This window comes from Pseudoalteromonas sp. BSi20311, assembly GCF_000239875.1.
Taxonomy (GTDB): Bacteria; Pseudomonadota; Gammaproteobacteria; order Enterobacterales; family Alteromonadaceae; genus Pseudoalteromonas.
Genome location: NZ_BADU01000080.1, coordinates 1 through 57,671, shown reverse-complemented (window position 1 = coordinate 57,671; position 57,671 = coordinate 1). Strand labels below are relative to the sequence as shown.

47 protein-coding genes and 2 tRNA genes (1 of these 49 running past the window's edge) are annotated in these 57,671 nt (G+C 39.7%); 11 read left to right on the top strand and 38 right to left on the bottom strand.

From position 1 onward, the window contains the following. Positions 1-1,319, bottom strand: partial view of a glutamine--tRNA ligase gene (gene glnS, locus P20311_RS09385; protein WP_008112102.1) — the 5' portion only. 346 nt of this gene lie to the left of the window's left edge; the window shows 1,319 of its 1,665 coding nt (coding positions 1-1,319); its start codon is at positions 1,317-1,319; the stop codon falls past the left edge of the window. 216 nt (positions 1,320-1,535) lie between these two features. Between glnS and P20311_RS09380 the strand changes: the two genes are divergently transcribed. Then, positions 1,536-2,606, top strand: a complete 1,071-nt coding sequence (locus tag P20311_RS09380) for a DUF3083 family protein (protein WP_008112101.1) — start codon at positions 1,536-1,538, stop codon at positions 2,604-2,606. Between the two features lie 78 nt (positions 2,607-2,684). Here the strand turns inward: P20311_RS09380 and sucD are convergent, their stop codons facing one another. From sucD to sdhC, 8 genes are all read right to left on the bottom strand, one after another. After that, a complete protein-coding gene (gene sucD, locus P20311_RS09375) occupies positions 2,685-3,557 on the bottom strand; it encodes a succinate--CoA ligase subunit alpha (RefSeq protein ID WP_008112099.1) in 873 nt (290 codons plus the stop codon). Further along, a complete protein-coding gene (gene sucC, locus P20311_RS09370) occupies positions 3,557-4,723 on the bottom strand; it encodes an ADP-forming succinate--CoA ligase subunit beta (RefSeq protein WP_008112097.1) in 1,167 nt (388 codons plus the stop codon). Before sucC ends, sucD begins: the two co-directional genes overlap by 1 nt. Positions 4,724-4,899: 176 nt before the next feature. Beyond that, positions 4,900-6,417, bottom strand: coding sequence for a 2-oxoglutarate dehydrogenase complex dihydrolipoyllysine-residue succinyltransferase (gene odhB, locus P20311_RS09365; protein ID WP_008112094.1), 1,518 nt, complete (start codon positions 6,415-6,417; stop codon positions 4,900-4,902). Positions 6,418-6,420: 3 nt separating this feature from the next. Next, positions 6,421-9,240, bottom strand: coding sequence for a 2-oxoglutarate dehydrogenase E1 component (sucA, locus tag P20311_RS09360; protein ID WP_008112092.1), 2,820 nt, complete (start codon positions 9,238-9,240; stop codon positions 6,421-6,423). Positions 9,241-9,326: 86 nt separating this feature from the next. Beyond that, on the bottom strand, positions 9,327-10,043 hold the full coding sequence (locus P20311_RS09355; RefSeq protein ID WP_008112091.1) for a succinate dehydrogenase iron-sulfur subunit: 717 nt from the start codon (positions 10,041-10,043) through the stop codon (positions 9,327-9,329). 10 nt (positions 10,044-10,053) lie between these two features. Continuing rightward, a complete protein-coding gene (gene sdhA / locus P20311_RS09350; protein WP_008112088.1) occupies positions 10,054-11,826 on the bottom strand; it encodes a succinate dehydrogenase flavoprotein subunit in 1,773 nt (590 codons plus the stop codon). Beyond that, on the bottom strand, positions 11,827-12,174 hold the full coding sequence (gene sdhD, locus P20311_RS09345; protein ID WP_008112086.1) for a succinate dehydrogenase, hydrophobic membrane anchor protein: 348 nt from the start codon (positions 12,172-12,174) through the stop codon (positions 11,827-11,829). Continuing rightward, positions 12,165-12,542 (bottom strand): succinate dehydrogenase, cytochrome b556 subunit, encoded by a 378-nt coding sequence (gene sdhC / locus P20311_RS09340; protein ID WP_010390126.1) that lies wholly within the window; start codon positions 12,540-12,542, stop codon positions 12,165-12,167. Before sdhC ends, sdhD begins: the two co-directional genes overlap by 10 nt. Before the next feature lie 407 nt (positions 12,543-12,949). Here sdhC and P20311_RS09335 point away from each other — a divergent pair, with 407 nt between their 5' ends. The 3 genes from P20311_RS09335 (at position 12,950) to P20311_RS09325 (ending at position 16,005) form a co-directional block, all read left to right on the top strand. Continuing rightward, on the top strand, positions 12,950-14,236 hold the full coding sequence (locus P20311_RS09335; protein ID WP_008112082.1) for a citrate synthase: 1,287 nt from the start codon (positions 12,950-12,952) through the stop codon (positions 14,234-14,236). Between the two features lie 113 nt (positions 14,237-14,349). Further along, complete coding sequence (locus P20311_RS09330) at positions 14,350-15,576, top strand: aminotransferase class V-fold PLP-dependent enzyme (protein WP_008112081.1); 1,227 nt, start codon at positions 14,350-14,352, stop codon at positions 15,574-15,576. A 12-nt stretch (positions 15,577-15,588) separates the two neighbouring features. Then, entirely contained in the window at positions 15,589-16,005 is a 417-nt protein-coding gene (locus P20311_RS09325) for a SufE family protein (RefSeq protein ID WP_008112079.1), read from the top strand. Positions 16,006-16,040: 35 nt separating this feature from the next. Here P20311_RS09325 and tcdA read toward each other — a convergent pair whose 3' ends face one another. From tcdA to P20311_RS09290, 7 genes are read right to left on the bottom strand one after another with little or no spacing between them, the layout of a single operon-like run. Beyond that, entirely contained in the window at positions 16,041-16,838 is a 798-nt protein-coding gene (gene tcdA, locus P20311_RS09320) for a tRNA cyclic N6-threonylcarbamoyladenosine(37) synthase TcdA (RefSeq protein ID WP_008112077.1), read from the bottom strand. Then, the gene (locus tag P20311_RS09315) at positions 16,839-17,519 is read right to left on the bottom strand and encodes a TIGR01621 family pseudouridine synthase (RefSeq protein WP_008112076.1); all 681 of its coding nucleotides are present in this window, start codon (positions 17,517-17,519) and stop codon (positions 16,839-16,841) included. Next, positions 17,516-18,277: a 3-deoxy-manno-octulosonate cytidylyltransferase gene (gene kdsB, locus P20311_RS09310; protein WP_008112075.1), complete on the bottom strand. Its 762-nt coding sequence runs from the start codon at positions 18,275-18,277 to the stop codon at positions 17,516-17,518. Before kdsB ends, P20311_RS09315 begins: the two co-directional genes overlap by 4 nt. Then, on the bottom strand, positions 18,265-18,462 hold the full coding sequence (locus P20311_RS09305) for a Trm112 family protein (RefSeq protein WP_008112074.1): 198 nt from the start codon (positions 18,460-18,462) through the stop codon (positions 18,265-18,267). Before P20311_RS09305 ends, kdsB begins: the two co-directional genes overlap by 13 nt. Then, positions 18,452-19,432: a tetraacyldisaccharide 4'-kinase gene (lpxK, locus tag P20311_RS09300; RefSeq protein ID WP_008112073.1), complete on the bottom strand. Its 981-nt coding sequence runs from the start codon at positions 19,430-19,432 to the stop codon at positions 18,452-18,454. The genes P20311_RS09305 and lpxK overlap by 11 nt, the downstream gene beginning before the upstream one ends. Next, the gene (gene msbA, locus P20311_RS09295) at positions 19,429-21,174 is read right to left on the bottom strand and encodes a lipid A export permease/ATP-binding protein MsbA (protein WP_008112072.1); all 1,746 of its coding nucleotides are present in this window, start codon (positions 21,172-21,174) and stop codon (positions 19,429-19,431) included. The genes lpxK and msbA overlap by 4 nt, the downstream gene beginning before the upstream one ends. A gap of 60 nt (positions 21,175-21,234) precedes the next feature. After that, positions 21,235-23,502 (bottom strand): DNA internalization-related competence protein ComEC/Rec2, encoded by a 2,268-nt coding sequence (locus P20311_RS09290; RefSeq protein ID WP_008112071.1) that lies wholly within the window; start codon positions 23,500-23,502, stop codon positions 21,235-21,237. Here P20311_RS09290 and P20311_RS09285 point away from each other — a divergent pair. Further along, positions 23,482-23,988, top strand: coding sequence for a DUF2062 domain-containing protein (locus P20311_RS09285; RefSeq protein WP_008112070.1), 507 nt, complete (start codon positions 23,482-23,484; stop codon positions 23,986-23,988). The two genes, P20311_RS09290 and P20311_RS09285, sit on opposite strands and share 21 nt — an antisense overlap. Before the next feature lie 91 nt (positions 23,989-24,079). Here the strand turns inward: P20311_RS09285 and P20311_RS09280 are convergent, their stop codons facing one another. From P20311_RS09280 to P20311_RS09185, 21 genes are all read right to left on the bottom strand, one after another. Further along, positions 24,080-25,819, bottom strand: a complete 1,740-nt coding sequence (locus tag P20311_RS09280; protein ID WP_008112069.1) for a DUF3466 family protein — start codon at positions 25,817-25,819, stop codon at positions 24,080-24,082. 11 nt (positions 25,820-25,830) lie between these two features. After that, on the bottom strand, positions 25,831-27,744 hold the full coding sequence (locus tag P20311_RS09275; protein ID WP_008112067.1) for an ABC transporter ATP-binding protein: 1,914 nt from the start codon (positions 27,742-27,744) through the stop codon (positions 25,831-25,833). 15 nt (positions 27,745-27,759) lie between these two features. After that, positions 27,760-27,999 carry a glutaredoxin family protein gene (locus P20311_RS09270; RefSeq protein WP_008112065.1) on the bottom strand — a complete coding sequence of 80 codons (240 nt, stop codon included), beginning with the start codon at positions 27,997-27,999 and terminating at the stop codon, positions 27,760-27,762. Beyond that, the gene (gene rlmKL / locus P20311_RS09265; RefSeq protein WP_008112064.1) at positions 27,992-30,109 is read right to left on the bottom strand and encodes a bifunctional 23S rRNA (guanine(2069)-N(7))-methyltransferase RlmK/23S rRNA (guanine(2445)-N(2))-methyltransferase RlmL; all 2,118 of its coding nucleotides are present in this window, start codon (positions 30,107-30,109) and stop codon (positions 27,992-27,994) included. Before rlmKL ends, P20311_RS09270 begins: the two co-directional genes overlap by 8 nt. 90 nt (positions 30,110-30,199) lie before the next feature. After that, a complete protein-coding gene (locus P20311_RS09260) occupies positions 30,200-30,730 on the bottom strand; it encodes a cell division protein ZapC (protein ID WP_008112062.1) in 531 nt (176 codons plus the stop codon). Between the two features lie 131 nt (positions 30,731-30,861). Next, positions 30,862-31,872: a quinone-dependent dihydroorotate dehydrogenase gene (pyrD, locus tag P20311_RS09255; protein ID WP_008112059.1), complete on the bottom strand. Its 1,011-nt coding sequence runs from the start codon at positions 31,870-31,872 to the stop codon at positions 30,862-30,864. 105 nt (positions 31,873-31,977) lie between these two features. Then, positions 31,978-36,819, bottom strand: a complete 4,842-nt coding sequence (locus P20311_RS09250; RefSeq protein ID WP_008112058.1) for an NAD-glutamate dehydrogenase — start codon at positions 36,817-36,819, stop codon at positions 31,978-31,980. Between the two features lie 210 nt (positions 36,820-37,029). Continuing rightward, entirely contained in the window at positions 37,030-39,351 is a 2,322-nt protein-coding gene (locus P20311_RS09245) for an RND family transporter (RefSeq protein WP_008112056.1), read from the bottom strand. After that, positions 39,351-40,346 (bottom strand): YCF48-related protein, encoded by a 996-nt coding sequence (locus P20311_RS09240; protein ID WP_008112054.1) that lies wholly within the window; start codon positions 40,344-40,346, stop codon positions 39,351-39,353. Before P20311_RS09240 ends, P20311_RS09245 begins: the two co-directional genes overlap by 1 nt. Before the next feature lie 123 nt (positions 40,347-40,469). Continuing rightward, positions 40,470-41,834, bottom strand: a complete 1,365-nt coding sequence (locus P20311_RS09235) for a DUF1329 domain-containing protein (RefSeq protein WP_008112052.1) — start codon at positions 41,832-41,834, stop codon at positions 40,470-40,472. 13 nt (positions 41,835-41,847) lie between these two features. After that, on the bottom strand, positions 41,848-43,944 hold the full coding sequence (locus tag P20311_RS09230; RefSeq protein WP_008112050.1) for a DUF1302 domain-containing protein: 2,097 nt from the start codon (positions 43,942-43,944) through the stop codon (positions 41,848-41,850). Positions 43,945-44,197: 253 nt separating this feature from the next. Continuing rightward, entirely contained in the window at positions 44,198-44,419 is a 222-nt protein-coding gene (locus P20311_RS18685; protein WP_016900377.1) for a DUF2835 family protein, read from the bottom strand. Positions 44,420-44,422: 3 nt separating this feature from the next. After that, complete coding sequence (pepN, locus tag P20311_RS09225) at positions 44,423-47,017, bottom strand: aminopeptidase N (RefSeq protein WP_008112046.1); 2,595 nt, start codon at positions 47,015-47,017, stop codon at positions 44,423-44,425. A gap of 50 nt (positions 47,018-47,067) precedes the next feature. Further along, complete coding sequence (gene nhaC, locus P20311_RS09220) at positions 47,068-48,552, bottom strand: Na+/H+ antiporter NhaC (protein ID WP_036932638.1); 1,485 nt, start codon at positions 48,550-48,552, stop codon at positions 47,068-47,070. A 159-nt stretch (positions 48,553-48,711) separates the two neighbouring features. Further along, positions 48,712-50,736 (bottom strand): carboxy terminal-processing peptidase, encoded by a 2,025-nt coding sequence (prc, locus tag P20311_RS09215; protein ID WP_008112043.1) that lies wholly within the window; start codon positions 50,734-50,736, stop codon positions 48,712-48,714. Positions 50,737-50,763: 27 nt separating this feature from the next. Then, positions 50,764-51,402, bottom strand: coding sequence for an RNA chaperone ProQ (gene proQ, locus P20311_RS09210; protein WP_008112041.1), 639 nt, complete (start codon positions 51,400-51,402; stop codon positions 50,764-50,766). Between the two features lie 16 nt (positions 51,403-51,418). Then, positions 51,419-51,697, bottom strand: a complete 279-nt coding sequence (locus P20311_RS09205; protein ID WP_008112039.1) for a hypothetical protein — start codon at positions 51,695-51,697, stop codon at positions 51,419-51,421. Then, positions 51,697-52,155: a GAF domain-containing protein gene (locus P20311_RS09200; protein ID WP_008112037.1), complete on the bottom strand. Its 459-nt coding sequence runs from the start codon at positions 52,153-52,155 to the stop codon at positions 51,697-51,699. Before P20311_RS09200 ends, P20311_RS09205 begins: the two co-directional genes overlap by 1 nt. Before the next feature lie 128 nt (positions 52,156-52,283). Continuing rightward, positions 52,284-52,664 carry a hypothetical protein gene (locus P20311_RS09195; RefSeq protein WP_008112036.1) on the bottom strand — a complete coding sequence of 127 codons (381 nt, stop codon included), beginning with the start codon at positions 52,662-52,664 and terminating at the stop codon, positions 52,284-52,286. 174 nt (positions 52,665-52,838) lie between these two features. Continuing rightward, a tRNA-Ser gene (locus tag P20311_RS09190) sits at positions 52,839-52,929 on the bottom strand. Between the two features lie 51 nt (positions 52,930-52,980). Beyond that, positions 52,981-53,071: transfer RNA gene (locus P20311_RS09185), tRNA-Ser, on the bottom strand. 252 nt (positions 53,072-53,323) lie between these two features. Here P20311_RS09185 and P20311_RS09180 point away from each other — a divergent pair. From P20311_RS09180 to P20311_RS09155, 6 genes are read left to right on the top strand one after another with little or no spacing between them, the layout of a single operon-like run. Then, complete coding sequence (locus tag P20311_RS09180) at positions 53,324-53,989, top strand: Bax inhibitor-1/YccA family protein (RefSeq protein WP_008112034.1); 666 nt, start codon at positions 53,324-53,326, stop codon at positions 53,987-53,989. 55 nt (positions 53,990-54,044) lie between these two features. Continuing rightward, the gene (gene tusD / locus P20311_RS09175; protein ID WP_008112031.1) at positions 54,045-54,398 is read left to right on the top strand and encodes a sulfurtransferase complex subunit TusD; all 354 of its coding nucleotides are present in this window, start codon (positions 54,045-54,047) and stop codon (positions 54,396-54,398) included. Then, entirely contained in the window at positions 54,395-54,751 is a 357-nt protein-coding gene (gene tusC, locus P20311_RS09170; RefSeq protein ID WP_008112028.1) for a sulfurtransferase complex subunit TusC, read from the top strand. The genes tusD and tusC overlap by 4 nt, the downstream gene beginning before the upstream one ends. Continuing rightward, the gene (locus P20311_RS09165; RefSeq protein WP_028835169.1) at positions 54,748-55,014 is read left to right on the top strand and encodes a DsrH/TusB family sulfur metabolism protein; all 267 of its coding nucleotides are present in this window, start codon (positions 54,748-54,750) and stop codon (positions 55,012-55,014) included. Before tusC ends, P20311_RS09165 begins: the two co-directional genes overlap by 4 nt. Before the next feature lie 3 nt (positions 55,015-55,017). Then, positions 55,018-55,347: a TusE/DsrC/DsvC family sulfur relay protein gene (locus P20311_RS09160; protein ID WP_008112024.1), complete on the top strand. Its 330-nt coding sequence runs from the start codon at positions 55,018-55,020 to the stop codon at positions 55,345-55,347. Continuing rightward, on the top strand, positions 55,347-56,024 hold the full coding sequence (locus P20311_RS09155; RefSeq protein ID WP_008112023.1) for an rRNA large subunit pseudouridine synthase E: 678 nt from the start codon (positions 55,347-55,349) through the stop codon (positions 56,022-56,024). The genes P20311_RS09160 and P20311_RS09155 overlap by 1 nt, the downstream gene beginning before the upstream one ends. Positions 56,025-56,081: 57 nt before the next feature. On the opposite strand, the gene P20311_RS09150 is transcribed toward P20311_RS09155, so the two are convergent. Next, positions 56,082-57,356: a diguanylate cyclase gene (locus tag P20311_RS09150; protein ID WP_008112020.1), complete on the bottom strand. Its 1,275-nt coding sequence runs from the start codon at positions 57,354-57,356 to the stop codon at positions 56,082-56,084. Positions 57,357-57,671: the final 315 nt, after the last annotated feature.

Below are 57,671 nucleotides of genomic sequence, written 5' to 3'. Positions count from 1 at the left end.
TCGTAAGTACAGTAAATAGTGGTAATTTCACCGTTATCGTCTTTTTCAACACGCTCGGCTTTAATTACATAAGCGCCACGTAAGCGTACTTCTTTATCAAGTACTAAACGTTTAAATTTATTGTTTGCTTCTTCGCGGAAATCTTCACGTTCAATAAAAATTTCACGAGTAAAAGGCACGTCACGGCGACCCATTTCTTCTTTATTTGGGTGATTAGCAACAGACAATGTTTCAACGGTGTCGGCTTGATAATTCTCAATCACGATTTTAACCGGATCAAGTACAGCCATAGCACGCGGTGCATTTTCGTTTAAGTCATCACGGATACACGCTTCAAGCATACCCATTTCAACCATATTTTCTTGTTTAGTAATACCAATACGTAAACAAAACTCACGAATTGAAGCCGGTGTATAACCTCGACGACGAAGACCCGCAATCGTTGGCATACGCGGGTCATCCCACCCTTCTACCTTGTTATTTACCACTAAGTCATTAAGCTTACGCTTTGACATAATTGTGTATTCAAGGTTTAACCGTGAAAATTCAATTTGCTGTGGGTGGCACTCAAGGCTGATATTATCAAGAACCCAGTCGTAAAGACGACGGTTATCTTGGAATTCTAAGGTACATAATGAATGTGTTATACCTTCTAGCGCATCAGAAATACAATGCGTGAAGTCGTACATTGGGTAAATGCACCATTTATCAGCTGTTTGGTGATGATGTGCAAAACGAACGCGGTAAATAATTGGATCGCGCAGCACCATAAATGAGCTGGCCATATCAATTTTAGCACGTAGAACACATTCACCTTCTTTAAATTCACCATTGCGCATCTTTTCAAATAATGCGAGGTTTTCTTCAACCGAGGTATCGCGATAAGGGCTATTCTTACCTGGCTCTTTTAATGTGCCACGGTATTCACGCGCTTGATCGGCAGTTAAAAAACACACATACGCTAAACCTTTTTCAATTAACTCAACTGCATAGCCGTAAAGCACATCAAAATAGTTTGACGAATATTTAATCTCACCATCCCAATTAAACCCTAACCACTGTACGTCTTCTTTAATTGAATTAACATAGTTAATATCTTCTTTTTCTGGGTTTGTATCGTCAAAACGAAGGTTACATAAACCGTTATAGTCTTTGGCGATACCAAAATTTAGGCAAATTGATTTTGCATGGCCAATATGTAAAAAGCCATTTGGTTCTGGTGGAAAACGGGTATGCGTTGTGGCATGTTTTCCACTTGCTAAATCTTCATCAATTCGGGTTCTAATAAAGTTACTTGGGCGATTCTCGATTTCCGCCATAGGAGTATAAACCTCTGTATATTGCGTGATAACAAAACTAATGCATTATTACAAAAACCAAGCGTAACATACAGTAATAGATACGGGTTTATGCTGGTAATTAACAAAGTTTGTTTAATAAGGGATAGTTTATGAACAAAATTTGTTTTAGCGCAATATTTAAGTCATCAAAGCACTTTATAGTACAAAAATAAACCCAACTTACAGGAACGAAAGATGGCTTCATTAAATCAACACCGTGTTTATATACCAAGCAATGCTAGAGCAAACCATTATTTATTAGCTGAAATCACGCCAAACGATGAGTTTTATAAGAGCTTTAGTAATATTAATGCGTGTTATCAGCGTATTGCTCGCCAACTATTTGCCGCTTGTGATGAATATGAACTTCACAATGTGCATTTACTCGCCAATGATAAACTGCCGGTCGTGCGATTTCATGATGAGTCTTATCAACTTGAAACCGATAAGCAAATGTTGTTTTTCTATAATCCTCGTTACCATGAAGCACATAAACTTCATTACACCGAAGATCAGCAAAGCAAAAAGATTCGCTTACTGTTTTTAGCCACTGGGGATGATATTCGCGCTCACTCCGCCCAATTCCATAATAATGTACAAAAAGTTTTGGATCTTTTACAACAGCAATTATTTGTAGAGCAACCAAGCTTTAAATTACGTGATCATCAGCATTTGACCTATGATTTATTCGCTAAAGAAAAAGGCAATAAAGAAAGTTACGGTTATAAATTAAGAAGTTTATATCCTCGTTATCAATCAAGACAATGCGAGATACCAAGCACACACGCAGAAATGACCTATGTCACTTTTTCGATACCGATAACTCGTAATATTAAAACGCAGTTTCAAAGTGAGATTAACAGCCAAACTTATAAGCCGTTTTATAGCCACTTTTCACAGTTATTTAGTCAACTTTGTGAAGATAATAAACTCACCCATGCAGCGATGGTTGCCAATGGGGCAATGCCAATAATTCGTAATAGTGAAGTGGATAGAAATGAGGGAAATGGTGAGTTACAAAAAATTAGTTTTGATATAGAAGATTCAGCGCCACAAATAAAAGTATTTTTTGATGAAAATAAACTCGTAGAGACGCTACATTTTGTGATTGTTGCCGCCGCACATAACAAACATGAAATTGGCTATGGTCGCTTTATGAACCAAGTAGAGAAAACCGTTCATGCATTCTGTGATGAATTAGCTATAAATAAGCAGCGCCAAGATTTATCTCTGAGATTTTTTCAGCATATTAGTTACCCGTTTTAAGATTAAGGCAATACGCTCTAGTCATAGATAACAAAAAGGCTCGCAATTGCGAGCCTTTTTTTAAAGAGTAACCGCTGATTACCAGCTTGTTTTTTCTTTAAGTGCTTTACCGATATCAGCCAGTGAACGTACAGTTTTTACGCCCGCAGCTTCTAATGCAGCAAATTTCTCATCAGCAGTACCTTTACCGCCTGCGATGATTGCGCCAGCGTGACCCATACGCTTACCTTCTGGTGCAGTAACACCAGCAATGTAAGAAACAACAGGTTTAGTTACGTTAGCTTTAATGTACTCTGCAGCTTCTTCTTCTGCAGTACCACCAATTTCACCAATCATTACGATTGCTTCAGTTTGGTCGTCTTTTTCGAACATTTCTAAAACGTCGATAAAGTTAGTACCTGGAATTGGGTCACCACCAATACCAACACACGTAGACTGACCAAAACCAGCATCTGTAGTTTGCTTAACCGCTTCGTACGTTAAAGTACCAGAGCGAGAAACAATACCTACTTTACCAGGCTTGTGGATGTGACCAGGCATGATACCAATCTTAGTCTCACCAGGAGTGATAACACCTGGACAGTTAGGACCGATCATACGTGTACCTGTTTGATCTAGTTTAACTTTAACGTCAACCATATCAAGTGTAGGAATACCTTCAGTGATACAAACAATTAGCTCGATGCCCGCATCGATTGCTTCTAAGATTGCATCTTTACAAAAAGGTGCCGGTACGTAGATAACTGATGCAGTTGCGCCAGTTGCTTCTACAGCATCACGTACTGTGTTAAATACTGGAAGACCAAGGTGCGTTTGACCGCCTTTACCTGGGCTTACACCACCAACCATTTGTGTACCGTACTCAAGCGCTTGCTCTGAGTGGAAAGTACCTTGACCACCAGTGAAACCTTGACAGATAACTTTTGTATCTTTATTGATTAATACAGACATTATTTGCCCTCCGCAGCAGCAACAACTTTTTCAGCCGCGTCTGTTAATGATTCAGCAGCAATGATGTTAAGATCAGACTTAGCAAGTACTTCACGGCCTAATTCAGCATTAGTACCTTCTAAACGTACAACTACTGGTACTGTTACACCTACTTCTTTAACTGCGCCAATGATGCCTTCTGCAATCATGTCACAACGAACGATTCCGCCGAAGATGTTAACTAAAACAGCTTTAACGTTGTCATCTGAAAGGATGATTTTGAATGCTTCAGAAACACGTTCTTTAGTCGCGCCGCCACCAACATCTAGGAAGTTAGCTGGCTTGCCACCGTGTAGGTTTACGATGTCCATAGTACCCATTGCTAGGCCTGCACCGTTAACCATACAACCTACGTTACCATCTAGGGCTACGTAGTTAAGCTCGAAGCTTGCTGCGTGAGCTTCACGTGCATCTTCTTGAGATGGATCGTGCATTTCACGGATTTTAGGTTGACGGTAAAGTGCATTACCATCGATACCAATTTTACCATCTAGACAGTGAAGGTTACCTTCATCTGTGATTACTAGTGGGTTGATTTCAAGTAATGCGAAATCGAAATCGTTGAACATGTTGCCAAGACCCATAAAGATCTTAACGAACTGTTTCATTTGTGTTGGGTTAAGACCCAATTTAAAACCAAGCTCACGAGCTTGGTAAGCTTGAGGACCTACTAAAGGATCAATCTCAGCTTTGTGGATAAGTTCTGGTGTTTCTTCAGCAACAGTTTCAATTTCAACGCCGCCTTCAGTAGACGCCATGAACACAACTTTACGAGAAGCACGGTCAACAACAGCACCTAGGTACAGTTCGTTTGCGATATCTGTACAGCTTTCTACTAAAATTTTAGCAACTGGCTGGCCTTTCTCGTCTGTTTGGTAAGTAACTAGGTTTTTACCTAACCAGTTAGCTGCAAACGCTTTAACTTCGTCGATAGTTTTAACTAGCTTTACACCGCCAGCTTTACCACGCCCACCTGCGTGAACCTGAGTTTTAACAACCCACATATCGCCGCCAATTTTTTCAGCAGCTGCTACAGCTTCTTCAGGTGTATCGCAAGCGAAACCTTGAGAAACTGGTAAACCATATTCGGCAAAAAGTTGTTTTGCCTGATACTCATGCAAATTCATGATGCTTTATCCAATTTTTTATATTAAAAGAGCTGAATATTTATGCAAATAAACAACTATCCCAAATTGCGTGCCTAGTATAGATCTCATGGCGCTACATGAAAACCCCAGTATGACCTTAGGCGCAAAAAAAAAGCTGTGATTTTAACTCACAGCTTATATTTCATACTACTTAATTAAACATCTAGCAGTAAACGTGTTGGATCTTCAAGTAACTCTTTAATTGTTACTAAGAAACCAACTGATTCTTTACCATCGATTTGGCGATGATCGTAAGATAACGCTAAATACATCATAGGTAAGATTTCAACTTTACCATTAACAGCCATTGGACGATCTTGGATTTTGTGCATTCCTAAGATTGAAGACTGCGGTAAGTTAATGATTGGTGTTGATAGTAATGAGCCGAATACACCACCGTTAGTAATAGTGAAATTACCGCCAGTCATATCGTCAAGTGTTAGCTTGCCATCACGACCTTTAAGAGCTAGCTCACGAATACCTTTTTCGATTTCTGCAACTGATAATTTGTCACAATCTTTAAGTACTGGCGTTACCAAGCCACGTGGCGTAGAAACAGCAATACTGATGTCGAAATAGTTGTGATAAACAATATCATCGCCATCAATTGATGCATTTACATCTGGGAAACGCTTTAACGCTTCAGTTACCGCTTTAACGTAGAAAGACATGAAACCTAAACGGATACCGTGACGCTTTTCAAATACTTCTTGGTACTGCTTACGAAGATCCATTATTGGCTTCATATTAACTTCGTTAAACGTGGTTAACATTGCAGTTGAGTTTTTCGCTTCAAGAAGACGATTAGCAATGGTTTTACGTAAACGTGTCATAGGCACACGTTTTTGAGTACGGTCACCCATTGGTGCTGCTGGTGCTGCTTCTGCTTTCGCTGCTGGAGCAGGTGCTTTTAAGAATTGATCTACATCTTCTTTAGTCACACGGCCATTTTTACCTGAACCTTTTATTTTTGAAGCATCTAGGCCTTTCTCAGCAATTAAACGACGCACTGATGGCGTTAACACATCTGAACTATCGCTTGAGCTTTCTTCTTTGGCTGCTGGTGCATCCGCTTTAGCTTCAGATTTAGCTGGTGCAGCGCCTGCTTTTACCTTACCAATTACTTGCTCACCAAGAACGGTATCGCCTTCGTCATGGATTATTTCACCCATAACGCCGTCTTCTTGGGCAACAACTTCAAGTACAACTTTATCTGTTTCAATATCTACCAAGTTTTGGTCGCGTGTTACGGCGTCGCCTGGTTGAACATGCCAAGTAGCAATTGTTGCATCTGCAACTGATTCTGGAAGTACAGGTACTTTAATATCCACTTCTTTACCTTCTGATGCTGGTGCTGATTGCGCCGCAGGCGCGTCTTCTGATTTATCTGATGCTGAGTCATCTTCTTTTGACTCTTTAGTTGCCGGTGCTTCATCTGCATCGCCAATTAAACCGATCACTTGGTCGCCAAGTACCGTAGCACCCTCTTCTTGTGAAATTTCAGTGATTACACCATCGTTTTGTGCAACCACTTCTAAAACCACTTTGTCTGTTTCAATATCTACTAAGTTTTGGTCACGGCTTACTTTGTCGCCAACACTTACATGCCATGTAGCAACGGAAGCATCTGCAACCGACTCAGGAAGAACAGGAACTTTAATCTCTGTGCTCATTGCTTATCCTTTCTTTTCTATAGTAAGCGCGTCGGCAACGAGCGCTTGTTGTTCTTTAGTATGTACTGACATATAACCACATGCAGGTGATGCTGAGGCTTTACGACCAGCATATTTTAATTTTGCATCTTGTGGAATTGCATCAATAAAGTGATGTTGAGAACAATACCAAGCGCCTTGGTTTTGTGGCTCTTCCTGACACCATACAAAATCTTTAACATGCTGATAACGTTCTATAATCGTCTTCATTTCGTCATGTGGGAACGGGTATAGCTGTTCAACACGAACAATAGCAATGTTGTCTTGCTCAAGCTTACGACGCTCTTGTAATAATTCGTAGTAAACTTTACCACTACAAAATACAACGCGTTCTACTTTCTTCGCATCAATATCATCAATTTCATCGATCACATTGTGGAATACACCCTCAGAAAGCTCTTCAAGTGATGATGTAGCTAATGGGTGACGTAGCAATGATTTTGGCGTCATAACAATCAGTGGACGACGAAGAGGTCTTACCGATTGACGACGAAGCATTGCATAAACTTGTGCCGGTGTTGATGGTACACACACTTGCATATTATGATCAGCACAAAGCTGTAAGAAACGCTCAAGACGCGCAGAGCTATGCTCAGGACCTTGGCCTTCATAACCATGTGGCAATAAACACGTTAGGCCACATAGACGGCCCCACTTTTGCTCGCCTGAACTTAAGAACTGGTCGAATACAACCTGTGCACCATTGGCGAAATCACCAAATTGCGCTTCCCACAGAACAAGTGAAGTCGGCTCTGCAGTTGCATAACCATATTCAAATGCTAATACCGCTTCTTCAGATAAAACCGAATCAAATACTTCAAATGTACCTTGATCTTCACTGATGTTTTGTAGCGGCAAGTACGTTGCACCGTCTTTTTGGCCATGAACAACGGCATGGCGATGGAAGAAGGTACCACGGCCAGAATCTTGACCTGTTAGGCGAATATCCGTGCCTTCAGCAGCAATAGTTGCATACGCTAAAGTTTCTGCCATACCCCAATCAAGTGGTTTTTCACCGGCTGCCATTGCTTTACGATCATCGTATATTTTCTTAACACGTGACTGTGCTTTGTGATCTTCAGGGTAACTGGCAACAATGTTACCAAGTTCTTTAAGCTTCTCTACAGAAACAGATGCATCGTAGTCAACATTCCAATCATGACCAACGTATTTAGCCCAATCAGAAGAGTGTGACGTTTCTGGTTGAATTTCTTCAACCACACAGTTGCCATCATCTAAGCCATTACGGTAATCATCAGCAAGCGCTTTGACTTCATCTTCTGTAAAAGAACCTTCTGAAATTAACTGATCGGCATAAATTAAGCGCGGAACTGGATGCTTTTTGATTTTTTGATACATAACAGGCTGTGTAGCATTTGGCTCATCAGCTTCGTTATGACCATGGCGACGGTAACAAACAAGGTCAATCACTACATCACGCTTAAACTGGTTTCTAAAATCAAGCGCTAATTGCGTAACAAACGCAACCGCTTCAGGATCATCAGAGTTTACGTGGAAAATTGGTGACTGGACCATTTTTGCAATATCAGTACAGTAATCAGTAGAGCGAACATCGTCTTGTTTGCTTGTTGTAAAACCAACTTGGTTATTAACAACGATACGAATACTACCACCACAACTAAATGCATTAGTTTGTGATAAATTAAACGTTTCTTGTACAACACCCTGACCTGCAATTGCAGAGTCGCCGTGAATAGTAATAGGAAGTGCTTTACTGCCCGTTTTGTCGTTTAGACGATCAAGACGTGCGCGTACAGAACCCATTACTACAGGATTTACGATTTCTAAGTGCGATGGATTAAACGCAAGTGCCATATGCACATTGCCGCCTTTAGTCGCGAAATCTGAAGAGTAACCCATGTGATACTTAACATCACCCGAGCTTAATGTGTCTTTGTGTTTACCAGCAAACTCATCAAATAACTCTGATGGATTTTTACCAAGCACGTTCACAAGTACATTTAAACGACCGCGGTGAGCCATGCCGATTACGGCTTCTTTTTGGCCACTTTCACCCGCGCGGTGTATAAGCTCTTTAAGCATAGGCACTAACGCATCACCACCTTCAAGTGAGAAACGCTTAGCACCCGGGAACTTAGCCCCTAAATATTTTTCAAGACCATCAGCCGCTGTTAATCCTTTTAGGATACGTAGCTTTTCATTTTTATCGAATTTTGGCCTAGACTGAACAGACTCTAAACGCTGTTGTAACCAACGTTTCTCTTCTGTTGATGTGATGTGCATATACTCGGCGCCAATAGAACCACAATATGTAGTTTTTAGTGCTTGGTATAACTCACCTAAAGGCATAGTATCGCGGCCTACGGCAAACGATCCTACGTTAAATTCGCGGTCAAAGTCAGCATTTGATAAGTCGTGGTACTCTAGCTCTAAATCTCGTACACGCTCTCGTTGCCAAATACCTAATGGATCTAGGTTCGCATTTTGGTGTCCACGAAAACGGAAAGCATTAATAAGTTGCAGAACTTTAACCTGTTTAAGGTCACCGCCGCTGCCCTCTGCTACCACTACTTCTCTATGCTTGTTTTTAGCAAGCGCCGCAAATTGTGAACGAACTTCTGAATGTTTTACTTCAACATCCACACCATCTACTTTTGGTAATTGTTCGAACACTTCTCGCCATTCTTCTGGCACCGAAGTCGCATCGTCTAAATACGCTTCATAAAGCTCTTCAACATAAGCAACGTTACCGCCGTTTAAATGTGAAGATTCTAGCCATGCCTTCATCACACCTTCGTGCATTTATAAGCCCTTTTTTTTAGCGCAGAAATTAATAGTTATATAACAAGATGGCTAATAAATATTAGCCATCTTTCGTCTACCAGAAATTAAACCGAGCGGTTTAATAACATAGATTTTATTTGCCCAATTGCTTTAGTCGGGTTAAGACCCTTAGGACAAACGCTAACACAGTTCATGATACTGTGGCAACGGAACACACTGAATGCATCGTCTAAGTCGGCTAAACGCTCTTCTGTTGCAGTATCTCGGCTATCAGCTAAGAAACGGTAAGCATGAAGAAGGCCTGCTGGACCTATAAACTTATCTGGATTCCACCAGAAAGAAGGACACGATGTAGAACAACATGCACATAAAATACACTCATAAAGCCCATCTAATTTATCACGCTCTTCAATAGATTGAAGACGTTCGCCTGCAGCAGGCTCGTCATTAATTAAATAAGGTTTTACTTTTTCGTATTGAGTGTAGAACTGACTCATGTCAATAACAAGGTCACGGACAACAGGAAGTCCAGGTAATGGACGTACTACGATTTTACCTTTGCCATTTTTTTGTAGCGTAGATAAAGGAGTAATACATGCTAACCCATTCTTACCATTCATGTTTACACCGTCTGAACCACACACACCTTCACGGCATGAACGACGGAATGATAAAGTTGGATCTTGCTCTTTTAATAATAAAAGTGCATCCAATACCATCATGTCTTGGCCTTCCTCAGTTTGCAAAGTGTAGTCTTGCATACGAGGTGCGTTGTCAACATCTGGATTGTAACGATAAACTGAAAATTGTACTTGTGCCATCGTCTCGCTCCTAGTAGGTACGTGCTTTAGGTGGGAAAGCTTCACGTAGCTTAGGCTCGTAGTTTACTTTACGCTTGCTCATTTCATCCGTTACCGGATTGAATACTGAGTGACATAACCAGTTTTCGTCATCACGATCTGGGAAGTCAAAGCGAGAGTGTGCGCCACGGCTTTCAGTACGGAAGTTTGCAGCTACTGCAGTTGAGTAAGCTGTTTCCATTAAGTTGTCTAATTCTAAACATTCAATACGCATGGTGTTGAAGTCTGATGATTTATCATCAAGACGTGCATGCTGTAGACGTTCACGAATTTCTTTAAGCTCAGTAAGACCCGTAGCCATTGAGTCACCTTCACGGAATACCGAGAAGTTAAGCTGCATACACTGTTGTAGGTCTTTCTTGATTTGTACTGGGTCTTCGCCTTGACCAACTGTTGAGCTTTCCCAACGGTTAAATCGAGCTAAAGACGCTTCTAAATCAGACTCAGAAGCTGCTTTAGAGATTTCAACGTCATTTAGGTACTTACCTAGGAAGTTACCAGCAGCACGACCAAATACAACTAAATCAAGTAATGAGTTACCACCAAGGCGGTTAGCACCGTGTACAGATACACATGCAATCTCACCAACCGCAAATAAACCTTGAACTACTTTTTCGTTGCCAGCGGCATCGATATTTAGTACTTGACCATTTACGTTAGTAGGTACACCACCCATCATGTAGTGACATGTTGGGATAACTGGAATTGGTTCTTTTGCAGGATCAACGTGAGCAAATGTTTTAGCAAGATCACATACACCAGGAAGGCGTAAGTTAAGCGTTTCTTCGCCTAAGTGGTCAAGTTTCAACTTAAGGTGAGGACCCCAAGGACCATCACAACCACGACCTTCACGAATTTCTGTCATCATTGAACGAGCAACAACGTCACGAGATGCTAAATCTTTAGCATTTGGTGCATAGCGCTCCATGAAGCGTTCGCCATCTTTATTTAAAAGATAACCACCTTCACCACGACAACCTTCAGTTACTAGCGTACCAGCACCTGCGATACCTGTCGGATGGAACTGCCACATTTCCATGTCTTGCATAGAAATACCAGCACGAGTCGCCATACCAACACCGTCACCAGTGTTAATGTGAGCATTAGTTGTTGATGCGAAAATACGACCTGCACCACCAGTAGCTAACACAACTGCTTTTGATTTGAAGAAAGTGATTTCACCTGTTTCAATTTCAATTGCTGTACAACCTACTACATCGCCATTATCGTTTTTAACTAAATCAAGTGCATACCATTCTGAGAACACATTTGTTTTGTTTTTAACGTTTTGTTGATAAAGAAGGTGTAATAATGCGTGACCAGTACGGTCAGCAGCTGCTGCTGTACGTGCAGCTTGTTCACCACCAAAGTTTTTCGATTGACCACCGAAAGGACGTTGGTAAACACGGCCATTTTCAAAACGAGAAAATGGTAAACCCATGTTTTCTAATTCAGTAATAGCTTCTGGGCCTGTATTACACATGTATTCGATAGCGTCTTGGTCACCGATAAAATCGGAGCCTTTAACGGTATCATACATATGCCATTCCCAGTTATCTTCATGTGAATTACCTAGCGCTACTGTAATACCACCTTGAGCAGATACAGTGTGTGAGCGTGTCGGGAAAACTTTAGAGATTAGCGCACATGTTTTGCCAGATTCAGTAATAGCAAGAGCAGCGCGCATACCTGCACCACCGGCACCAATTACTACGGCGTCAAATTCACGAACAGAATATTTCACTTAAACACCCCATAAAACGATTAAACCTACAGCTACGTAAGCGATAGCCATTAGGTTTAGTACAAAGCCTAAAAAAGCACGCAATTTAGCGCCCTTTACATAGTCGGTTAGAACCTGCCAAAGGCCAATACGGGTATGAACCATAATGCAAACTAGGGTAATTAATGTCGCCCCTTTCATTGCTAGGTTAGAGAATAGGCCTGTCCAGGCGTCATATGTGACTTCTGGCATCGCTAAAAAATAGCCGATAATAAAAATTGCATACGCACTGATTATTAATGCCGTTGTGCGTAAAGATACATAATCTTGTACGCCATCACGTTTAAGAGTTGCTTGATTTAAGACCATATCCACACCCCTGCCAATACAGCAAACACAACGCCAAGTGCCATCGCAATTTTAGCGCTAGTGTTGCCTGATTCAAGTTCTTCCCAATGCCCCATGTCCATAATAATATGACGGATACCACCAATAAGGTGATAACCCAATACAGAAAGGGTGCCCCAAGCTATAAATTTGGCAATGAATCCGTTAAACAGACCCTTGACGAATTCAAAACCTTCAGCTGAAGAAAGAGACTCTGACCAAGCCCAAATGACAAACGTTAAAGCAAAAAATAATGCAACACCGGTGACGCGGTGAAAAATTGAAGCTTTAGCCGTTGCCGGCATAGATATAGTTGTTAGATCTAGATTTACAGGTCTTTGCTTTTTCACAGTTACTTGCCCATCTTGCCCGCAGTGGGGCTCATCTACTTGTTTTTCTAAAACCCACCAAGTGTTTCTGGTGGAACTATCAAAATAAACGTATTAATACCAATAAAGTTCACTTTTTATGAAAAATATTATGTAAAAAAAAGTTTACCCAAATACTAATTGGTTAAAAACCTCCGATAGTATATATAGCCGGAGACTCTTTTACAATTCTTGTTTACTTTGAGACGTTTGCGAATTAGCCAATGGTATAATATTCAATCTATACCGAATATTTATTATACATATGTGCATAATACTTATAAAAATTGACTTTATACCCCTCTTTCACGTTAAAATGTAAAGATGTGCTTAGAATAGATTTTAGAATATAAAAAATCAGAATAGTTATCTTAATAGGAGATACATAGATGGCAGATAAGAAAGCCACAGTCCATATTGATGGGCTAGATCCAATCGAACTTCCAATTTATCAAGGTACTGCTGGCCAAGATGTAATTGATGTACGTACACTCGGCTCACATGGTCACTTTACTTATGACCCAGGTTTCATGTCGACTGGTTCTTGTGAATCTACCATCACTTACATCGATGGTGGTAAAGGTGTTTTACTACACCGTGGTTACCCAATCGAGCAGTTAGCAGAAAGCTCTAACTACATTGAGTTATGTTACTTACTTTTAAACGGTGAGTTACCAACTAAAGAGCAATACGATGATTTTGCTACAAAAATCACTCGTAGCACTATGCTAGATGAGAAAATCGCAAACTTCTTCCAAGGTTTCCGTTTTGATGCTCACCCAATGGCAATGCTATGTGGTGTTGTTGGTGCTTTATCTTCTTTTTATCATGAAGATCTTGATATCACTGACGCAGTTCAACGTAAAACAAGCGCTATTAAATTAGTTGCTAAGTTACCAACAATTGCAGCAATGGCATACAAAACAAACATCGGTCAACCGTTTGTATACCCACGCAATGATCTGAGCTATGCAGAAAACTTCTTACACATGATGTTCTCTGTTCCTGCTGAAGAATACAAAGTAAACCCAGTAACAGCTAAAGCAATGGATAAAATCTTTATGCTTCATGCTGACCACGAACAGAATGCTTCAACGTCAACAGTACGTTTAGCAGGTTCTTCTGGTGCTAACCCTTATGCATGTATTGCTGCGGGTATTGCATCTCTTTGGGGCCCTGCTCACGGCGGTGCTAACGAAGCATGTTTAAACATGTTAGAAGAAATTGGCTCAGTTGATCGTATTGACGAATACGTAGCAAAAGCAAAAGATAAAGCGGATCCGTTCCGTCTTATGGGCTTTGGACACCGTGTTTACAAAAACTTCGACCCACGTGCAACCGTAATGCGTCAAACGTGTCATGAAGTATTAGCAGAGCTAAACATTCAAGATCCATTGCTTGATATTGCTATGAAGCTTGAGCAAATTGCACTTGAAGACCCATACTTTGTTGAGAAGAAACTATACCCTAACGTAGATTTCTACTCAGGTATTATCTTAAAAGCGATTGGTATTCCTACTAGCATGTTCACTGTAATTTTTGCAATGGCACGTACTGTAGGTTGGATCTCACACTGGGACGAGATGCTTTCTCAACCTGGCCACAAGATCAGCCGCCCACGTCAGCTTTACACAGGTGAAACAGCCCGTGATTACAAAGCAACTGACAAGCGCTAAGCTTTAAAGTTAGTTTAAAAGGCCGCTTTTGCGGCCTTTTTTATTACACGTTACTTGAGAATTATCTTAAACCGATTACAATTCCTGCCCAAATTGATTAACTTTATGAGCCTATGTCTGTGTCCTCGTTTGATCCTAAAACAATCCGTAATGATTTCCCTACCCTAAATCAGACAATCAATGGTTACCCTTTGGTTTATTTAGACTCGGCAGCAACAACACAAAAGCCACAATGCGTGATTGACGCTACTAACGAGTTTTACACCTATCAGAATGCAAATGTTCATCGCGGCCGTCATACCCTTAGTGAGCAAGCTACAACGGCTTATGAGCTAGTACGTCAACGCGTTGCTGATTATTTTCAGGTAAGCGGTAATGAAATTGTTTGGACTAAAGGCGCTACTGAGGCGATTAACTTAGTTGCACATGGCCTAAGAAATACATTAACAACTGACGACACCATTTTAATTAGCCCAATCGAGCATCACGCGAATATTGTGCCATGGCAAGAACTTGCGGCATACACTGGAGCAACCTTAAAAGTGCTGCCACTCAATGACGATGCCACCTTTGATATTAGCCAGTGTTGTGACGTGATTAAACTTACCAAGCCTGCGCTGCTAGCTATTACACAAGCCTCTAATGCGCTGGGCAATATTACCGATTTAACTCCGCTGATAACCGCTGCGAAGGCAGTAAATGCGTTAACTTTAGTCGATGGCGCACAAGGCGCTCTGCATTTAAGACCTAATTTAATAAAGCTTGATTGTGATTTTTACGTGTTTTCAGCTCACAAAATGTTGGGGCCAACAGGATTAGGCGGTTTATATGGCCGCTACAGCACACTTAATGCATTATCGCCTTACCAAACAGGCGGTGAAATGATTGAAAAAGTGACCCTAACGCAAAGCACTTATCGTGACGCTCCCGCTAAGTTTGAAGCAGGAACACCGAATATAGCCGGTGTTTTAGGCTTCGGTGCGGCGCTTGAGTATATAATTGCACTTGATCAGCAAACATTAAAGCACTATGAACAACAGTTGTTTATTTATGCAGCGAACGCACTGAATCAAATAGACGGTATTAGTATCTATAGCGACCTAAAATCGAACATTGGTACATTGTGCTTTAATTATAAAAATGAACATCCGTATGATCTGGCAACTTTACTTGACGGCTATGGTATTGCAGTGCGAAGTGGTCATCATTGTACCCAACCATTAATGACCCATTTGAAACTAAATGGCTCACTCAGAGCGAGTTTTGCATTTTATAATACGACTAAAGATGTAGACCAATTTATTACTGCGCTTAAAGAATGCATCGCTTTATTAGACTAATTTGGATAAATAATGACTCAGACATACCAACGGGTAAGTAAAAACATTGAAAGCAGTGCAAGCTGGCAACAGAAATACCGTGAAATTATGTTACTTGGCAAAACACTCCCACCACTTGCCGATATATTAAAAACCGACGATGCGCTCGTGCAAGGCTGTGAGAGTAAAGTGTGGATGTTTGTTGAATTTGACCTAACCGAGAATGCGTTGGTTGTGATTGGTGATTCTGATACGCGCATAGTGAAAGGCTTATTGGCGTTAATTTTAGCCCTGTATAACGGTTTAACACCAGAAGAGGTGTTAAACGTTAATGCCTATGAAGAATTTGAAAAACTTGGCTTAATTAGCCACTTAAGCGCTTCTCGCGGCAATGGAGTAAAAGCCATGGTTGAAAAAATACAAACCTTAGCCAAACAAAAAGCGCGTTAAGCGCTTTTTATAACAGTATAATAAGCAGCTTGTAGTTAAATATTTAAACGTGCACGCTTATCTAAATATTTTCTCACTGCTTTAGCGGCAACAAAGAATCCAAAACTTCCAGTGATCATCGTCACTGATCCAAAGCCATTATTACAGTCCATATTCATACTGCCATCTGCATTTTGTTTCGCATGACACACATTGCCATCGCTACCTGGATAAACAAGCTGCTCTGTTGAATATACACAGTCAATATTAAATTTACGTTTTGGGTTAGAGCTAAAATTATATTGCTTACGCAAAATATAACGTACTTTTGCAAGTAATGGATCTTGGGTGGTTTTTGCCACATCACCAAAAGTAATTTGACTCGGATCGGTTTGCCCACCTGCACCGCCCGTGGTAATTATAGGCAATTTATTACGCTTACAGTGCGCGATTAACGCCGCTTTTTCTTTTACCGCATCTATACAATCTATTACATAATCAAAGCCTTGAATATGCTCTTGAATATTATCAAGGGTAATAAAATCGTCAATCACATTCACTATACACTCAGGGTTTATCAGCTCGCAGCGCGCCTTCATAGCATCCACTTTAGCTTCGCCTATTGTACCTGTTAAGGCATGAATTTGACGATTGACATTGGTTGCGCAAATATCATCTAAATCAATTAAGGTGATTTTACCCACACCGGTACGCGCTAGTGCTTCAGCAGTCCAACTGCCTACACCACCAATACCCACAACACAAAAATGTGCTTGCTGTAACCACTCAAATTGCTGTTGACCATATAGTCGTTTAATACCACCAAAGCGGATATCAGTTACTTGTTCACTCATTTACCAATCCAATTTCCACGGCGTTTGCCAAGAATCAAAATCTTGATGTTTTATTAATTGCGCATACTCTTCACCAGATTGTGGCAACAGGGTATGTTGTATTTTTTGCCCTTTCCAATTAAAATCCAGCGCAAATGCATGTAAATAGGTACGCTCTGCAGGGCTCCCTGCATAACTCGCATCACCCATTATGGGGGCACCCAAACTCTTTAATGCCACCCTAAGCTGATGAGTTTTTCCCGAATAGGGTTTTAATAAGTAAGCTCTAAAACCGCTTTTAAAGCTAAACGAATAAAAACGTGTAATAGCAGGGTTACTTTGTGAGTTTAATAATTTATACGTGCCACGGCGAGACTTAGCCATATCACCTTTAACCCAGCCTTGCTTTTTTTTAGGCTTGGTATCACTGACCGCTAGATAAAACTTATTAATCGCGTGCTGGGTAAATAATTGCGTAAATTCAGCTGCTGCCGCTTTGCTTCGCGCGAGTATAATCAACCCAGAGGTGACTTTATCTAAACGGTGTACTGCAAATAATTTTTCGTTTAACTGTTGCTCAGCTAGTACCACAAAACCGGGACCTTCCTCAGAGTGAAAATTGAGCCCTTGCGGTTTATTTATGATGTAAAAATCATCATGCGTATATTGCACTTTTAATACAGGCGTTTGTGTTGTGTTCACGCGCTTTTACTTTGAATATGGGCAACCACTTTAGCCAAATCTTCTGGTGTGTCGACTCCTGCATGAGGGGTAACTAATGCTTGCTCTATTTTAATTGCATAACCATGGTATAGCACGCGTAACTGCTCTAACGATTCAAGTAGTTCTAATGGTGAAACACTTAATTCAATATATTGCTTTATAAATCCTGCACGGTAAGCATAAATACCCACGTGACGTTGAAAAGGCGCTAAATTCAGTGGTTGCTGCTCTGCCATCATGGTACTCCTATCAAAAGGAATACTCGCTCTTGAAAAGTACAAGGCATTTTTATTAATGTCACTGACCACTTTAACCGCATTAGGATTAAACACTTCATCACGCTCTTCGATAGCAACACTTAAGGTTGCCATTGGTGCAATTGATTGCGCTAATAATGTCGCCACTTGCGATACGTTATCAGGGGATAACAAAGGTTCATCACCTTGTACATTTACCACGATAGTGTCATCGGCTAAATTAAGTAAATCCACCACCTCGGCTAAGCGCTCTGTACCTGATTGATGATCTTCACGTGTCATCAAAACGTTACTAGTAAAACGTTTAGCAGCATCAAACACTTTTTGATGATCGGTGGCAATAACCACCTTGCTAGCTCCTGACAAACAGGCTTTTTCATACACATGCTGTATCATTGGTTTGCCACAAATATCAGCGAGCGGTTTACCTGGTAAACGCGTAGAAGCGTAACGCGCAGGGATAACAACTACGAATTCCACTTTTCTACCTCTTCAAGAGACAATTCTCGGGCTTCGTTTTCAAGCAATACCGGAATATCATCGCGTACAGGGTAAGCTAGTTTTGCTGCAGTGCTGATCAGCTCTTGGTTTTCTTTATCAAAGCGCAACTTACCTTTACATACAGGGCAAGCAATAATTTCGAGTAACTTAGTGTCAAAGGCCATGATGGATCCCTTTTTCTTTTAATAATAAATTTAATGTGTTTATTACTGCTGCAGTTGGCTGAGCGTCAACTGGCAAGTAATACCAATTCGGCTTTGCAAAATCACGGCACTTAACCGCATCTTTTTCTGTCATTAATATACAGTCATCACCAAATTGAGCAAAATCATCAGCACTGTAAGCATAATGATCGCGAAAGTGATGCGTAGACAGTAACTTAATACCTTGTGCTTGCAGTGAAGCCTCAAAACGACCTGGGTTACCAATCGCACTTACCGCGTGCGCAGCCTTTAAGGGCGTCGTTATATCAGTATTATCGGCAACACGTTTAATAACTGATGGTTGCAAGCGATAACTAAATTCTTGCTCAGAGCCATTTTCAATGACTAAATCTACACTGTTTAAACGAGAGGCGGTTTCACGAAGTGGTCCTGCTGGCATTAAAAAGCCATTACCAAATTTTCTTTCGCTATCAACAATACAACATTCTATACTGCGCGCCATTTTGTAATGCTGCATGCCATCATCTGAAATAATCACATCAAGCTTGAAATGTTTATTGAGCATTTCTATATTGTGCTGCCTATTTGGCCCCACAACTAACGGACATTGTAAACGGTTAAATAAAAGTACCGGCTCATCCCCAGCCTCTAAAGTAGTCGTATTGGCAGTCACTAATAATGGGTAATGAGCTGCTTTCCCACCATAGCCGCGACTAATTAAACCAACGGATAAACCTTGGGCGATTAAGTGATCATGCAGCCATAATACAAATGGAGTTTTACCATTGCCGCCAACGCTTATATTACCAACCACAATAACCGGTGTTTTGCTGATAAACGATTTAAAAATGCCGAACTTGTAGCAGTATTTACGCAGCAAAGAAATACAGCCAAAAATAGCGGACAGTGGTAATAGCAATAACGTAATTAAACTAAAAGGTTTGTACCAGCTTTGCTCTATTTTACTCACCCCTGCTCACCAAACTGCATTTTACAAAGAGCTGAGTAGGTACCATCGTTAGCCAGTAATTGAGTATGCGTGCCACTTTCTATCACTGTACCGTTATCAATCACATAGATACGGTCACTGTTTTCAATAGTCGATAGCCTATGAGCGATAACAATAGAGGTTTTATCTTTCATTAATGTATCAAGGGCATGTTGAATAAGCTTTTCAGACTCTGTATCCAAGGCCGAGGTCGCTTCATCTAAAATTAAAATAGGTGCGTCTTTTAAAATAGCACGGGCAATCGCAATACGTTGGCGTTGACCGCCTGAAAGCATTACCCCGTTCTCACCAACCATAGTATTAAGTTGCTCGGGTAAGTCTTTTACAAACTCCCACACATGAGCTTGCTTCGCAACGGTGTGAAGCTCTTCGATAGAGATTTCTCGTTGTAAACCATAACAAATATTATTGGCAATCGTGTCATTAAATAGCACCACTTGTTGCGACACTAACGCAAATTGACGGCGAAGATCAGTAAGCTTATATTCATTAAGAGCAACGCCATCGAGTAAAATTTCGCTTGGCGCTTCTAAGTCATAATATCGGGGTAACAAATTAGAAATTGTTGATTTACCCGAGCCAGAGCGGCCAACAAGCGCAATACTCTCACCGGCTTTAATGTTCAGTGATAAATCGTTAAGCACCGCTTCATCCTTGGTTGGGTATTTAAAGGTCACGTTTTTTACCTCAATATGCCCTTTTACCTTATCAACCGGTAAAGTACCCGTGTCTTTTTCTATTTCTTCATCAAGTACTAAAAAAACACTCTGCGCAGCTGAAATACCACGCTGTAAATCGCTGTTAACATTAGCCAATTGTTTTAGTGGGCGCAGTAACATCATCATTGATGAAATAAGCACTACAAAATCACCAGAGCTAATGCTGTCTATCATTGAGGGCATAGAGACAACCCATAAAATAACAGCCATTGCACTGGCGGCTAAAATTTGAATAATAGAGACACTTAACGCCTTAGTCGCATCCATTTTGATACGTTGCTGGCGATTATGATTATTAATTTTAGAAAATTGATCAATTTCTTGCGTTTGGCCACCAAAGCCATGGATCACCTTGTGACCACTCAGCATTTGCTCTGAGCTACGTGTTACCTGTCCCATAGCAGACTGAATATTTTTCGAGATATGACGAAAACGTTTAGATACCACGGCTACTATGATGGCTACCAGTGGGATAATCACTAAAAAGATTAACGATAGTTGCCAACTGGTATAAAACATCAAAGCGAGTAAAAACACCACAAAAGCGCCTTCACGCACTACAATAAGCAAAGCTTTGGTAATTGCTTGTTGAACTTGCTCAGTATCAAAGGTAATTTTTGAAATAAGATCGCCCGTCGAATTTTTATCGTGAAAGGATACCGGTAAATGTAAAATGTGCTCAAACAATTCTTGGCGCAGCGCTCTCACTACTTGTGAGCCTACATAGCTTAAACAGTACGATGACATAAAGTTAAATACGCCACGCCCGATAACCAGCGCAATAACAACAAATGGCGCATAAGTAAGTACCTGACTGTTACGCTCATTTAAACCTTCATCGATAAACGGCTTCATCAGTTGAATGAATAATGCATCCATACCTGAGTAACCTATCATTCCAATAATCGCGACGATGGCAACCGTCTTATAGGCGCCAACGTAAGAAACAAGCCGTTTATAAATTTGTGTAGTACTTTGTTCCATAACACTCTCTAAAACCAGTAACAGCCCCTATTGTATCCTTAGCAACAGCAAAACAAAACGTCAATCTTTGATAAACCAATAACTTTCCGCCCCTCTTGCAGTAGTCAGCTCTAGGTGCTTAGCATAAAAATCAACCCGAATTTGTCCTACATCACCGGTGCTATATTGTTTGGCGTGTATTTCACTATAACGCTTGACCACTGCTTTATTTGGAAATTGCCACTGACCTTGATACGCACTTGAATGAATCACAAATGTTGGGTTTACGGCCTTAATAAACTCGACACTGGAGGAACTATCACTGCCGTGATGAGGACTTAACAAAACGGTACTTTGTAAATCATCCCCTTTTTTAATTAATTTAGACTCCCTCGCCTTTGATATATCACCAGTGAGAAGCACACTGTGGTTTGCACTTGAGATTTTAACGACACAGGAATTATCATTACTGTTATTAAACTCCTCTTTTGCAAAGGTTTGAATACTCAAGCCTTTGAAGTCTATCGTTGTTGCTATGCAGTCGTTATATACACCACTTGGATGAAAATAATCAAAGCTCCATGCATAGCCAGCCGCTTTAAAATGCGCAACACCTCCGGCATGGTCGTTATCTTGATGACTCACAATCGCGGTACTTACCATTAGATTATGGGCATCAATATAGGGTAGTAATACACTAGGCACACGACTAAAGCGATTAAAGTAACTTGGGCCAAAGTCATAAATAAACGCGTGCTTGTCTTTTTCTATCAGTACCATTAGTCCATGTCCCACATCAAATACATTCAGCCGCCAAAGGCTAGTTTGGGTAAAGTAATGGTTAAACAGTAAAGTCAAAAGCGGAATGCACGCCAGTAAGCGAAGCTCAATAAAGTAAAGTAACGGAACAGCACTATAAAGCAGCACCACAGTGGTTATACTTACCTGACCGACATTAAGCCATCGTATGTGCTGAGGTATTGCCTGCAACATTTGATAAATATAGGTCAGTGGAAAATCATACAACACAATAAATGCGTACCAATCGGTTAATAATCCCAGCAACACACTTAAAAATAAAGCGGGCATTAATACAAAAGATAAAATGGGAATAGCGACAAGATTTAAAGCTAAACCCGCTAAACTCACGCCATTAAAAAAGTATAATGACAGCGGTAGCAAGCCAATAAATAATCCCAGTTGAATAACAGCAAGAGTGCGAATATTGGCCAGTAGTGTATGACCTCGCAGCGGAAACTGCTTTAAAACCATAAAAATGATACATACCGCTAAAAATGAAAAATACAGACCAGGATTAAGCAAACTAAATGGATTAATCGCTAAAATAATAACCAACGCATATAAAATACTGCGCCACCTCAATGATTGCTTTGCCAAGTAATAAAGCAATAAATAACAGCCCAACATAATTAAAGCGCGGGTTGCGGAGATGATGAAATCACTCAAGTAAACATATAAGAATGCGACTATAAAACCAGCAGCACTATAAAAAATAGAAACATTTAAGGCTTGATTTAGTTCAGGTTTAACCAACTTAAGACAAAACCGTGTAACAAAATAACAAAAACCAAACACTAGAGAGATATGTAATCCAGAAATCGCCAACAAATGACTTAACCCAAGGCTCTGCATTAACTCTTTATGCTCGAATGTCATTAATGACTTATCGCCAGTTAACAGCACATAATAGAGCCAATTCAGCTCAGCATTATTTACCAACTTTTTGACATAGGCTCTATAAGCTGACACCGCATTACTTTTTTGAGAGCTTTTAATATTAAGCTGTTTATTGAGCACTGTACCTTTAAACGCTATCTTTTGGGTAAAAGCATAAAGCTGATTATCAAAAACAGTAAAATTCTTAATGGATCTATAGTTTTTAAGTCTCACTTGAGCATTAAAAGCATCACCAGATTGAATTGGTTGTGCAAAATTAATACTTAATAAGGCATAAGGTGTCCTAAAGTGACTATATTCTCTGTCTTCCAAACGCGTTATTTTAACTTTTACATATTGGGGAGGTTTAGCAGAAATAACCTCTTCGACCACAACACCGACAGAGTAAGCATATTTTTCGTGCTGTTCAGGCAATTCAAATGAATAAAACAAGATAAAATGTGCTGCTACACAACAAATACCGCAAATAAAGCCTAACAATACAGTTAAAAACGGCTTAAAATACGTGCTCACAATGAGGATTGAAATTGTGATAACTGTAAATTCAAGGGTTTGATAATAAAACACGGTAACAACGACACCGACAACAAATCCAAGACTCATCCACACAGACGTAAATGGTTGCTTTAAATGGCTAAAAAAACGATCCAACGGTTTTTACCTGATCCAAATAAAATTAGACATCACAAATCACTAAAAATATTTGGTCGTCTTTTACATGATGCTAACCTTTGGCATTTAAATAGACGTTCAGCACGCGGTGCTTTTGCCGTTGGACTTTTCTTTGCATTCATCCCTGTTCCTTTTCAAATGGTGCTAGCAGCTGCCGCAGCCATAATCTTAAGAGTAAATTTACCTATTTCTGTTGCTTTAGTATGGATCACTAACCCACTTACAATGCCACCTATTTTTTACGGCTCATACTTGGTTGGCACATTAGTACTTAATCAACCGGAGCAACATTTTGCGTTTGAGGCAAGTTGGGCATGGTTTATAGAAAGTTTAACGACAATTGGCCCCGCTTTTTTAGTCGGTTCACTTGTGTGTGCATCTATTGCTAGTGTTATTGGTTATTTTGGTATTGATTTGATTTGGCGCCGCTCAGTGAGACGAGCTTGGACATCGAGAAATAACTAGCGCCTACTCCATCAAGTGCTTCTGTTTATATTACTATAGACAAAAAAAACCAACTTAACAAGTTGGTTTTTTTATAAACGAATAGCTGTAATTAGAAACGATAAACGCGTCTTAATCCAACTAAAGGTAGCAGTAATAAACCAAACCATGAAAAACTGGCTGAGCTACGTTCATAAAACTCTGCATCTGGGGCTTTACAGTTTTCAACTTCACCATTAGGGATAGGCGAAAGCTTTACCGCCACTGCAACACTTTCATATTGAATATTGCCATTAATGTCGGTTACGACTTCGCCTAGTGAGTTTAGTTTTTCAACCGTTTTAGTTGCCACACCGAATACTTCGTTGCTTTCATTAATTGATTTCGCTTCGACCATTTTATAACTAAAACTAGTTTCACCATCACTGTCATAACACGGTAGTAGAGTATTCAAGTTAGTGATTTTGTCATCACCAATTTTATAAATAAATGCTTCAGAGCGTCTTGAACTCGCTGTTTCACCAACATCACCTTCACCTACAATGTAACCTTGATTATTAATATCATTTGCATATGAGCTTGAGCTAATAAAATAATCTTCAGGGAACACGGTCGTGTTTGTATTTATATCATGGTAGAAAAGTTTGTTTCTTAAGGAACCTTCAATACGTTTAGTAGCATAACCTGCAATAATGTCATTATCATTGATTGCAAATGCTTTACCTGCTTGCCAATCATCTTGCTGGTTTATAAAATCAACCACTTCACCGTCTTTAAAATACGTTGGCATAGTTAAAATAGTCGCATCGCGATCAAAATAACGGGTGTTAGAAAAACCGACTGCAACGCCATTTTTGTTAACCGCTAAGGCGTTACTAATAAACGGATTATTGTCTTCGTCTTCTTTTGGAGTAAGCGCTAGACCTAACAGCTCTGTTGAAGTGACATTAAAAGCACTATCTAGAGTCCATTTAACCGCTGTTTTATTGAATAAACCACGCGTACTTCGACTATTCAGTGATTCAATACAAGCCATTACTGGCTCATCAAGGCCATCACAATTATCAGTAATTGTAGTTTGTCTTTCAGTCGGAATACTAACTGAAACATTACCAACAACAATATAACCTGTGTCAGTGGCAACAATATCAGACGCTTTACTCGTCCCACCATGTTCAGTAAATTCTGGAACAAGTGGCACTTCTACGCCGCCCTCAGAAATTAAAATACCACGCTCTATAAACTCTCGGGTAAACCAAGTTTCTTCAACTGTTTCACCATCTGGTGTAAAAGTGATTTTATCAAACGGTGCACTGCCCCAACCCACGGTAGTACCGTCCTGTGCAACTGCATTATAAAAGTTGCTAGTCGAGCGCGTTAATCCGTCATAATCAACTGAAGCAACATCAAATAAAGATTGCTCTGTTATTACACCACTGCTGTAATTTGTAGCAACAATAGAGCTAATTTTTTGGTATTCAAAGTTAGTAGATAAGTTTGACAAAAAACGAACCATAAAAGTATGCGCATCAGCATTGGTATAAATAGCGTCGTTGTTTTCGATATCACCAAGTGTAAACGTAATTTCTTTATCACTTAGTTCAAATGAATTTACTTCATTTCTGTAAGCGTTATTAATTAAACTATCGGTAAAATCAATATAACTAATATCAATTGGGATATTGTATAAGCCATTAGCAAGCCCAATGACATGTCCGTTTTCACTCACATCGGTAACATAAGTATGTTTTGCGTTTTCAAAGTTACCTAACTCCGTTAACGCATAGGTTGCACTTAATGCCGATGTACTCAGTGTTGCTAAAACACTGGCCGCGAGTAATTTATATTTCATTTTATTCCTTACTACTGATTCTTTAATTCTTCAAGTTCTTCCCAACGCTCAAAAGCGGCTTCAAGGTCAGACTCAAGTTGGGCTAAATGGTTCAATTCCTTGGCTGTTATATCACTGTCTTGCTTGAAAAAATCTTCGTGACTTACTCGTTCTTGTTGTTTTTCAAGCTCAGCTTCAAGTTGTTCCATTTTATTAGGTAGTTGCTCTAGTTCAAGTTTTAATTTGTAAGAGAGTTTATTTGCTTTGTTATTGCTTTTAACTGGCGTTGGCTCTGTTTTTTCAACTTTTTTTACTGGCTGCTGTTGCTGCTGCTTTTGCTGCTCTGCTAAATAGTTGGTATACGCTTCATAATCACTGTAGCCGCCAACTATATCAGTGACTTTGCCGTTCCCTTCAAATGCCCAAACACTCGAACAGGTATTATCAATAAACTCTCGGTCATGGCTAACAATCAGCACAGTACCTTGATATTGATTAATAATATCTTCAAGGAGTTCTAATGTTTCTATATCTAGGTCATTTGTTGGCTCATCAAGCACTAATATATTTGAAGGTTTCAAAAATAGTTTGGCTAATAACAACCTGTTTTTTTCACCACCTGAAAGTGCTTTTACCGGTGTGCGAGCGCGTGCCGGCGGGAATAAAAAGTCTTGTAAATAGCCTAACACATGACGTGAGCGCCCGCCCATCATCACCTCTTGCTTACCTTCAGCAACGTTATCTTGAACGGTCGCTTCTTCATCAAGTTTTTCACGGTACTGATCGAAATAAGCAAACTCTAAATTAACACCTTGCTTTATTTCACCACTGTCTGCTTTTAAATCGCCAAATAGTAATTTTAATAGCGTTGTTTTACCTATGCCGTTAGGGCCTACCAAGCCGATACGGTCGCCACGCATTACTAAGGTAGAGAAGTCATCAGCTATCACTTTGTCTTTAAATGCATGATTTAAGTGTTTCGCTTCAAATACTAACTTACCTGAACGATCGGCTGTTTCAATATTGAAATCAGTTTTGCCTACCTGATCCACACGCTGTTTGCGTTCATTACGTAATTGTTTCAGCTCACGAACACGGCCTTCGTTACGAGTACGACGGGCTTTAACACCCTGGCGGATCCATGCCTCTTCTTCCGCTAAACGTTTATCGAACAATGCATTTTGTGTTTCTTCTACTTTTAAATCATGCGCTTTTTGTTCTAAATAAGTGGCATAATCACCAGGATAAGAAATTAGCTTACCGCGATCTAAATCTAAAATACGTGTAGCAACAGCTCGAATAAATGCACGGTCATGAGATATAAATACAATGCCGCCTTTAAATTCTTTTAGAAATTGCTCTAACCACATTACACTTGTCATATCCAAGTGGTTAGTAGGCTCATCGAGCAGTAATAAATCAGGCTCACTCACTAAAGCACGCGCTAATGCAACTTTACGTAACCAACCACCAGAAAGCGACTCAAGTTTCGCATCAGGAGTTAGCTCTAATTGAGTAAGTACAAGCTGAATTCGGCTATCAAAACGCCAGCCATCTGCCGCCTCTAATTTATTAGATAAACGCTCTAATTTATTTAATAGTTGATCAGTGCAATCTGTTTGCAATTGTGTGCTTACATGATGAAAATCAATGAGTAAGTTAGCAATTTCGGGCATACCTTGGGCAACGTAATCAAATACAGTGCCACTTGCCCCTTTAGGTGGATCTTGCTCTAAACGCGATATTTTTAAACTACCAACTTGGTTTATTTCGCCATCATCAAGTATTACTTGACCGTCGAGTACTTTTAAAAGCGTTGATTTACCTGCACCATTGCGACCTACAATACACACACGTTCGCCACTTTCGATTACTGCATCTGCATTATCAAGTAATGGGTGTGTACCGTAAGCTAATTGTGCTTTTGAAATTCTAATTAAATCCATAGTTAATCTTTACTCTTATTCTGCTTGCGCTAAAAACTGCTGCGCCTGAGGTGCAGTAAAAGGCCAAAATAATTGTTGGCCTTGTTGATTTTTTAAAACCGGAATGCTTATTTGATACTCTAAAATTAATGCGTCATCGCTCATAATATCAATAAGTTGTAATTCATCGGTTGATGAAAGTAACGGTTTTAACAGCTGCTCTGCTTGCTCGCACAAGTGGCAGCCGTCGGTGTGATATAAAATCCACTTAGCCATGTTTAATTAACCAGCTATTATGAATTTTTTTATTTCGTTTAAAGTCAGGAGATAAGGTTTTTTCAGAAATATTTTCTGCTTTTAACCCTAACCCCATCAAGCCAACTTCATCCATTACAAAACCGCGTTTATTATTAGAGAATATTAGCGTACCCGATGGGCTCAATATTTTTTTAACCCAAGTTAACAGCTTAATGTGGTCGTTTTGCACATCAAACGCGTCTTTCATTCGTTTAGAATTTGAAAAAGTAGGCGGATCTAAAAAGATCAGGTCATACTGCCCTTGTGCATACTCTAGCCATTTTAAACAATCTGCTTGCTCAAAACGATAACGTGTATTGCTAATATCGTTAAGCGCAAAGTTATCTTGACCCCACTTTAAGTAGGTTTTAGATAAATCAACGGTAGTAATCGCTTTTGCGCCACCAATGGCTGCATGAACTGAGGCGGTTCCTGTGTATGCAAACAGGTTCAAAAAGCGCTTATCTTTTGCGTTTTCTTGAATGTAACGACGTGCAAGGCGATGATCTAAAAATAGCCCCGTGTCTAAGTAGTCAAATAAATTAACTTTAAACTTAGCACCAAACTCTTCTACTACCATGGTTCTATTTTGCTTAGCCATGGGTGTATATTGCTCTTCACCTTTTTGCTTTTTACGTACTTTTACAGCAATGTTTTCAGGTGCAATATCAAGTTGTTGTGCTGTCAAGCTAATAACATCTTGTAAACGCTTCTCAGAGGTTTTTTCATCAATCTCTTTCGGTGCTGCGTATTCAAAAATAACCGCTGAATCACCATAAATATCAACCGCAACGTTGTATTCAGGAATATCTGCATCGTAAACACGATACGCATGGACTTGATTTTGCTTAAGCCAATTTTTTAAGCCTTGCTTGTTCTTTTTCAGGCGATTAGCAAATGCCATCGAGCCTTCGAAGTTTAAAGCGGGTTTGTCATCAGAGGTAAGGCTGACTTGCTTGTCATCAAGCTGATACAGGTTTAATTCAACATCAAGGGGGCCATTTTTAAATTTATAGCGTTTTTGCTTCACTAATTTAAGTAATTTAAACAGGCTTTCATCCATGCCCAGTAGAGCGAGCTTCCAATGATTAAAGTGCTTTTTAAAACCAACACCTAAACTACGATGCAAGTTTACAAGTTCAGCCATAGAACCAATACGCTCACCATAAGGTAAGTTTGAAATAACAACACCCGGTAATTTTGCAACGCTCGTCAGTTTTGTCGCATCGCTTTGCTTAAATTTAATCACCGTATCAAGCTCGGCGCGTTTTGCATTGGCAATCGCTTTATCAAGTACTTGTGCATCGTAATCATGGCCAATTAGCCATAATTTAGGATCAGTAATATTCGCTAAAAGCTGCTCTTTAAGTTCTTTGAATTTTGCCACTCTAAAGCTAGGTAAACGCTCAAACGCAAACCCTTCACGGAATAATCCAGGCGCTTCATTACGTGCCATACCCGCCGCTTCAATTAAAATAGTACCAGCGCCACAACATGGATCGAATAGCGGTTGATTGACATTTTCAAGCCAGCCACTGCGTTTTATTATTGCCGCAGCTAAATGCTCTTTAATTGGTGCTTTACCTTGGCCTTGGCGGTATCCACGCTCTGATAAACGCGGCCCTGAGTAATCAATATAAAGTGAAACACCGTGACGATTTAAACGGGCAACTACTCGCACATTGGCATCTTGCTTATCAACATTTGGGCGCTGTTCAAATAAATCGTTAAAGTAATCAACAATGGCATCTTTAATCACTAGACCTGAAAATTGGGTATTTTTAAGTGAATCGTTTGTGCCATTAAAGTCAACTGCAAAAGTTTGTGTTGGACCAAACCACTCTTGCCAAGGTTGCAAGCGTGCAAATTTATACAAGCTGTCTTTGTCATTTACGCCTTCTTTTTCTTCAATAAGCATAAGTACACGCGTAGCAAAGCGTGTTGATAAACACACCTTTTGCGCTAGCAATGAGTCAGCCTCAAAGCGAACAGAACCCACAGTTTGTTTTGACACCGTAGCGCCAAGTTCTGTAAGTTCATCAACCAATAAATTTTCGATTCCGATAGAAGTAAGTGCGATAAATTGCAAAGTAAAAACCCTTAATAGCTAATTGCGCGGGATTATAACATAGGTTTGCGTACAAATACGCCATAAACAAGCCCTAGAGACTAAATTAGGCTAAGCTGTTTGACTATCGTACTGTGAGGTAATGAGGGGGAAAACACGATTGTTTAATACGCGGATCACTTCAAACTGGGCAAGTGATAAATTGCCGTCAAGTGCAAAAGTTTCGCTTAAATTTATACAAACAGAAGCATCAGGGCAATGCTCTACAATTAAGAACTCACCTGTTTGTGACTCAGAGCTTAAGTTTATAACCGCTTCAGTACTGGGCGTACTACCGGTATATGGTTTAAAAAACCAACTTTTTGCTAACACAGGCTTTAGTTGAAATTTAACTGCCGTTGCATTAAGGGCTATTTGGCATAACTGAGCAGAGTTCCATAAATTAAACTGCTCAAGATAATAATAGACTTGCTCATAAAAAGCCGCATCTTCAAGGCTGAAGTAAGGATTTTTAAAAGCGCAATCAGTTAATTGTCTAAGCTTATAAGGTGTGCAAAGTTGCATATCGTCATTTAAATCAAGCAGTAAGCGGTTTTTCTCAGCGCATGCTATCCATTGCCATTGCTTTGACGCTTGTAACATTTGCTCCTCCCTACTTAGTACTTAAAAAAATAAAATAAGACAATAAGCTTAGAGTATAGCTGCTTTTGACCATTTTTAAAACGTCTTTTTAGAACATTTATCGAACGATCAAAAGCTTACATAACTGATCCTTATAAGTGGTTAATGATCGACTTTACCAATTGCGGTCCTTTGTATATAAAACCGGTATAAACTTGGACTAAATCTGCACCCGCATCAAACTTTTCTTTTGCTGATTGAGCGTCATCAATACCACCCACACCAATAATAGGTAACTGATTATTTGTTAAGCGCTTGATTTCAGAAACAACATGGGTTGAACGCTCTCTAACTGGCGCACCGGATAAACCGCCTGCCTCATCAGCATATTGCTGACCTTGAACTAAACTGCGCTCTAAGGTGGTATTTGTGGCTATAACACCATCAATTTTATTATTTAATAATGACTCACTGACTTGTTCAATTTGAATTGGATCTAAGTCTGGTGCAATTTTAACCAGCATAGGCACTTGTTTATTATGCTTTGCAATTAAATCAAGCTGTTCATTTTTTAGACTTTGCAATAAATCATCTAATGCTGCGCCATATTGTAGGTCTCGTAGGCCCGGTGTATTGGGTGATGAAATGTTTACAGTAATATAGGATGCATGCTCAAACACTTTTCGCATACAGTGAATGTAGTCGTCTTTACCCTGCTCATTTGGGGTATCTTTATTTTTGCCGATATTAATACCTAAAATGCCATCGTACTTAGCTGCTTTTACATTATTAACTAAATTATCAACACCTTTGTTATTAAAGCCCATACGATTAATTATCGCATTTGACTGTGGCAATCTAAACATACGAGGCTTATCGTTACCCGCTTGAGGACGCGGTGTTACTGTACCCACTTCAACAAAACCAAAGCCCATTTGGGCAAAGGCATCGATACACTCGGCGTTTTTATCTAGGCCTGCAGCAAGTCCTACTGGGTTTTTAAATTCCAAACCTAAAAAATTTACCGGCTTATTAGCAACACTTTGTGCCCATGCCGCACTTAATGGTGTGTTAGCAAAGCGACGTAAGTTGTTAAGAGCAAAATCATGTGCCCACTCCGCATCACGGGTAAACATAAAACGGCGAGCTAAATCGTAGAACATGAATATAATCCTCTTAAAATTGTAGACAAAAAAATACCTCAGACAAGGCTGAGGTATTATATAACAAAAACTGTTTAACGATTAGTTTTAATCAATAGCAGTTTGTTACTTTGCTGATGTATCACAATTGTGACCAAGCAACATAAGCTCTCTTAATGCGACAGAAAACTTTGCAAAATCATGGCTTTGCGATGTTTTAAACTCTGTCAGCATTTGCTTCCAACGTTGAAGCAACAGATCTTGACTATCCATCCATTGTTCAATTTGGCCATCTACATCACTGTTTTCACCTTCAAAGCTGTTTAATACAACTTCTGACAAGGTGCGTTGCTGCCAATCTAACTCTTCACGATATGACGCACGCGCTAATGCCTGCCAATGGTTAGAAACCGGTTGATTAGTGATTTGATCTAAGAACCAATGTAGTCCCATTTGCGCACCTAATTTAAAGTAAGTGTGCGACACCATATCGATTTTACGATTAGAGTTTTGTGCAATTTGCGTTAAATCCATTACCGAGAATAAGCTTGATAACGATACAATACGCTGTGCAATATCAGCACGTACACCGCTTTGCGTTAGTTCTTCACGCGCACTTACAATACGATCGCTTTCTGTTTTAACGATGTATTTAGTTAAGTTTTCACTTAAATCTGCAAATGTTGGTGAGAATATTTCGATCGCTTGCTCAATTGATTGTGCTTTGGTGCGATGACGCAGGAACCAACGTGTTGCACGGCGAACTGTACGGCGTAATTGGTATAACATTTCTGTTTGTACGCTTGATGGTATCTTATTATCAAGATCACTAATAGATAACCATGTTTCACGCATTTGGAAAATTTCACTTGCGATTGAGTAACACAATGCAATTTCAGCTTCATTTGCACCGGTTTCTTCATTCATACGCACCATAAAGTTTAAGCCCATATCATTAACAATATTATTTGCTAACTTAGTGGCAATAATCTCTTTGCGTAGCGGATGATTATCCATTGCATCATTAAATTTCTCACGTAATGGACGCGGGAATGATTTAACTAATAACTGACGGTAATACGGGTTTTCTGTAATTTCATCAGTGACTAATGACTCTTTGAGCACCATTTTCGCATAAGAAACCAATACAGATAACTCAGGGCGCGTTAAATCTTTACCTGCGGCGGCGCGTTCTGCCAGCTCTTCATCAGTAGGAATAAACTCAATTGCACGGTCTAGCTTGCCATCTTTTTCAAGCGCATGGATAAAGCGTACTTTTTCTTTAAGCGTAGAGGTTCCTTTCGATTGAGTAATCGATAAAGTGTGCGTTTGACGATAACAATCTTTAAGTACTAATTCAGACACTTCATCAGTCATTGAATAAAGTAGTTCGTCACGTTGCTTACGCGTTAAGTCGCCTTCCGCAACTAAACCATTGAGTAAAATTTTAATATTTACTTCGTTATCTGAACACGCAACCCCACCTACGTTATCGATAAAGTCAGTATTTACGCGACCGCCTTGAGTTGCAAACTCAATACGACCTAGTTGGGTTGCACCTAAGTTACCACCTTCACCAAATACTTTAGCACCAAGGTCTTTACCATTTATGCGCAGCGCATCGTTTGCACGATCCCCAACATCGGCATCAGTTTCTTTAGAATGCTTAATGTAAGTACCGATACCGCCATTCCACAATAAATCATAGTTCATCATTAATGATGCTTTGATCAACTCATTTGGCGTCATGCTGGCTTTTTTAGTGCCTAACATCTTTTTCATTTCAGGGGTCAGCGTAATCGACTTAGCAGCACGCGAGAAGATACCACCACCGCTTGAGATTAACTCTTTATTGTAATCTTCCCATGATGAACGTGGTAATTTAAATAAACGTTCACGCTCTGGGTAAGAAGCTGCTGCATCTGGGTTTGGATCAACGAAAATATGTAAGTGATTAAATGCCACTTGCAAGCGAATATGCTTTGATAACAGCATACCATTACCAAATACGTCACCGGCCATGTCGCCGATAGCAACTGCTGTAAAGTCTGTTGTTTGGCAGTTAATATCCATTTCACGGAAATGACGTTTAACAGACTCCCATGCACCACGCGCTGTGATACCCATTTTTTTATGGTCATAACCTACTGAACCACCTGATGCAAACGCATCACCTAGCCAGAAGTTATATTCGTTTGCGATGCCATTGGCAATGTCAGAGAATGTTGCTGTGCCTTTATCCGCTGCTACTACTAGGTACGCATCGTCTTCATCATGACGAGTAACATCAACAGCAGGTACTATTTCACCGCGGTCAATATTATCTGTAATGTCTAATAAACCACGAATGAAGATTTTATAACATTCTTGGCCTTCTTTAATAAACGCTTCACGTTCACTAGGTAGTTGTTTACATACAAATCCACCTTTAGAACCTACCGGTACAATAACGGTATTTTTTACTTGTTGCGCTTTTACTAAGCCAAGTACTTCTGTACGGAAATCTTCTCGGCGATCTGACCAACGCAACCCACCACGGGCAACTTTACCAAAACGTAAATGCACACCTTCAACACGTGGAGAATAAACAAATATCTCAAACGCTGGAACAGGTAGTGGGACTTCTGGAATTAAACTTGGCTGAATTTTAAGTGAGATGTAAGACTTAAATTTGCCTTCAGCATCTTTTTGGAAGTAGTTAGTACGCAGTGTGGCAACAATCATATCAACGTATAAACGGATAATACGATCATCATCAAGGTTGGCAACGTTTTCTAACTCTGCGTAAATTTCCAAGCCTAGCTTTTCAAGCGTTTTAGCACTTGCAGGGCTTTTTACAGAGAACTTTTTAGAGAATAAGTTTACAATTTTAGCGGCAATATGCGGGTAATTCGCAAAGGTGCTTTCAATATACGTTTGCGAGAAAGTGACCCCAATTTGGCGCATGTATTTTGCGTATGCACGTAAAATTGAAGATTCACGACCCGTTAAACCACCCATTAACACAAGACGGTTAAAGCCATCGTTTTCTAAGCGGTTTGCCCATACACTGGTTAACGCAGCACGAAAACGTGCAGAGATCTTATCAAAATCAGCCATCCCTTTGCTATCAATTAGCATAGAGAAGTCCATGACCCAATTTACGCCACCATCACTGGTTTTAACCGAGTATGGCGTTTCACCTACAACACGTAGACCAAAGTTTTCAAGCATTGGCATAACATCAGATAAATGAATTGGTTCATCTTTATGGAATAAGCTTAAACGCACAATATTGCTGCTTGCTTCTTCTTGTGGACGATAGAACAACATTTCTAACTTATTATCATCGCTTAGCATTTCTAGCTTTTCAATATCGACCACTGCAGCGCTAGGTAATACTTCTTCTTTGTATGAGCGTGCAAAGGCATTGCAATATTTACGGTTTAATTCATTACCACGGGCCTCACCAGCAGATTCAAGTAAGGCTGATTGTAATTTGTCTTCCCAAGTACGAGCGGCTTCTATTAGGTTGTTTTCTATGTCTTTCACGTTATATTCAATATTGTTGTCGGTCACACGAACAGTGTAATGGGTACGCGCCAGTGTAGACTCAGAGAAATAGGTAGTAAATTCGACTTTAACGTCAGAATTAAATGCGTTAGCTAAAATAGCTTGCGTTTCGCGGCGCAGCGCCGTGTTATAACGTTCACGTGGTACATACACCATACAAGATAGGAAGCGACCGTATGCATCTTTGCGAACAAATAAACGACACATGTCGCGTTCTTGAATTTGTAACACGCCCATAGCAACTTCAAGTAGCTCATGTTCGCGAGCTTGCACTAATTCGTCACGTGGGTAGGTTTCTAAGATGTTTAATACCGCTTTGTATGCATGTGTACCCTTAGCAAAATCACACATATCCATAATGCGATTAATCTTGCTTTTAAGAACCGGGACATCAGCAGCGCTGTTGTTATAAAAGTTAGATGAGAATAAACCTATAAAACGGTCTTCACCAATCACATTACCTTTGTCATCAAAACGCTTAACACCCACATAATCAATATAGGCTGGGCGATGAACTCGAGATAATGAATTGGTTTTTGTTAAAATTAATAAGTTACTACTACGTGCTTCTTGACGAGCCACTTCAGGTAACTCAGAAAGCAAACGTGTATGCTCAGCATCTGAGTTTTTCATTAACCCTAAGCTGGTATCCATTTTACCTTTTAATTGATAATCACCTTGGACTGGCGAAAGCTCATATTGGCGGTAACCCATTAATGTAAAGTTGTCTTTTACTAGCCAATCTAAGAACTCAACGGTTTCATTTATTTCGTTATCATTTTTATCTTTGTGGCTTTTAGGTAAGCTTTTGCTAACTGCGATTAGTTTTTCGCGAATAGGCTGCCAATCTTCAACCGCAACCGATACATCAACGAGTACAGATTCAAGTTCTTTTTTGAAAGACTCAATAACAGTAGCATCTGTTTGACGGTCAATTTCTATGAAGAATACTGTTTTTGTTGATGTTGATTCTTGCTCTGCTTTTAAGCTTGATAACCCTGATATTTTATCGTTTTTATCCCGTTGAATTTTCAGTGGGCTATGTAGAAGTAAGTGAGAGGCAATGTTTTCTCGTGTCATGGCCATACGCACAGAGTCAACTAAAAATGGCATATCTTTAGCAATGATCTCTACAATGGTATGCGATGACTGCCAGCCATCTTTTGCCACTTCAGGGTTGAAAACGCGAATAACTGCGTCATCTGATGTATTTTTTTCTAGCGAATTCCAAAGGCTAAGTGCAGCACCATATAAGTCACTGTCGTTGCGATTTGCCAAATCCTCTTTAGACATATTGCTGTACAAGGCTTTGGCGAATTTCTCAACGAGTAACACATTATCAGCGCGAACTTTTTTCTGGATAAGCTTACAGACGTTATCTAAAATAACCGAGGCTTGGCCTTCATTTCGTGTCATTGTATGTTCCTTAATCTATCACTGCTAGTTTAGCAGAGTATTTGTACAGCCATTTATTAGCGTGGAGTCAGTTAAATTCTAACCCTTTTGAAACTAATAAACAGCCTTTTCGATGAAAACATTTTAAGCATTTCAGCTATTTGGTCATCTATTCACAAAATATAGATATAAATGGCCATTACTGGCCATTTTGGAGCAAATTTATTCACCTTATTTTTTCTGGTCAGTCCAGAGCAAGCTGCCAATTGCAGGTAAAAGTAACACTGCGCCCAACATATTTACTAAAAACATGAAGGTAAGCAGAATTCCCATATCAACTTGGAACTTCAAATCAGAAAAAATCCACGTACTTACACCAATCGCTAATGTAATACCGGTAAATAACACCGCACTACCACGTTCAACTAATGCATTACGATAAGCAATACTCAATGGTACGTTTTGTTTTAACTGCCCCATCATCGATGACAAAATATAAATACCGTAATCAACACCAATACCTACACCCAGAGCAATCACTGGTAACGTTGAAACAGTCAGACCAATCTCAAGCTGTACCATCAATGCTTGTGCAAGGGTTGATACTATGTACAAGGGTAATACCACCGCAATTGTTGCTTTTACACTCTTAAAACTAAGTAAGCATAAAATAATAACCGCACCGTAAACATAGAGCATCATGGGTATTTGCGCTGCTGAAACAGACTCATTTGTTGCCGCCATAACACCAACTGGCCCTGATGCCAATTTAAAGGCAAGTTTATCTGTGCCCTCTTCATCGGCAAATTGTTTTACTTTTGCAATCACGTTATCAATTGTTTGTGCTTTGTGATCGTCTAAAAATATAATCACCGGCATTACCGAACAATCACCGTTTAATAACCCTGTACTGGTTTCTACACGTGACGTTGATTGCACTAAGCTGGCAGAATTGCGCGGCAAACTTTGCCACTTTAAATTGCCCTCGTTGTAACCGGCATTGACTGATTGTGCCACTGAGCTCAGGCTCACCGCTGACTGCACGCCCGCTAAGTTTTCAACTTTATATTGAAAACGCGATATACGTTCCATTACATCGTGCTCTGTACAGGCCGCAGGGTATGCTTCCACAATCACTTTTAAAATATCAGACGAAATGGTGTATTTGTCCGATATTAAAAAGGTATCTTGGTTATAACGTGCATCTTGGTGCAATGATGGTGCCCCAGCATGTAAATCACCAATACGCATTTTGTCTGCTTGCCAATAGCCCAGTGCAAATAAAACCAGAGTGAAACCAATAATGATTTTTGCTGTTTTTGGGTCGGTTGCTTTAACCAACAAATCGCGCATTGCATCGAGTATGTTCGGTTTATTAGCATCACCTGATTGAATATGGATGCTGTTTTCAAAGCGCATATACGATGCCCATACAGGCAATAAAATAAGGTTAGTAAATATAATCACTGCCACACCTAAACTCGCAGTAATAGCAAGTTCACGAATAATACCGATATCAATGGTTAATAGGGTTAAAAAGCCAACCGTATCAGATAACAACGCAATCCCGCCAGGCACAAGTAAAGCCCTAAAGCTTGATTGGCAACATATTGCTGTAGACTTACCTTCAGCAACCTTTTTACCAATGGCATTAATCATCTGCACACCGTGGCTTACGCCAATAGCGAACACTAAAAATGGCACTAAGATAGACATAGGATCAAGACCGAAGCCTAAGCTAGAAAGCAATCCTAACTGCCAAATTACCGCAATAATTGAACACACAATCGGTAAGATAGTAAGTTTTAAGCTGCCACAAAATAGCCATACCATGACAAAAGTAAACGCAATTGCAATGGCAAAAAATAATACAACCCCTTTTGCGCCCTCGGCTATATCGCCGGCCATTTTTGCAAAACCAATAATATGAATACTGATCTTTTCGGTACTTAGAGGCTCACGAATTTCGCTTTCTAATTTTTTTGCAAAAGCGAGAGTGTCTAATTTTTCTTGTGTTTGCGGATCAGTCTCTAACAGTTGGGCGGTGACCATGGCACACGAATAATCGCTTGCTATCATACGACCCACTACTTTGGCCTTTTCAATGTTCTCTTTAACAATTCCTAAGCCTTGCTTATCGGCTTTAAAGTTGGCTGGTATAATAGGCCCGCCAGCAAAGCCATCTTCAACGACTTCAACAAAGCGAGCACTAGGTGAAAAAATTGAATTTACTAAGGGACGATTTACTCCTGGAATAAAGTAAAGTTGGTCATGCACAGCTTTTAATTGAGTAAAAAATTCAGGGTTAAAAATATCACCACTGTCATCACATACTGAAATTAAAATACTATTAGCGCCACCAAACTGTTTCTCATGTTTAGTGTATACCTTCATGTATTCATGATTGAGCGGGATATTTTTATTAAATGACGCATCAAGTTGAATCTGTGTTGCTTTAAAAACCAATAAACAGGTGATCAACACAAAACTTATGAGCACCACTAAGCGGTGTCTAAAAATCGCTTTTTCTAAGAAATCTAAAATTGCTTGCATTAAGGGGTCAACTCCTTCACTTTAATGCCATTTTCTGTCGCCAGAATAAGTCTATCTTTAACAATTACACCATCAAGTATTGCCTTACCATCGGCCAATTGCTCGTATGACAACTCATCATCTTTTAGATGAAAAATAACACCGCTATTAGCCAGTAATAGCCATTGTTTATTGTTGTAGTTGATAATGCTATTAATAGTGGCGGTTTTGTCATTTTCTAAATGCTGCCATTGTCCACTGTCGGTTTTATTTACGAAAATATTACCGCGTAGCCCTGCGACGATTTGTTGCGATGAATCAAAAGCAAAACCAAAAAACGAGCCAGGGTAAATTTCATCTAAACGTTGCCAAGTTTGGCCATCGTCATCACTTTTTGCCATTAAGCCCATCTCTCCCACTAGCATTAAACCCGAACTAGTCGGTTCAATGCGATTAAAGTGAGGTAATATAGACGAGGTTTCTATTTCGTAACCCTCAGGATCGGTTTGTTTTAAATCGTTTAAGTACGCTCTATCTTCACTAAATAACAGTGAATCTAAAAAGCGTTTTTGCCAATGTTCGCCGCCATCACTGGTTTGATAAAACATACCGTAGGCGCCCACGGCATAACCATGTAAATCGTCTTTAAAATAAATATCTAAACAGGGTTTATCAAGTGAGAGCTTTGCTTGTTGTAACTGCCAGTTCTCACCACCGTCGGTGGTATTTATAATTGTGGCGTCATGTCCACATGCCCAGCCATTAGAATCATTAGTAAATTCAACCGCTGTTAGTAATACTTGTGTAGGCACTGATTGTGCTTGTTGCCAATTGTTACCATCAACACTTTTAATGACCGTACCGTGCTTACCCACAGCAATGAGCCCTGCTGAGGTTTGTGTGATATCGGTAAGGAGTGTTTTATCTGCATTAATCGCGCTAATCGCACTTAAAGGTGCGTCTTGTGCAAAACTCGCACCGCTTAGAATCAGGCTGGCATAGACCAAATACTTCATAAATTAAATTCGCCTTGAACTGAGGATTTGTTTGTCTGTTATAAAGAGGAAAACCTGTGCGTTAATAGACAAACGCGATGTGAAAGAAAAAAGCACCTAGGAAACTAGGTGCCTGCTTTTATACTATCTGCCAGCGCGACGTAAAGCGCTCGATGTGAACTCATTATCATTAAATGACTGAGAAAAATCATACATCTTTTCTTGGTTATCTAAACCAATGGCTAAGTAGCGACGTGAGTTAAGGTCGTGGTAAACCTCAAGCGTACTCCACTGAGTCGGTACTTCGTAGTAGTTAAGGCCATAAGCCATTGCTACACGATACAGTTGGTCGCGATTATCGTATATATCGGTAACATGTACTTGCCAGCTGTCTTCATCAATGTAGAACACACGTTTTTTATAAATATGGCGCGTGTCATCTTTTAAGTTCGCTTCAACAACCCACACACGGTGTTTTTCATAACGTGTATGCTCTGGGTTGATGTGGCCCGGCTTTAAAATATCATCATAGGTTAGCTTATCACTGTGAAGCTTGTAGCTATTGTATGGGATGTAAAGCTCTTGCTTGCCTTTTAGCGTCCAGTTATAACGATTTGGTGAGCCGTTAAACATGTCAAAATCATCGGTAGTACGTAAGCTATCTGCTGCTGTACCCGGAGCATCATACGCTACATTAGGTGCACGACGAACACGACGCTGACCTGAATTATACGTCCACGCTTGACGCGGCGTTAAAATTTGATCCATGGTTTCATGCACCAATAACGCGGTCCCTGCCAAACGTGCTGGCTCTGTCACTTGCTGTTTAAACTTAAACAAAATATTAGAGTCTTGTAGTTCAGCCGGCGTTGCACTTGGATCAGAATATTTAACTAATAGTTGCTCATCAAAGCCAACATAGTTGTACGACCCCGATGCCGTTGGCGCTGCTTGACCACCAAAGCGCTCAATTGATTGACCACGATAGCGAAGTAAATGGTTCCAAATTGCTTCTAAACCTGTTTTAGGAATTGGAAATGGAATACCAATTGCTGTGTTCTTAATCCCGTTACCGCCTTCAACTAATTCAGCTGTAGTAGCAAATTTCTTTGTCGCATCGTATACAAACTGTGGGTATGACGCTGAACGACGTGTTTTGTAAATAGGCATTTTAAACGTATCTGGGTACGCTTCAAATAATGCTATTTGCCCTGGGCTTAAATTTTCTTTGTACTTATCAATATTGCTTTTATCTATAGTAAACAATACTTCATCAGTTGCGTAAGGGTCTAAGTGGTGCATACCTGGCTCATAACCTGCTGGTGCAGCAGTAATACCACCGTTCCACGCTGGGATTGAACCATCTGCATTAGCTGCTTTTTCTGCCCCAATTGGGCTTAGGTCTTTACCTAGACGCGCAGCTTCTTCTGGACTAATTTTAGCCAGTGCTGTGTGACTTGCAAACAAACTACAAAACGCTGTAGCAATGAGGGTAGGTTTTTTAATCATAATAATGTTACCCCTAGATAGAATATTTTAAGTTAAAAGAAACGTAATCTCGGTCAGAGAAAGTGTTGGTGTCGCCACCACCCCAAAATGAGTTGTAACTTACATCTAAAGACCATGCATTTTGGTAATTAAAGCTCATAGTAGCACCTAGTGACTTACGATCTTCAATGAATAAGAACATTGGGTCCGGCGTATTACCATTAACATCATGCGAGAACACAAAACGAGGTGAAAAGTTAATACCATTGTAAATATTAAAGTAATCACCTTTGGCAATTAAGCGATAACCCCAAGACGACGCCGTAGCAAACGATTTTTGCTCAGGACCATTTGATAAAGCCATATGCAATGCAGAATAGTCTGAACTACCTGGGCCTTGCATAATACCGCTTCGACCAGTACCAGACACATTCAACCGCATTTCATCGTATTCAGGCATATTGTTGATGCGAACACCACCAATTTCACCGACAACTGCCCAGCTATCAGCACCTAATGAAGGGCCGAATAAATGCGTTGCCGTAAACTGTAGCTGTGAAGTATTACGTTCAATGTAACCTTTAGCCAGCTCGCCTGGACCTACAACACTTGCAGCATCACCTTTACTCATTTGCGAAATACCCGCAAATTCAGTGCGTAAATCGGCAATCGCTAATTGCTCAGGCATAGCTGCATAAAGTAATTCTACGTCATCGATTTGTAATGGTTCGTCTTCACGAAAAGTAAACTCACCAGCAAACGCTGTTTCACCAAGTGAAGTGTTAAAGCTTAAACCGTAAAGTTTAATATCTTCAGGGTATTCGTTTGTCGCTTTAGCAAATGCTTTTAAATCAGATACGTTATCAGAGGTAATTTCTGTGGTGGCAATCATCGCTAAATCTTGTTGTATTGATGCTTGCGTGAAATTAGATACGCGACCTGAAATAAGTGGACGACGGCTATGGTAATTTACATGGTAAAGTGCCACTTCTGTATCGTTCCACTCGGGTAAGAACATGCCTAAGCGTAAACCATATTGGCCGCCATCATCAGGTTCGGTTTTTCCATCATAGCCTTTACCTTTAAGGGCAACCTTAGTTGGGTACGCTAAGTACATATTGGCCAGTAATTCTTGTCCAGCTGCACTTGAAGGGTCAATACCTTGGCTCGCAGCCACTTGGCCATAAGTTGCCATCAGGTTATTCAAGTTATCTGTTAAAAACGCTAAGTCAATATCAGGATTTGAGGTAAAACCAAGCTGTACATTTTGTTGATAACCGTTTTCAGCCGCAAAATCATTGGTAGAAAAATAAGTCCCTGCTGCTGGTAAACGTGTTTCATGCCATTGGTATTGATAAAAGCCCTCTAAGGTCATGTTTTCTGTAAGCCCTAATGAGGCCCACAACATACCAACCGGAATAAACGCTTCTTTTAGTTCAGCACCTGGTGCTTTTAATCGGTCAATATCAACCGGGTTTACGTTAATACCATGAGAGATTAATGTACTTTCCCCCCAGTTAACCACTTGTTGACCAACTCGAATAGAAAGCGGGTTTTTGCCTTCATTTAAATCAAAGTTTGCCCACACATACGCATCAAGTAAACGAATGTCAGCACAGCTTTGCTCTTTAGTATCATCATCATCACACGGATCTACACCCTGACCTGATGTTGGATTAACGTAGGCACGATCGCCGTCCATTAATTCAAAATCATAAAAGTACATAAAACGAGTAAATAAGCCGTAGTTATCTTTACTTATTGATAGATCATGCGTGCCTTTTAATAGCTTTGAAAAAGTTTCGCCGCTATCAAAGTTTAAATCGCCTGCATCACCATTATTTGAGTAAGAGCCCGGTTGAGCCCAAACATCTTGAGATGAATAAATTGTATTGATTGCTGGGTTATAACCTGTCCAATCAAATGATGGGTTATTACTTTTACCAATGAGGTTAAAGTCACGGTCTTCTACGCGAATACTTTGCCCATAAGAAAAAGTAGAGTCGAAAGCGATATCAAAACCGCCTACCTCAAATGTTGCAGCCTGTGTCTGTGCTGCTGATAAACCGATAGCCGCAGCTGTTAAGCCGAGTACTATTTTATTTTTAACAAAAAGCGATCTTCTTATCATTTTGGTTCCCCCCTGTCGCGGGTATTTTTTGTGTGATCAAGTTATTGTTTTTAGTGTAATCGTAACGATAGAAGCGAATTAAACAAATTACAAATGGTCGCCTTCAATCAGTTATAAGTTTTTTATTTGTTTAACGTTTACGTATTGGTAAGACGTCATACCAGATAATTTATACACGTAAATTAACAATAGAACAAATCGAAATTAACAAAAAGGCAATATTTGTGTATATCTATATCACAAAAAACAACAGCTAGGCTACTCGTTCGAGACGGATGAACTTGTTTTCATTACTTAAAATAAGTCTAAACCGACCACGAATACCTAAACTAGACATGAAGGGCCGAAGATAATGTGCAGCAAAACGAATTGTTTTGCCGCTATCAGCTGTTACTTGAATTGAGCTATACCGGCCATGGTAATAATCCATGCACTCGTTATAGCTCAAATTTATATAAAAATAATGTTCTATCATGATTTATTGTAAAGCTTTTTCAACCTTTTCAAATAAATCATCGCTTAAACCTTCTAAATTCGAAAGGCGCTCTAATTGCGCTTTCATTGCACTGGCACGGGTTTCATCATAGCGGCGCCATGACATAAACGGCGTTAACATACGTGATGCATTTTGCGGGTTAATCGCATTAAGCTTAATTAATAAATCGCCAAGTAATGTATAACCTTGACCATCTAAGCGATGAAATTGTGCGGTATTAAAGTGCGAAAAACTCCCCACTAATGCACGAACTCGATTCGGATTTGAAAAATCAAAACATGGATGTGTATACAAGGCCTTAATTTTCTCAATGGCATCATCAGCGCTGTTCATTGCTTGTAAAGCAAACCATTTATCCATTACTAGCACATCATGGCGCCATTGGCTGTCAAAATGCGCAAGTAATTGATTTGATAATGGGTGCGCAGCTTTAACTACACTGCTCAAAGCGCCAAGCACATTAGTCATATTTGTTGATGCTGCTGCCTGCTCAATTAAGCTTGCCGCCTTAGCACTGTCTGTTTTTGCTAAATAGTGCAAGCAAAGTTGTTTTAAAGCGCGAATAGCCACCGCTTTGGCACTCACACTACCATCATCGGTGATTGCCTGATAACAACTTAAAAACTCAGTATGTAGTTGTTTGGCAATTTGTTGTTCGAATAGCTCAATATTGGCAATAATGTCATCAACCGGAATAACGTCAAACTCCGCAGCTAAAGTATCAAAACTAGGCAGTTTTAAGAGTTCAGCAATCAGCGCTAAATCACCCTCTCGTTGCGATATTAGCACCCTAAGTGCATCAATAACGGCATCGCTTAGTGGTGCATTACTAGCTGAAATAACGTTTGCCTTGAGTGCATCAATAAACAATTGTTGTTGTGCATCCCAGCGTGAAAAGTCACTGCGTGCAAAACGCATAATATGTAATAAATCAGCTTCAGTGATCTGTTGATTCAAAATACACGGTGCTGAAAAATCTTCTAGCAATACGGCGGTTGGACTGTGTTCAATATTATCAAAATGAAATGTTTGTTTAGCTTGAGTAACATTTAATACGCTATCAACCTTTTTACCTTGGTATTGCAATGCAATACTTTGGCCTTGCTGATCTAAAAGTTCAATCGCAAAAGGAATATGTAACATCGCATTATTAGGCTGATTCAGGGGCGCAAGTTGCTCTATAGTGAGCGTGAAGATTTGTGCACTTTCATCATACGCTTTGGTAACGTTTAAACGTGGTGTCCCACACTGATTATACCAACGCTTAAATTGTGATAAATCAATTGATGATGCATCACTCATTGCCGCAACAAAATCATCGCAGGTAACCGCTTGGCCATCATGACGCTGAAAATACAGTATCATGCCTTTTTGGAAGTTTTCCTCACCCAACAATGTATGCATCATACGAATAACTTCAGCCCCTTTGTCATACACAGTAACGGTGTAAAAGTTATTCATTTCGATGACTTTTTCTGGGCGTATTGGGTGTGCCATTGGGCCGGCATCTTCGCTAAATTGATGAGTGCGCATCACTTTTACCGCGTCAATTCTATTTAGCGCACGAGAGCCTAAATCACTACTAAACTCTTGATCTCTAAATACCGTTAAACCTTCTTTTAAAGACAGCTGAAACCAATCACGACAAGTTACACGATTTCCGGTCCAGTTATGAAAGTACTCGTGGCCAACAATAGACTCAATGGTGTGGTAATCTTTATCGGTTGCCGTTTCTTGATTTGCCAGCACACATTTACTGTTGAAAATGTTTAACCCTTTATTTTCCATTGCTCCCATATTGAAGAAATCAACGGCAACAATCATATAAATATCAAGGTCATACTCTAAATTAAAACGTGACTCATCCCAAGCCATCGCTTTTTTAAGCGACGTCATAGCATGCTCTGTTTTAGGTAAGTTTCCTTTATCGACAAATAACGCTAGGGTGACATCCTTACCACTGCGGGTAGTGTATTTATCGTGTAAAACATCAAAGTCCCCTGCCACTAGAGCAAACAAATAACTCGGCTTTTTGAACGGATCTTGCCATTTTACAAAATGGCGTCCATCTTGCGTTTCACCACTGTCCACTTGGTTACCATTAGAGAGCAAATGCGGAAATGCCGTATCGGCAATAATAGTGACATCAAAAGTTGAAAGTACATCAGGACGGTCCATATAGTAGGTTATTTTTCTAAACCCTTGCGCTTCACATTGAGTACAATAAGCCCCGCCCGATAAGTACAACCCCTCAAGTGATGTGTTTGTTTGCGGTGAAGTTTGCGTCACTATGCTTAACTGACATTCATCAGGCAGATTATTAATGATTAATTGCTGATTTATAATTTTATAATCTGTGAGCTCTGCACCGTCAATCGATAAAGAAATCAAAGTTAAGTCAATGCCATCTAATACCAGTGGTGCATTTGAATCACCCACGCGTTTAAGCGTTAATAAAGCATTTACTTGAGTCGTTAATGGCTGTAAGTCGAAAGTCAGCTCAGTATGCTCGATTGAAAAATCGGGGGCTTTATAGTCTTTTAAATATTCTGCTTGAGGTTTTTGTAGTTCAGTCATGATCACTCCAAAAAAATAGCCCCTTTTAGTGATAAAAGGAGCTACTTAAATTAAGCCGTTTTCTTAGGCTTGATACGCAGTATCTTAATACCTAAGTAAGCATAAATAACGGCTAAGAAAGGATTTATAAGGTTAAAGAAAGCATAAAGCGCATAGTCAAACGGATTGATTAATAGGACACTTTGCATATACGCACCGCAGGTATTCCATGGTATGAGCGGGCTGGTAATTGTACCGCCATCTTCTAGTGTGCGTGACAAATTAACCGGCTTTAACCCGCGTTTTTTATATTCTTCTTTAAACATACGCCCGGGTACAACAATAGCAATATACTGATCTGCTGCGATAATATTGGTACCAATACAGGTAGCAATAGTTGAAGCAATTAATGAACCGGTACTTTTTGCGATTTTAAGAATACTTTTAACAAATATATCAAGTAGACCCGTTTTTTCCATAATCGCACCAAACATAAGTGCCGTCATGATCAACCATGTCGTGGTTAGCATGCCTGACATGCCACCGCCACTGAGTAACGAGTCCATTTTTGCATCACCGGTACTAATAGTAAAACCGTCAAAAAAAGTGGTCCAAACCAGTTTAAAGTAACCAACAAATTCACCTTGGGTCATATCTATTTGGCTAGCAATTAAATCAGATTGAAATAACAATGCCCATACAGCGCCAATGACAGCGCCTATAGAAATAGCCGGAAACGCTGGCATTTTTCTTATTGCTAAGACTAGTAACACAATTAAAGGCACCAACATTTCTAAGCCAATGTTAAAGTTTTGCTGAAGAATTGCAGTTATTTGGTCTATTTGACCAGCCTCTCCCGCTGCTGTCGCGTTAAAGCCCATGAAAACAAAGATGATTAATGCAATTACAAAGCTTGGAACAGTTGTCCATAACATATGGTGAATGTGTTCAAATAAATCAGCGCCAGCAACAGCCGGTGCTAAATTGGTAGTTTCTGATAGTGGGCTAAGCTTATCGCCAAAATAAGCGCCTGATATTACGGCGCCAGCGGTAACTGTCGGCTCTAAACCAAGCCCAGAAGCTACACCAAGTAACGCGACACCTATAGTCGCTGCTGTAGTCCATGAACTACCAATACTCATTGCTACAATGCCACAAATTAAACAACTCGCGGCGTAAAACCAGCTAGGATTGATAATTTGGAGGCCGTAATAAATTAACGTTGGTACGGTTCCTGATAATAGCCAGGTTCCGATTAATGCCCCTACCATGAGTAAGATCAAAATTGCACTAAGAGATAAGGTGATCCCCTCAATCATTGCATCTTCTAATTTTTTCCAGGTGTAGCCATTTTTTAAACCAATTAATGCCGCAGCGAATGTTGCAAACAACAAGGCAATTTGATTTGGTCCTGACGATGAGTCATCACCAAATAAGTACACAGCGGCACCTAATAAACAAATTAATACAGTAATTGGAATGAGTGCATCAAGAAACGAGGCACTTTTAAGTGGTTTTTCTTCAATTGGCTTCAAAATATAGACTCCTACACACATTCGATGCATGTTGATTATTTTTATTAGCACGTACGCGCATTTATTGAGCATGCTTGATCTAGCTCAACTTTTGGTAATCAGCAATTATAACAATTTAGCAAATTATCGATAGTAAAAAAGGCGCCTTAGCGCCTTTTTTTTTACTGAATAAAGCCTATGTTAGCGCTTAGCTACGCGACCATATTTAATATAATCTTGTGTAATAAGTGCTGCTTCTTCAAGAAATGGGTCAAGCTCTTCAATTACCTCAGGCACGTCATCTAAATTTTCTAAAGGTTGTTTGCCTAAACGCTTTAAACGCTCGTTAGTGCGTGCTAATGCTCGCGCTTCATTTTCTTCTTTTTCTTTAATACGTTTTTTCTCGACTAAAGAAATTGTTTTACGATCTTTTTCTTCGTTGTAACGAGCGATATCCTCAAACACATAATTAAATTCAGGTTCAGTTTTAATTCGCTCATTGTGCTGTTTTTCAAGCACATTTATAACAGGATTTAAACGCCCTATTTGCTTATACTGTGCTTGTACTATGCTATCCCATGGTAGTGCATTATCTTGCTTACTTTCCCCCCACTCAGCAGGGTCAATAGCCGATGGGAACGTAATATCTGGGATCACCCCTTTATGCTGTGTACTACCACCATTAATGCGGTAAAACTTTGCAATTGTATATTGCACACTACCTAGCGGGTTATCGTATAAATCATAAGCACGTGCGAGGCCTTTATGCTGCTGCACAGTGCCTTTACCAAAGGTTTGTTCACCTATGATAACTGCGCGGCCATAGTCTTGCATTGCCGCTGCAAATATTTCAGATGCAGACGCGCTGTATCTATCAACAAGCACTGTCAGTGGGCCATCGTAATAAGTAATGCCATCACGATCTTTTTGCTCTTCAATGCGATTATTTAATGTATGAATCTGTACCACTGGGCCTTGATCAAAAAACAAGCCTGACAGCTGCGTCGCTTCATATAGCGAACCACCGCCATTTTGACGTAGGTCTATAATAATACCGTCAACTTTTTGCTCTTTTAATTTAGCAAGTTCTACTTTTACATCTTTAGAAAGGTTGTTGTAAAAGCCAGGGATTTCGATTACCCCTATTTTACTAGTCAGATCTGAATAGCTGGCTTCAAATACTTCTGATTTTGCTGCTCGGTCTTCCAGACGAATTTTATCACGGGTTATCTCAACTACCTTTGGCGTACCGTGAGCATCTGCACCCTTTAAATATTGTAAACGTACTTTCGTGCCTTTAGGACCTTTTATAAGATCAACCACGTCATCTAAACGCCAACCAATAACATCAACAAACTCTTCGCCCTCTTGAGCCACACCAATAATGCGATCATCGGCTTTAATTTGCTCAGATTTGTCTGCAGGGCCTCCTGGAACTAGACTACGAATAACCGTGTAGTCTTCATCAGGCGTTAATACTGCGCCAATCCCCTCAAGCTCTAAGTCCATGTCCATTTTAAATTGTTCAGCACGACGAGGTGACAAGTATGAAGTATGCGCTTCAATACTGCGTGCTAGCGAGTTCATTACAATTTGAAATGCGTCTTCAGATTTTGACTGAACAAGGCGTTTTTCTGCGTTTTTATAGCGCTTAGTCAACACCTCTTTAATGCCTGGCCAATCTTTGCCAGTCATTTTTAAACGCAGTGCATCATATTTTACCCGTTCGCGCCAAATTTCATCAAGCTCAGCTTGGGTAGTTGCCCACGGTGCATCTTCGCGGTCATAAAAATATTCATCTTCTTCGTCAAACGTCATTTCGTTTTCAAGTAGCGACAGTGAAAATTCATAACGTTCAAAACGGCGTTTAAGGCTTAAGTTGAAAATATCAAACGTAAACCCTAACTGACCGCTAAGCAGCGCGTTATCAAAACGGTTACGATATAGCTCAAATGAGTCTACATCGCTTTTTAAAAACACGCTTTTATTAAAATCAAGGGATTCGATGTAACGATCAAATACTTTACTCGAAAGCTCATCGTTAAATCGAACGGGTGTGTAATGTGAACGAGTAAATAGATTAGCCACTCGTTTGCTGGCTGTACCGTGCTGACTTTCTTGTTTTAACAAGGGTAAGTCTTCTAATGTTACCGGCTCTACTGCAGCAAATAACGAACCTGAAAACAGCGCAGCAACTAACGGAATGAGCGTAAACTTTTTACTCATACACAACTCCTTAATTTTTTTCGCAACTTAAATAATGTATAAGCTGTCGGCTTTGGTTTTTACTTGCATACCTGTCACTAGTTCAACGTGAACATCGTCTTTGTTTACTTCAGTGATTACTGCATTAACAAGTGCTTGGCCAAGTTTAACTTTAACCTTGTTATTAACCTTGACCTCGCCTGCAGGTAAAGGTTCAACTTTTCCTGAACGCTTAGGCGCAGCGGCTTTGGCAGGTTTTGCTGCAGCTGATGGATTTTTAGCTGAATGCGCTGGCTTCTTCTTAAAAGATTTTGCATCTGAGTCTTGACGTGGGCGTTGCTGCTTTTTGCGCTTTGCCATTTTAGCACGGCTTTCTTCCAACGCTTTTTGTGCGTGGTCGATATGCTCTTGCTCAACTTTCTCGCCTTGATTTCCGTCAAGATCAATACGGAACTCAGATTTAGTAACCGCTTCAAGATAGCGCCAGTTAGATGTGTATTTTCTAAGTGCTTGGCGTACTTGTGTTTTACTAACTTTTTCAGACCCTTCAATACGCTCAGCGATATCTTTAAAGATACCTACTTTAAGCGGCTGAATGCCTTCTTTTTGTTTAAAACATTGTGGAAATTCTTGGTATAAGAACTCCAATACTTCATTAATATCTTTTAGCTTGTTTGTGGTTTCCATTTTAGAACCTATTTAATCACATCTTTTCATCAAGGGCAGAATCAACATAGTGGATGCTCCAATCAACTAACTCTTCAAAGTCAGTTTCAATCACAGCCATATCACCACGTAAATGTTCCCAAATACCATTTATAATTTCATCAATTGAATCACAGTCTAAATCATCAGGTAGACGATCCCAGGCCATGTGAATCAAATCATTGAGCGTTTCCGCTACATGTTCTTCTTCACCTTCCCAATCACCTACATCTTGAACGGCGAATAGGTAATCTTGAACATTTAGCAAATCTTTCATTACAGGCTAGCCTCTAAGCATTTTACAAGTGCTTCAAGCCCTGCTTGGTCATCAGTATCAAATCGGCCAATACTTGGGCTATCTATATCAAGTACCGCAAATACACGGCCGTTTTTCATGATAGGTACAACTATCTCAGAATTTGACGCCGCATCACAGGCTATATGACCGTCAAACGCATGCACATCTGAAATTAACTGGGTTTGCTCGGTTGCCGCAGCAGTGCCACATACCCCTTTCCCTACCGGAATACGAATACAAGCTGGATTGCCTTGAAATGGACCAAGTACCAATTCTGTCGGTGAATCCATAAAATAAAAGCCCGCCCAATTCACATCTTCTAAAGAAGTAAATAATAGCGCGCTAATATTTGCCATATTGGCAATTATGTTTGATTCACCGCCTATCAGCGATTCAGTTTGCTTAACTAATGACTGGTAAAAATCGTGCTTTTGCATACCAAACTACTTCTTATTAAACATACAGTAGCTAAAGGTACTCTTTGTCACTAAAAATTGAAACCTTTTGCGGGTAAAAAAAAGGAAATTACATGGTTTTACGACACACTTGATTAAATATTCTGCAATTAGCTTTGTACCGATTTACGCAGGCCAAATAAAAACAGTCCTGCAGCAAATCCCGACATCACACTATTGATTAAAAATATCTCGCCAGTAGTCGCACTAAGCAGATAGCTAAAAATAGCGCCACCCAGTAAGCCAAGAGTTAATACCCCAGAATAATTCACCTTAGAATACTTAAACATAAGTAAGTAGCCTGGCACCACAAACGCAGCCATCGTTAACCCTACTATGTGGGCATTAGCAATGGCCGTCATCAATAGCCCTAAAAAGATAGACACCGCGTCACCACGCATAGTCAATGCGTAATATATTCCTAGCATACTGCCGATAATAACAGGAGATAATAATGAAAGTGCGACGCTTTTAGCAAGTTGATGTTTCATAGTAAGAACCTTAAATACACAAGCATAAATCTTATTTCTTAGCATGCCCTAAGAGCTGTAGCTTATAAATAGAGACTATGGTCGTATTTTTTAACTAAATATACTTGGTTTTGAGGTTAGGTATAGCGAAAATTAGACACAAAAAAGCCCGCTAATAAGCGGGCTTTAATATAATGGTGGAGAGATAGGGATTTGAACCCTAGAGGGGCTATAAACCCCTGCCGGTTTTCAAGACCGGTGCATTCGACCACTCTGCCATCTCTCCGAAAGTGCATAAACTACAAGTAAGTGCGTACTCATAGTTATTTTAATAAGGTGGTGGAGAGATAGGGATTTGAACCCTAGAGGGGCTATAAACCCCTGCCGGTTTTCAAGACCGGTGCATTCGACCACTCTGCCATCTCTCCGCACGGCCTGAATAATAGGGAAACCCATGGGCTTTGTGAAGCTTTTTTTTCAATTATTTGTTCAAGTGATTAAAAAACAACTAATTTATTTAAACATAAAGCAAAAAGGGCGATTCCTATACGCCGAGTGAACTTTTATTTAAATTTAGTTGTCTATTGATCTACAAAGGTTTGCCCAAACATATAAGAGTTGGTAATCTAATTTTAGTTAAATTACAGGAACTACTTAGTTTCACTTACAGGAGCTCTACAATGGCATTTAATCAATCGTACAATACTGCAAAGCCGGTAATGTCGACCATTGAAACAAACAAAGTGCTTAAAAACACTTATTTTCTACTTGCAATGACACTTGCATTTAGTGCCGTCACCGCCGGCATTTCAATGGCACTGCAATTACCTTATTTCATGGGACTAGTATTTACACTGGTCTCATTTGGTCTGCTTTTTGTTGTTAACAAAAAAGCCGACACAGCATCTGGTGTATTTTGGGTGTTTGCGTTTACAGGATTAATGGGCGCTGGTTTAGGCCCACTCCTTAATCACTATGCACAATTACCTAATGGCCCTATGCTAATTATGCAAGCGCTAGGTTCTACGGCGTTAATCTTCTTTGGTTTATCTGCTTATGCACTTAACACTAAAAAAGATTTCTCGTTCATGGGTGGTTTTTTAACTGTGGGCTTAATTGTGGTTATCGTGGCAAGTATTGTAAATATTTTCCTAGGTAGCTCTTTAATGTTTATGGTACTAAACGCAGCCGTGGTACTAATCATGTCTGGCCTAATTTTGTTCGATACGAGCAGAATCATTAATGGCGGCGAAACGAATTATATCCGCGCAACGGTTTCTTTATACCTGAGCGTTTATAACTTATTTACGTCTTTACTTGCGTTACTTGGCGCAAATAATGACTAATTAAATAGTTCTGTTAAAATAGCCCCTTTATTGGGGCTTTTTTATTGGAATAGTTTTGGCACGCTTTGTACTTTCTTTACATACTCCACCATCGGATCACGATACCACACAGCGTATTGTTAAATTTGCTCACGCTTGTTTAGCACAAGGGCATAGTATTGATGCAATATTTTTATACCAAGATGGTATCTATCATGCTTCTACTCATTTTGAGCTTGCCTCTGATGAGCTCAATTTATCCTCGCTTTGGCAACAGCTAGCCGACAAAAATATTAATTTAATGCTGTGCGTTACGGCAGCTGAAAAGCGTGGCTTAGATATGCAAAATACTGGTGTATTCGCTGTAGCTGGCCTCGCTGAATTTGCTATGTTAGCCAGTGAAGCAGATAAATGGATACAATTTAAATGATTAATGTACTCGTTATTAGTCAATCAAGCCCATTTGATGACATGCATATTCGCGATGCACTTGATATGACCCTTATTTTTGCCGCAGTTGATCAAAATATAAGTTGGTTGTTTAGCGGTCCTGCGGTGCTAGCTCTTAAAAAAAATCAAAGCCCGAATAGTTTGGGGCTTAAAGATTTTTTTAAAAATATTAAAACCCTAGAAATATATGATGTTGATAATATCTACGTGTGTGAGAAGTCACTCATTGACTACGGTTTAAGTAAAAATGAGCTACTTATTGAAGTAAAAACCGTTAACTTTAATGCCCAAAAACAGTTAATTCAAAATCAGCAGCACGTGGTAACGCTATGAGCACTTTACATATATTTTCAAAACCACTGAATTACTACAGTGCAAACAGTCTCGATAATCTGATTATGCTAACAGACTCGGTTTTATTAGTGGGTGATGCCTGTTTTGCTAAAGGGCAATACAGACAATTTGCCGATTCGCTTTATATTTTAAAGGACGATGCAGCGGCGCGTGGTATCTCTTTAAATTTGAATGATAAAGCGATTAGCTATGATGAGTTCGTTACCCTAAGTTTATCATCTAAACAATCAATTACTTGGTGATTTATGCTGGAATTTAATAATCAAACAATAGACACAGATAAGCAAGGTTACCTGCTAGATCATACTGATTGGTCAAAAGAGTTAGCCGATGTTATTGCACAACATGAAAGCATTATATTAACCGAGCAGCATTGGGAAGTTGTTAACTTTGTGCGCGCATTTTATCTAGAATACAACACCAGTCCAGCCATTAGAATGTTAGTCAAAGCGATGGCTAAAGCGCTCGGTGAGGATAAAGGTAATAGCATGTACCTGTATAAGCTTTTTCCGAAGGGACCGGCCAAACAAGCCACTAAAATTGCGGGCTTACCTAAACCTGCACGGTGTATTTAATGAAACAAAAAGCTAAAAACACGTCATCATCAACAAGTAAACGCAATACAGGTCGTACATATTCGCGCAGTGCTGTAAAAAAGAGCCCGATAAAAAGAGCAATTAAGCCACAGATAGCCCAAAGCGATAAAAAAGTTATTTTATTTAACAAACCTTATGATGTCCTTTGCCAATTCACAGACGAGCAAAATAGACAAACACTGGCTAATTTTATTCCTATTAAAGATGTTTATGCTGCGGGTCGCTTAGACAGAGACAGTGAAGGCTTGTTATTATTGACCAATTGCGGGAAATTACAAAATACCTTAACCGCTCCTGGTAAAAAAACCAACAAAACGTACTGGGTACAAGTTGAGGGGGTGCCTACAGAAGCATCTATTGATGCGCTCAGTCAAGGGGTCGAACTCAAAGATGGATTAACCTTACCTGCACAGGTAAAGTTAATCGATGAACCAGCGCTTTGGCCACGCACTCCCCCAGTGAGAGAACGTAAATCAATTCCAACATCTTGGTTGAGTATCACTATAAACGAGGGGAAGAACCGTCAAGTTCGACGAATGACCGCACACATTGGCCACCCAACGTTACGGTTAATTCGCTATAGTATTGGTAAATACACACTCGATGGAATTGAAACAGGTCAATATAAAATCAGTGGGCCACCAACCAACAGTTAATACTTTACGTTAGTCTTTGCTTATCTGGCATTAAAAGCAAAGGTTAAACATGCTGTGTTATTCATGCCTTCCTAAGGCAATACAATTTCTGCCCTGCCTTTTTGCATAATACAGCGCACTATCCGTTGCTTTAAAGAAATCGACATGGTTAGTTTTTTCGCCATGTTTTACCGTATGAACTCCCATACTCACAGAGAGAAAGCCAGTAAAACTATCTTCATGAGCTATCGCTAAATCTTCAATAGATTTTTGTATTTGTTCTGCAATAAAGAGTGCACCTTGATTATCTGTTTGTGGGAGTAAAACAACAAACTCTTCTCCGCCATAGCGCGCTACAAAGTCCTCAGGACGACTGACTGTTTCTGCTAGCTTTTGCGCTACGCTATGTAAACACTTATCCCCTGCAATATGACCATACCTATCATTAAATTTTTTGAAATTATCTATATCAATAATGATCATAGAAAGTTGAGTATTTACTTTTATCAGTTTTTTAAATTCAGCATGTAATTTTTCGTCAAAACGGCGTCTGTTGGCAATTTTAGTCAATGAGTCTAAAAAGGCCATATCGCTGAGTATCTCTTGGGTTTTCAAACGCTCCGTCGCATCGTTAAATACAGCAATAAATTCACTTTCTACACTAATACCTGACACTTGCATTATCACTTTCGAACCATCTTTACATACAATTTGATAGTCATTAGCAGGAATATCGTCATTATTTTTATTTGCCTGCGCTAAAGACTCACCCCACATCGTTTGAGCAGACTCTCTATAACTAGGCTCAGGATACGCGACCTTCCACCACTGTTTTAAATTAGGGATATCATCAATTGTATAGCCAAATACATCTACAAACCGTTGATTAAGCTTTAAAATATCGCCGGTTACCATACAAACATTACACACGGGCAAAGGCAAAATAGTAAATAATTTTGCATAATGGCTCAGTTCATGTTTTCGCATTGGATGTTCAGTTGCACTACTAACAAAACGCTGCTGTTCAACGTGTTTCATTTCAAGAGAAGCATTCATAGTGGCAACAAAATGCCATTCTAACCACCACTTTTCTAGCTGCTTTAAAATGACTTGTTGAAAGGGATTAATAAAGTCTAAAGAATGTTCAATGAGTCTAAATAGCGCTAAAATAGGGTTGGGTTCTTCAAAGCGGTAAGGACGAGGAACCCTAATGGTTTGATAAAACAGTTTGTAAGCTGATTCTTTAAAGTTATGTGGTAATTGTTCTGCTACTAAGCAATCATCGCGTTGTACCTTTGTTGATAACTCAACAATGTAAGATTTTACCTTTTGTGCTTGAGAAGCATAATTCATATATTCATTCCATTGACTATATTATAAATACTTATTTGAGTGTTTATGCAATTTAAACTCATCTAAAGGTATTGCATAATCATTTGGTTGTAAAGGTTTGTTAATGAACAATAATAAATATATTCTTTGATTTTCTATAAACAGTACTAACACCTTAAATAAACAACATTTACTCATCATTTATAACTTAAATGAGTGTTTATAATTTAATGGCCTGACATCTTGGACCTGTTGTTCTTTTCAAATTAAAATGTGTTCAAACAAAGGGGCTACAATAGCACCGCAAAATGTGTAATCTAATCGGATAAGTAAAAA

Bases quoted from the DNA above. Each gene is read 5' to 3' on its own strand.
- P20311_RS09380 (WP_008112101.1), top strand. From the start codon at position 1,536: ATGGCTTCATTAAATCAACACCGTGTTTATATACCAAGCAATGCTAGA.
- sucD (WP_008112099.1), bottom strand. From the start codon at position 3,557: ATGTCTGTATTAATCAATAAAGATACAAAAGTTATCTGTCAAGGTTTC.
- sucC (WP_008112097.1), bottom strand. From the start codon at position 4,723: ATGAATTTGCATGAGTATCAGGCAAAACAACTTTTTGCCGAATATGGT.
- odhB (WP_008112094.1), bottom strand. From the start codon at position 6,417: ATGAGCACAGAGATTAAAGTTCCTGTTCTTCCTGAGTCGGTTGCAGAT.
- sucA (WP_008112092.1), bottom strand. From the start codon at position 9,240: ATGCACGAAGGTGTGATGAAGGCATGGCTAGAATCTTCACATTTAAAC.
- P20311_RS09355 (WP_008112091.1), bottom strand. From the start codon at position 10,043: ATGGCACAAGTACAATTTTCAGTTTATCGTTACAATCCAGATGTTGAC.
- sdhD (WP_008112086.1), bottom strand. From the start codon at position 12,174: ATGGTCTTAAATCAAGCAACTCTTAAACGTGATGGCGTACAAGATTAT.
- P20311_RS09335 (WP_008112082.1), top strand. From the start codon at position 12,950: ATGGCAGATAAGAAAGCCACAGTCCATATTGATGGGCTAGATCCAATC.
- P20311_RS09330 (WP_008112081.1), top strand. From the start codon at position 14,350: ATGTCTGTGTCCTCGTTTGATCCTAAAACAATCCGTAATGATTTCCCT.
- P20311_RS09325 (WP_008112079.1), top strand. From the start codon at position 15,589: ATGACTCAGACATACCAACGGGTAAGTAAAAACATTGAAAGCAGTGCA.
- tcdA (WP_008112077.1), bottom strand. From the start codon at position 16,838: ATGAGTGAACAAGTAACTGATATCCGCTTTGGTGGTATTAAACGACTA.
- P20311_RS09305 (WP_008112074.1), bottom strand. From the start codon at position 18,462: ATGGCCTTTGACACTAAGTTACTCGAAATTATTGCTTGCCCTGTATGT.
- msbA (WP_008112072.1), bottom strand. From the start codon at position 21,174: ATGGAACAAAGTACTACACAAATTTATAAACGGCTTGTTTCTTACGTT.
- P20311_RS09285 (WP_008112070.1), top strand. From the start codon at position 23,482: ATGGCTAAAAAAACGATCCAACGGTTTTTACCTGATCCAAATAAAATT.
- P20311_RS09280 (WP_008112069.1), bottom strand. From the start codon at position 25,819: ATGAAATATAAATTACTCGCGGCCAGTGTTTTAGCAACACTGAGTACA.
- P20311_RS09275 (WP_008112067.1), bottom strand. From the start codon at position 27,744: ATGGATTTAATTAGAATTTCAAAAGCACAATTAGCTTACGGTACACAC.
- P20311_RS09270 (WP_008112065.1), bottom strand. From the start codon at position 27,999: ATGGCTAAGTGGATTTTATATCACACCGACGGCTGCCACTTGTGCGAG.
- P20311_RS09260 (WP_008112062.1), bottom strand. From the start codon at position 30,730: ATGTTACAAGCGTCAAAGCAATGGCAATGGATAGCATGCGCTGAGAAA.
- pyrD (WP_008112059.1), bottom strand. From the start codon at position 31,872: ATGTTCTACGATTTAGCTCGCCGTTTTATGTTTACCCGTGATGCGGAG.
- P20311_RS09250 (WP_008112058.1), bottom strand. From the start codon at position 36,819: ATGACACGAAATGAAGGCCAAGCCTCGGTTATTTTAGATAACGTCTGT.
- P20311_RS09245 (WP_008112056.1), bottom strand. From the start codon at position 39,351: ATGCAAGCAATTTTAGATTTCTTAGAAAAAGCGATTTTTAGACACCGC.
- P20311_RS09240 (WP_008112054.1), bottom strand. From the start codon at position 40,346: ATGAAGTATTTGGTCTATGCCAGCCTGATTCTAAGCGGTGCGAGTTTT.
- P20311_RS09235 (WP_008112052.1), bottom strand. From the start codon at position 41,834: ATGATTAAAAAACCTACCCTCATTGCTACAGCGTTTTGTAGTTTGTTT.
- P20311_RS09230 (WP_008112050.1), bottom strand. From the start codon at position 43,944: ATGATAAGAAGATCGCTTTTTGTTAAAAATAAAATAGTACTCGGCTTA.
- P20311_RS18685 (WP_016900377.1), bottom strand. From the start codon at position 44,419: ATGATAGAACATTATTTTTATATAAATTTGAGCTATAACGAGTGCATG.
- pepN (WP_008112046.1), bottom strand. From the start codon at position 47,017: ATGACTGAACTACAAAAACCTCAAGCAGAATATTTAAAAGACTATAAA.
- nhaC (WP_036932638.1), bottom strand. From the start codon at position 48,552: ATGTGTGTAGGAGTCTATATTTTGAAGCCAATTGAAGAAAAACCACTT.
- prc (WP_008112043.1), bottom strand. From the start codon at position 50,736: ATGAGTAAAAAGTTTACGCTCATTCCGTTAGTTGCTGCGCTGTTTTCA.
- proQ (WP_008112041.1), bottom strand. From the start codon at position 51,402: ATGGAAACCACAAACAAGCTAAAAGATATTAATGAAGTATTGGAGTTC.
- P20311_RS09205 (WP_008112039.1), bottom strand. From the start codon at position 51,697: ATGAAAGATTTGCTAAATGTTCAAGATTACCTATTCGCCGTTCAAGAT.
- P20311_RS09200 (WP_008112037.1), bottom strand. From the start codon at position 52,155: ATGCAAAAGCACGATTTTTACCAGTCATTAGTTAAGCAAACTGAATCG.
- P20311_RS09195 (WP_008112036.1), bottom strand. From the start codon at position 52,664: ATGAAACATCAACTTGCTAAAAGCGTCGCACTTTCATTATTATCTCCT.
- P20311_RS09180 (WP_008112034.1), top strand. From the start codon at position 53,324: ATGGCATTTAATCAATCGTACAATACTGCAAAGCCGGTAATGTCGACC.
- tusC (WP_008112028.1), top strand. From the start codon at position 54,395: ATGATTAATGTACTCGTTATTAGTCAATCAAGCCCATTTGATGACATG.
- P20311_RS09165 (WP_028835169.1), top strand. From the start codon at position 54,748: ATGAGCACTTTACATATATTTTCAAAACCACTGAATTACTACAGTGCA.
- P20311_RS09160 (WP_008112024.1), top strand. From the start codon at position 55,018: ATGCTGGAATTTAATAATCAAACAATAGACACAGATAAGCAAGGTTAC.
- P20311_RS09155 (WP_008112023.1), top strand. From the start codon at position 55,347: ATGAAACAAAAAGCTAAAAACACGTCATCATCAACAAGTAAACGCAAT.
- P20311_RS09150 (WP_008112020.1), bottom strand. From the start codon at position 57,356: ATGAATTATGCTTCTCAAGCACAAAAGGTAAAATCTTACATTGTTGAG.